Origin of the sequence: Streptomyces sp. NPDC048254 (genome assembly GCF_043201895.1) — a bacterium.
Taxonomy (GTDB): Bacteria; Actinomycetota; Actinomycetes; order Streptomycetales; family Streptomycetaceae; genus Streptomyces.
Genome location: NZ_JBICZJ010000002.1, coordinates 552,740 through 608,023, shown reverse-complemented (window position 1 = coordinate 608,023; position 55,284 = coordinate 552,740). Strand labels below are relative to the sequence as shown.

Annotated in this window: 54 protein-coding genes and 2 pseudogenes (2 of these 56 only partly in view); 17 read left to right on the top strand and 39 right to left on the bottom strand. The window is 70.4% G+C overall.

Annotated elements, in window-relative coordinates; all coding sequences use genetic code 11:
* Positions 1 to 1,010 carry the final stretch of a SpoIIE family protein phosphatase gene (locus ACGFZQ_RS08100; RefSeq protein WP_393839636.1) on the top strand. 1,054 nt of this gene lie to the left of the window's left edge, so only the last 1,010 of its 2,064 coding nucleotides appear in the window; its start codon lies beyond the left edge, outside the window; it ends in the stop codon at positions 1,008 to 1,010.
* A 73-nt stretch (positions 1,011 to 1,083) separates the two neighbouring features.
* On the opposite strand, the gene ACGFZQ_RS08095 is transcribed toward ACGFZQ_RS08100, so the two are convergent.
* The 4 genes from ACGFZQ_RS08095 to ACGFZQ_RS08080 all read right to left on the bottom strand — a co-directional run bounded on the left by ACGFZQ_RS08095 (position 1,084) and on the right by ACGFZQ_RS08080 (position 5,051).
* Positions 1,084 to 1,377 (bottom strand): hypothetical protein, encoded by a 294-nt coding sequence (locus tag ACGFZQ_RS08095; RefSeq protein WP_393839635.1) that lies wholly within the window; start codon positions 1,375 to 1,377, stop codon positions 1,084 to 1,086.
* 420 nt (positions 1,378 to 1,797) lie between these two features.
* Complete coding sequence (locus tag ACGFZQ_RS08090; RefSeq protein WP_393839634.1) at positions 1,798 to 2,280, bottom strand: hypothetical protein; 483 nt, start codon at positions 2,278 to 2,280, stop codon at positions 1,798 to 1,800.
* 5 nt (positions 2,281 to 2,285) lie between these two features.
* Entirely contained in the window at positions 2,286 to 2,546 is a 261-nt protein-coding gene (locus tag ACGFZQ_RS08085; protein ID WP_393839633.1) for a hypothetical protein, read from the bottom strand.
* A 96-nt stretch (positions 2,547 to 2,642) separates the two neighbouring features.
* A complete protein-coding gene (locus ACGFZQ_RS08080) occupies positions 2,643 to 5,051 on the bottom strand; it encodes a transglycosylase domain-containing protein (protein ID WP_393839632.1) in 2,409 nt (802 codons plus the stop codon).
* A 261-nt stretch (positions 5,052 to 5,312) separates the two neighbouring features.
* On the opposite strand from ACGFZQ_RS08080, the gene ACGFZQ_RS08075 reads away from it, so the two are divergent.
* Together ACGFZQ_RS08075 and ACGFZQ_RS08070 are read left to right on the top strand one after the other, a co-directional pair.
* Complete coding sequence (locus tag ACGFZQ_RS08075) at positions 5,313 to 6,230, top strand: SPFH domain-containing protein (RefSeq protein ID WP_393839631.1); 918 nt, start codon at positions 5,313 to 5,315, stop codon at positions 6,228 to 6,230.
* Positions 6,227 to 6,481, top strand: a complete 255-nt coding sequence (locus tag ACGFZQ_RS08070) for a hypothetical protein (protein WP_393839630.1) — start codon at positions 6,227 to 6,229, stop codon at positions 6,479 to 6,481. Before ACGFZQ_RS08075 ends, ACGFZQ_RS08070 begins: the two co-directional genes overlap by 4 nt.
* Before the next feature lie 243 nt (positions 6,482 to 6,724).
* Here ACGFZQ_RS08070 and ACGFZQ_RS08065 read toward each other — a convergent pair whose 3' ends face one another.
* Positions 6,725 to 7,657: an NAD-dependent epimerase/dehydratase family protein gene (locus tag ACGFZQ_RS08065; RefSeq protein WP_393839629.1), complete on the bottom strand. Its 933-nt coding sequence runs from the start codon at positions 7,655 to 7,657 to the stop codon at positions 6,725 to 6,727.
* 184 nt (positions 7,658 to 7,841) lie between these two features.
* Between ACGFZQ_RS08065 and ACGFZQ_RS08060 the strand changes: the two genes are divergently transcribed.
* Genes ACGFZQ_RS08060 through ACGFZQ_RS08050 form a run of 3 tightly spaced genes read left to right on the top strand, consistent with a single transcriptional unit; the run spans position 7,842 to position 11,397 of the window.
* Positions 7,842 to 8,366 carry a PadR family transcriptional regulator gene (locus tag ACGFZQ_RS08060; protein ID WP_351741670.1) on the top strand — a complete coding sequence of 175 codons (525 nt, stop codon included), beginning with the start codon at positions 7,842 to 7,844 and terminating at the stop codon, positions 8,364 to 8,366.
* Positions 8,363 to 9,052, top strand: a complete 690-nt coding sequence (locus ACGFZQ_RS08055) for an ABC transporter ATP-binding protein (RefSeq protein ID WP_351741668.1) — start codon at positions 8,363 to 8,365, stop codon at positions 9,050 to 9,052. Before ACGFZQ_RS08060 ends, ACGFZQ_RS08055 begins: the two co-directional genes overlap by 4 nt.
* A complete protein-coding gene (locus ACGFZQ_RS08050; RefSeq protein WP_393839628.1) occupies positions 9,049 to 11,397 on the top strand; it encodes an ABC transporter permease in 2,349 nt (782 codons plus the stop codon). Before ACGFZQ_RS08055 ends, ACGFZQ_RS08050 begins: the two co-directional genes overlap by 4 nt.
* 58 nt (positions 11,398 to 11,455) lie before the next feature.
* Here ACGFZQ_RS08050 and ACGFZQ_RS08045 read toward each other — a convergent pair whose 3' ends face one another.
* The 5 genes from ACGFZQ_RS08045 to ACGFZQ_RS08025 all read right to left on the bottom strand — a co-directional run bounded on the left by ACGFZQ_RS08045 (position 11,456) and on the right by ACGFZQ_RS08025 (position 18,331).
* A complete protein-coding gene (locus ACGFZQ_RS08045) occupies positions 11,456 to 12,835 on the bottom strand; it encodes an AI-2E family transporter (RefSeq protein ID WP_393839627.1) in 1,380 nt (459 codons plus the stop codon).
* 139 nt (positions 12,836 to 12,974) lie between these two features.
* Positions 12,975 to 13,658, bottom strand: coding sequence for a transglycosylase SLT domain-containing protein (locus ACGFZQ_RS08040; protein ID WP_393839626.1), 684 nt, complete (start codon positions 13,656 to 13,658; stop codon positions 12,975 to 12,977).
* 427 nt (positions 13,659 to 14,085) lie between these two features.
* Positions 14,086 to 15,411 (bottom strand): PhoH family protein, encoded by a 1,326-nt coding sequence (locus ACGFZQ_RS08035; protein WP_351741658.1) that lies wholly within the window; start codon positions 15,409 to 15,411, stop codon positions 14,086 to 14,088.
* A 409-nt stretch (positions 15,412 to 15,820) separates the two neighbouring features.
* Entirely contained in the window at positions 15,821 to 16,594 is a 774-nt protein-coding gene (locus tag ACGFZQ_RS08030; RefSeq protein WP_351708602.1) for an isoprenyl transferase, read from the bottom strand.
* A 912-nt stretch (positions 16,595 to 17,506) separates the two neighbouring features.
* A complete protein-coding gene (locus ACGFZQ_RS08025) occupies positions 17,507 to 18,331 on the bottom strand; it encodes a class I SAM-dependent methyltransferase (RefSeq protein WP_393839625.1) in 825 nt (274 codons plus the stop codon).
* A gap of 52 nt (positions 18,332 to 18,383) precedes the next feature.
* On the opposite strand from ACGFZQ_RS08025, the gene ACGFZQ_RS08020 reads away from it, so the two are divergent.
* On the top strand, positions 18,384 to 18,902 hold the full coding sequence (locus tag ACGFZQ_RS08020) for a DinB family protein (protein ID WP_393839624.1): 519 nt from the start codon (positions 18,384 to 18,386) through the stop codon (positions 18,900 to 18,902).
* A 52-nt stretch (positions 18,903 to 18,954) separates the two neighbouring features.
* On the opposite strand, the gene ACGFZQ_RS08015 is transcribed toward ACGFZQ_RS08020, so the two are convergent.
* The 5 genes from ACGFZQ_RS08015 to ACGFZQ_RS07995 form a co-directional block, all read right to left on the bottom strand.
* Positions 18,955 to 19,833, bottom strand: a complete 879-nt coding sequence (locus tag ACGFZQ_RS08015) for an LLM class flavin-dependent oxidoreductase (protein ID WP_393839623.1) — start codon at positions 19,831 to 19,833, stop codon at positions 18,955 to 18,957.
* 68 nt (positions 19,834 to 19,901) lie between these two features.
* Positions 19,902 to 20,561, bottom strand: coding sequence for a hypothetical protein (locus ACGFZQ_RS08010; protein WP_393839622.1), 660 nt, complete (start codon positions 20,559 to 20,561; stop codon positions 19,902 to 19,904).
* Position 20,562: 1 nt separating this feature from the next.
* Positions 20,563 to 21,171, bottom strand: coding sequence for a hypothetical protein (locus ACGFZQ_RS08005; RefSeq protein WP_393839621.1), 609 nt, complete (start codon positions 21,169 to 21,171; stop codon positions 20,563 to 20,565).
* A 17-nt stretch (positions 21,172 to 21,188) separates the two neighbouring features.
* Entirely contained in the window at positions 21,189 to 22,505 is a 1,317-nt protein-coding gene (locus tag ACGFZQ_RS08000) for a hypothetical protein (protein ID WP_393839620.1), read from the bottom strand.
* Entirely contained in the window at positions 22,502 to 22,813 is a 312-nt protein-coding gene (locus ACGFZQ_RS07995; protein WP_393839619.1) for a hypothetical protein, read from the bottom strand. Before ACGFZQ_RS07995 ends, ACGFZQ_RS08000 begins: the two co-directional genes overlap by 4 nt.
* A gap of 279 nt (positions 22,814 to 23,092) precedes the next feature.
* On the opposite strand from ACGFZQ_RS07995, the gene ACGFZQ_RS07990 reads away from it, so the two are divergent.
* Together ACGFZQ_RS07990 and ACGFZQ_RS07985 are read left to right on the top strand one after the other, a co-directional pair.
* Positions 23,093 to 23,455, top strand: coding sequence for a DUF192 domain-containing protein (locus ACGFZQ_RS07990; protein WP_393839618.1), 363 nt, complete (start codon positions 23,093 to 23,095; stop codon positions 23,453 to 23,455).
* A 142-nt stretch (positions 23,456 to 23,597) separates the two neighbouring features.
* Positions 23,598 to 24,212 carry a Uma2 family endonuclease gene (locus ACGFZQ_RS07985; RefSeq protein WP_393839617.1) on the top strand — a complete coding sequence of 205 codons (615 nt, stop codon included), beginning with the start codon at positions 23,598 to 23,600 and terminating at the stop codon, positions 24,210 to 24,212.
* A gap of 31 nt (positions 24,213 to 24,243) precedes the next feature.
* On the opposite strand, the gene ACGFZQ_RS07980 is transcribed toward ACGFZQ_RS07985, so the two are convergent.
* The 14 genes from ACGFZQ_RS07980 to ACGFZQ_RS07915 form a co-directional block, all read right to left on the bottom strand.
* Positions 24,244 to 24,873, bottom strand: a complete 630-nt coding sequence (locus ACGFZQ_RS07980; RefSeq protein ID WP_393839616.1) for an OmpA family protein — start codon at positions 24,871 to 24,873, stop codon at positions 24,244 to 24,246.
* A 7-nt stretch (positions 24,874 to 24,880) separates the two neighbouring features.
* Positions 24,881 to 25,465: a hypothetical protein gene (locus ACGFZQ_RS07975; protein ID WP_393839615.1), complete on the bottom strand. Its 585-nt coding sequence runs from the start codon at positions 25,463 to 25,465 to the stop codon at positions 24,881 to 24,883.
* A gap of 39 nt (positions 25,466 to 25,504) precedes the next feature.
* Positions 25,505 to 26,089 carry a pilus assembly protein TadG-related protein gene (locus ACGFZQ_RS07970; protein WP_393839614.1) on the bottom strand — a complete coding sequence of 195 codons (585 nt, stop codon included), beginning with the start codon at positions 26,087 to 26,089 and terminating at the stop codon, positions 25,505 to 25,507.
* Positions 26,089 to 26,274: a hypothetical protein gene (locus ACGFZQ_RS07965; RefSeq protein WP_351318768.1), complete on the bottom strand. Its 186-nt coding sequence runs from the start codon at positions 26,272 to 26,274 to the stop codon at positions 26,089 to 26,091. The genes ACGFZQ_RS07970 and ACGFZQ_RS07965 overlap by 1 nt, the downstream gene beginning before the upstream one ends.
* Positions 26,275 to 26,382: 108 nt before the next feature.
* A complete protein-coding gene (locus tag ACGFZQ_RS07960; RefSeq protein WP_393839613.1) occupies positions 26,383 to 27,132 on the bottom strand; it encodes a response regulator in 750 nt (249 codons plus the stop codon).
* Positions 27,133 to 27,173: 41 nt separating this feature from the next.
* Positions 27,174 to 28,385, bottom strand: a complete 1,212-nt coding sequence (locus ACGFZQ_RS07955; protein WP_393839612.1) for a sensor histidine kinase — start codon at positions 28,383 to 28,385, stop codon at positions 27,174 to 27,176.
* A gap of 23 nt (positions 28,386 to 28,408) precedes the next feature.
* Entirely contained in the window at positions 28,409 to 29,296 is an 888-nt protein-coding gene (locus tag ACGFZQ_RS07950) for a DUF5936 domain-containing protein (protein ID WP_393839611.1), read from the bottom strand.
* A 12-nt stretch (positions 29,297 to 29,308) separates the two neighbouring features.
* A complete protein-coding gene (locus tag ACGFZQ_RS07945) occupies positions 29,309 to 30,253 on the bottom strand; it encodes a type II secretion system F family protein (protein ID WP_393839610.1) in 945 nt (314 codons plus the stop codon).
* Positions 30,254 to 30,256: 3 nt separating this feature from the next.
* Complete coding sequence (locus ACGFZQ_RS07940) at positions 30,257 to 31,594, bottom strand: CpaF family protein (RefSeq protein WP_393839609.1); 1,338 nt, start codon at positions 31,592 to 31,594, stop codon at positions 30,257 to 30,259.
* 17 nt (positions 31,595 to 31,611) lie between these two features.
* On the bottom strand, positions 31,612 to 31,953 hold the full coding sequence (locus tag ACGFZQ_RS07935; RefSeq protein WP_393839608.1) for a TadE/TadG family type IV pilus assembly protein: 342 nt from the start codon (positions 31,951 to 31,953) through the stop codon (positions 31,612 to 31,614).
* Positions 31,950 to 32,276, bottom strand: a complete 327-nt coding sequence (locus ACGFZQ_RS07930; protein WP_393839607.1) for a pilus assembly protein — start codon at positions 32,274 to 32,276, stop codon at positions 31,950 to 31,952. The genes ACGFZQ_RS07935 and ACGFZQ_RS07930 overlap by 4 nt, the downstream gene beginning before the upstream one ends.
* A gap of 320 nt (positions 32,277 to 32,596) precedes the next feature.
* On the bottom strand, positions 32,597 to 33,847 hold the full coding sequence (locus ACGFZQ_RS07925) for an AAA family ATPase (RefSeq protein ID WP_351741600.1): 1,251 nt from the start codon (positions 33,845 to 33,847) through the stop codon (positions 32,597 to 32,599).
* Positions 33,848 to 33,859: 12 nt separating this feature from the next.
* Positions 33,860 to 34,564 (bottom strand): Flp pilus assembly protein CpaB, encoded by a 705-nt coding sequence (gene cpaB / locus ACGFZQ_RS07920; protein ID WP_393839606.1) that lies wholly within the window; start codon positions 34,562 to 34,564, stop codon positions 33,860 to 33,862.
* Between the two features lie 64 nt (positions 34,565 to 34,628).
* A complete protein-coding gene (locus ACGFZQ_RS07915) occupies positions 34,629 to 35,525 on the bottom strand; it encodes a hypothetical protein (RefSeq protein WP_382537680.1) in 897 nt (298 codons plus the stop codon).
* A gap of 235 nt (positions 35,526 to 35,760) precedes the next feature.
* Here ACGFZQ_RS07915 and ACGFZQ_RS07910 point away from each other — a divergent pair, with 235 nt between their 5' ends.
* Positions 35,761 to 37,485: a chitinase gene (locus tag ACGFZQ_RS07910; RefSeq protein WP_393839605.1), complete on the top strand. Its 1,725-nt coding sequence runs from the start codon at positions 35,761 to 35,763 to the stop codon at positions 37,483 to 37,485.
* 165 nt (positions 37,486 to 37,650) lie between these two features.
* On the opposite strand, the gene ACGFZQ_RS07905 is transcribed toward ACGFZQ_RS07910, so the two are convergent.
* A complete protein-coding gene (locus ACGFZQ_RS07905) occupies positions 37,651 to 38,574 on the bottom strand; it encodes an anti-sigma factor RsbA family regulatory protein (RefSeq protein ID WP_393839604.1) in 924 nt (307 codons plus the stop codon).
* 296 nt (positions 38,575 to 38,870) lie between these two features.
* Here ACGFZQ_RS07905 and ACGFZQ_RS07900 point away from each other — a divergent pair, with 296 nt between their 5' ends.
* The gene (locus ACGFZQ_RS07900; RefSeq protein ID WP_393839603.1) at positions 38,871 to 40,226 is read left to right on the top strand and encodes a M14 family metallopeptidase; all 1,356 of its coding nucleotides are present in this window, start codon (positions 38,871 to 38,873) and stop codon (positions 40,224 to 40,226) included.
* 36 nt (positions 40,227 to 40,262) lie between these two features.
* Here ACGFZQ_RS07900 and ACGFZQ_RS07895 read toward each other — a convergent pair whose 3' ends face one another.
* The 6 genes and pseudogenes from ACGFZQ_RS07895 to ACGFZQ_RS07870 form a co-directional block, all read right to left on the bottom strand.
* Entirely contained in the window at positions 40,263 to 40,886 is a 624-nt protein-coding gene (locus ACGFZQ_RS07895) for a hypothetical protein (protein ID WP_393839602.1), read from the bottom strand.
* Positions 40,887 to 40,950: 64 nt separating this feature from the next.
* Positions 40,951 to 41,073 (bottom strand): annotated as a pseudogene (locus tag ACGFZQ_RS07890) (hypothetical protein); the annotation flags it as partial.
* Between the two features lie 77 nt (positions 41,074 to 41,150).
* A complete protein-coding gene (locus ACGFZQ_RS07885; RefSeq protein ID WP_393839601.1) occupies positions 41,151 to 42,632 on the bottom strand; it encodes a GntP family permease in 1,482 nt (493 codons plus the stop codon).
* A gap of 125 nt (positions 42,633 to 42,757) precedes the next feature.
* The gene (locus ACGFZQ_RS07880; RefSeq protein ID WP_351708518.1) at positions 42,758 to 43,168 is read right to left on the bottom strand and encodes a RidA family protein; all 411 of its coding nucleotides are present in this window, start codon (positions 43,166 to 43,168) and stop codon (positions 42,758 to 42,760) included.
* Entirely contained in the window at positions 43,165 to 43,932 is a 768-nt protein-coding gene (locus ACGFZQ_RS07875; protein WP_393839600.1) for an IclR family transcriptional regulator, read from the bottom strand. Before ACGFZQ_RS07875 ends, ACGFZQ_RS07880 begins: the two co-directional genes overlap by 4 nt.
* Entirely contained in the window at positions 43,929 to 45,071 is a 1,143-nt protein-coding gene (locus tag ACGFZQ_RS07870) for a sugar kinase (protein WP_393839874.1), read from the bottom strand. Before ACGFZQ_RS07870 ends, ACGFZQ_RS07875 begins: the two co-directional genes overlap by 4 nt.
* 217 nt (positions 45,072 to 45,288) lie before the next feature.
* Between ACGFZQ_RS07870 and ACGFZQ_RS07865 the strand changes: the two genes are divergently transcribed.
* Positions 45,289 to 46,569: an alanine racemase gene (locus tag ACGFZQ_RS07865; protein ID WP_393839599.1), complete on the top strand. Its 1,281-nt coding sequence runs from the start codon at positions 45,289 to 45,291 to the stop codon at positions 46,567 to 46,569.
* 8 nt (positions 46,570 to 46,577) lie between these two features.
* On the top strand, positions 46,578 to 48,194 hold the full coding sequence (locus ACGFZQ_RS07860) for an amidohydrolase family protein (RefSeq protein WP_393839598.1): 1,617 nt from the start codon (positions 46,578 to 46,580) through the stop codon (positions 48,192 to 48,194).
* A 94-nt stretch (positions 48,195 to 48,288) separates the two neighbouring features.
* Here the strand turns inward: ACGFZQ_RS07860 and ACGFZQ_RS07855 are convergent, their stop codons facing one another.
* Together ACGFZQ_RS07855 and ACGFZQ_RS07850 are read right to left on the bottom strand one after the other, a co-directional pair.
* A complete protein-coding gene (locus ACGFZQ_RS07855) occupies positions 48,289 to 49,140 on the bottom strand; it encodes a serine protease (RefSeq protein ID WP_351741569.1) in 852 nt (283 codons plus the stop codon).
* Positions 49,141 to 49,538: 398 nt separating this feature from the next.
* On the bottom strand, positions 49,539 to 51,026 hold the full coding sequence (locus ACGFZQ_RS07850; RefSeq protein WP_393839597.1) for an MFS transporter: 1,488 nt from the start codon (positions 51,024 to 51,026) through the stop codon (positions 49,539 to 49,541).
* 167 nt (positions 51,027 to 51,193) lie between these two features.
* On the opposite strand from ACGFZQ_RS07850, the pseudogene ACGFZQ_RS07845 reads away from it, so the two are divergent.
* The 3 genes and pseudogenes from ACGFZQ_RS07845 to ACGFZQ_RS07835 form a co-directional block, all read left to right on the top strand.
* Positions 51,194 to 51,367, top strand: a pseudogene (locus ACGFZQ_RS07845) (LysR family transcriptional regulator); the annotation flags it as partial.
* 39 nt (positions 51,368 to 51,406) lie between these two features.
* Positions 51,407 to 52,096, top strand: coding sequence for a LysR substrate-binding domain-containing protein (locus ACGFZQ_RS07840; protein WP_393839873.1), 690 nt, complete (start codon positions 51,407 to 51,409; stop codon positions 52,094 to 52,096).
* A 203-nt stretch (positions 52,097 to 52,299) separates the two neighbouring features.
* Entirely contained in the window at positions 52,300 to 53,265 is a 966-nt protein-coding gene (locus ACGFZQ_RS07835; protein WP_393839596.1) for an alpha/beta fold hydrolase, read from the top strand.
* Positions 53,266 to 53,562: 297 nt separating this feature from the next.
* On the opposite strand, the gene ACGFZQ_RS07830 is transcribed toward ACGFZQ_RS07835, so the two are convergent.
* Positions 53,563 to 54,231: a hypothetical protein gene (locus ACGFZQ_RS07830; protein WP_393839595.1), complete on the bottom strand. Its 669-nt coding sequence runs from the start codon at positions 54,229 to 54,231 to the stop codon at positions 53,563 to 53,565.
* A gap of 135 nt (positions 54,232 to 54,366) precedes the next feature.
* On the opposite strand from ACGFZQ_RS07830, the gene ACGFZQ_RS07825 reads away from it, so the two are divergent.
* Positions 54,367 to 55,284: the 5' portion of a pyridoxal phosphate-dependent aminotransferase gene (locus tag ACGFZQ_RS07825; RefSeq protein WP_351741560.1), read on the top strand. The gene runs 294 nt beyond the window's last position; the window shows 918 of its 1,212 coding nt (coding positions 1-918); it begins with the start codon at positions 54,367 to 54,369; its stop codon lies off the right edge, out of view.

Below are 55,284 nucleotides of genomic sequence, written 5' to 3'. Positions count from 1 at the left end.
CGGCCGCGGAGACGGCGCGGGTGGGCGGCGACTGGTACGACGCGATTCCGCTGCCGGGCAGCCGGGTGGCGCTGGTCGTGGGCGATGTCATGGGTCACTCGATGACCTCGGCCGCCATCATGGGCCAGCTGCGGACCACCGCGCAGACGCTGGCGGGGCTGGACCTGCCGCCGCAGGAGGTCCTGCACCATCTCGACGAGCAGGCGCAGCGGCTGGGCAGCGACCGGATGGCGACCTGCCTGTACGCGGTGTACGACCCGGTGTCGCACCGCATCACCATCGCGAACGCGGGCCATCCGCCGCCGGTGCTGCTGCACCTGGGCGGGCGGGCCGAGGTGCTGCGGGTGCCGCCGGGGGCGCCGATCGGGGTCGGCGGGGTCGACTTCGAGGCGGTCGAGCTGGACGCGCCCGCCGGGGCGACCCTGCTCCTGTACACCGACGGGCTGGTGGAGTCCCGGCTGCGGGACGTGTGGACCGGGATAGAGCAGCTGCGGGAGAAGCTCGCCGCGACCGCGCAGCTGACCGGGCCGGATCATCCGCCGCCGCTCGAAGCGCTGTGCGACGAGGTGCTCGACATGCTCGGGCCGGGCGACCGGGACGACGACATCGCGCTGCTCGCGGCCCGGTTCGACGGGATCGCGCCGAGCGATGTGGCGTACTGGTTCCTGGAGCCGGAGGACGCGGCGCCGGGGCGGGCCCGGCGGCTGGCCCGGCGGGCGCTGGCGCGCTGGGGTCTTGAGGAACTGACCGACTCCGTCGAGCTGCTGGTCAGCGAGGTCGTGACGAACGCGGTGCGGTACGCGTCGCGGCCGGTGACGTTGCGGTTGCTGCGGACCGATGTGCTGCGGTGCGAAGTCGGCGACGACGTCCCGCAGTTGCCGCGGCTGCGGCAGGCCCGGGCGACGGACGAGGGCGGCCGGGGGCTGTACCTCGTCAACAGACTGGCCAGACGGTGGGGAGCGACGCGGCTGAGCACCGGGAAGGTCGTCTGGTTCGAGCTGAACCGCTGAGAGACGCCGAACGGCCCTGCCCCGCAGGTGAGTGCGGGGCAGGGCCGTGCACGTGCCGGACTTCAGGTTCCCGTCACGCGTAGCGCGCGGCGCGGCGCTTTCGGGACGGCTGGGTCATGTCGACCAGGACGCCCGCTCCCCGACCGGGGGTCTCCTCCCAGGAGCGGATCTTGGCAGCGACCCGGGCCAGGCGTGGATCTCCCGGGCGGACCGCCACGTAGAACAGGCCCTCGCTGGGACGGCGGTCGTCGCCGCCCCAGCGGACGACGCCCTCGGTGTCGGCGATGATGTCGCGGATGATCAGTTGCCGGCCGGCCGTGAAGCCGCCCCGAGCACCCGGCGGGTAGGAGCCCGGCCGGATCGCCACGGCCGTGCCGGACGCCCGGTTCGACTCGGGAAGCCGGCTGTCGCGGATGTCCGTGGGCGGTACCCAGCCCTCGACCGGCCGGGTTCGCCCTGGGTGCCGAGGGCGTCGATCTCGTCGTAGAAACGGCGGACCACGTGGACGAGCACCCGCACGTCCCCGGCGCGCAGGGCGACGGTGAGCGGGCCGGGGGTGCCCTGGATGCCGTAGGTCCAGATCGAGCCGTTCGCGTCGGTCTCGTTCTCCATCTCCCACCCCTTTCGCGGACGGGCGGTTCGTCAGGAGGCGGCGGCGCCGGGCCTGTTGGCGGCTCAGTGCCTCCTTCAGCTTGTCCGGCGGTCAGTCCGGTGGCGGCCAGGCTCGCGGCGGTGGTGACACCGGCCGCTGCGGTGAGGGCGTGTCTGCGGGTCGGGGCGGTGTGGCTCAAAGGGTCAGCCTTTCTTCCGTCTTGGCCGTTCGCTGCTTGCGGTGGAGCACGGCGGCGGTGATCGCGCAGGCCAGAGCCAGCAGCAGCAGGACGGCGAGGGAGGGATTGAGGTAGCCGGGGACCACGACGGTGTAGCTGCGGTCGGCGTCCGTACGGCAGACGAGCCGCAAGGGGACGAAGTCGCCGTGGAACGCGGCCACCCGAATCCCCTCGGCCTTCTTCGCGCACTCGTTGCCGATCTCCTGCCGTCCCAGGAAGACGAGATGGAGGCACCCCCAGAGATAGAGGGCGAGCGCCCCGGTCACCGCTGTCAGGGACAGGTCGCGCCACACGGTGGGCGGGGTGCGGGAACCGAGGTTCTGTCTCGTCAGCCGGGAGGCCAGGTACCCGGCGAGGCCGAGCAGGGCCGCCGGGCCTGTGAGCAACGCCGTGAGGAGCACGGTGAAGTCCGGTGCCTGGTACGGGTCGGACATCGGCATGAGGGCTATGACTCCCTGATGACTCGGTTGTACTTCTCGAAGATCGCGTACAGCGGCATGCGGAGCGTCGCGTCGGAGAACTCGGTGTATTCGAGTGCGGGACGCCTGATGGGGATCTCCGCCACGTCACCCGCGCCGGCGTCCACGATGACGTCCTCGGAACCGTAGTGGCAGAACTCCCAGAAGGCGGCGGTCTGGATGAGGGCCTTGCGCCCCTGCCGATGGCGGCCATATAGCCGGTGGCTTCCTGCGCCGGCCCGTCCCATTTACGGCCACCTTGCCCATTCTTTGCTTATCCAGGCCGAAGGGCGCCCAGCCGGTGCTGGACGCCCTTTCCCTCGTGCTCGGTGCCTGTTGTCGGCCTACGGGTCGAGTTGGTCGAGCGGTTGGTCCGTGTTCTCGCCCGTCGGAGTCTCCTCCGGGGTCGACGGTGCCGAGGTGGTAGGGGCCGGTGGCGACGACGACACAGACGAACTCGGCGACTTCGACGGCGTCTCGGACGGCGTCGCGGACTTCGTCGGGGTCTCGCTCGGCGTCTCCGACGGCGTCTCGGACGGGGTCGCGGACTTGGTCGGGGTCTCCGTGGGCTGGACGGCCGCGCCCAGGTCGGTGTTCAGGTCGAACTTCTGCTTCTTCGTGACCCCGAAGGTGTAGGCCGCCCAGATCTGCGCCGGGTAACCGCCACCGTTGATGCGGCCGGTGCCGGGGATGAGGCCCGTGGCGCCGGTCAGCGAGACCTGGTTGTGGCTCTTGGCGTCCTCGCCGAACAGTCCGACCGACGTCACCAGGTCGGGCGTGAAGCCCGTGAACCAGGCCGACTTGTTGTTGTCGGACGTACCCGTCTTGCCGGCCACCTGCTGGCCCTTGCGCAGCGGGTTCTGGGCCACCGAGACCTTCGCCGTACCGTCGTCGACCACACCGGTCAGGACCGAGGTCACCTGGTCGGCCGCGCTGCGGCTGATCACCTGCTCGCCGATCGGGTCCGGCGGGTCGACCTTGCGGCCGGTCTTCTCCGCCGACGCGAGGATGCTCGGGGTGACCTTCTGGCCGTGGTTGTCGAGAGTGGCGTACACCCCGGCCATCTCCAGCGGGCTCGCGCCCATGCTGCCCAGGGTCTGCGCGGGCACCGCCGGCAGGTCCGTGGTGTCCAGGCCGAGGTCGTCGGCGACCTTCATCACGTTCTTCATGCCGACGTCCACACCCATCTGCGCGAACACCGAGTTGACGGACTTGTTCATCGCCGTCTGCACGGTGATGTCGCCGTAGTCGGCGTCGTCCTCGTTCGGTGGCGAGAAGGCGATGTCGCTGCCCTTGACCGCGCGGCCGCTGGTGCCGTCGTAGATCGTGTTGGCGTTGATCTCCTTGCCCTCCTGCGTCTTGGCGTCCTGGTCCAGTGCGGCGGCGAGGATGATCGGCTTGAAGGTGGACGCCGGCTGGTAGTCGGCGCGGGTGGCGTTGTCCGTGTAGTGCTTGTAGTAGTCCACGCCGCCGTACATGGCGAGGATCTTGCCGGTCTTGGGGTCGACCGAGACGGCGCCGGCCTGGACGTTCTTGTCCACCTTGCGCTTCTTGCCGTCGAGCTTGCTGGTCAGCTGGCCCTTGACGGCCGCCTCCAGCTTCTTCTGCTTCTTCGGGTCGATGTTGAGGGTGATGGTCCAGCCCTGGTCCACGACCTGGGCCTCCGCCTCGGAGCGGGTGAGGCCCTGGGTCTTCATCAGCTGGTTCTCCAGCTGGGTGTTGGCCAGTTCGACGAGGTAGCCCTTCTGGCCCTCCAGACCGGAGGCGGCCTTCGGCTCCTTGGGCACGGGGAACGTCAGGCCGTCGCGCTTCGACTTGTCCAGCCAGCCCTGGCCGACCATGTTGTCCAGGACGTAGTTCCAGCGCTGCTTCACCAGCTTCTTGCCGATGGGGCCCGCCACCGCCCAGTCGTACTGGCTGGGCGCCTGGAGCAGCGCGGCCAGGTAGGCGCCCTGCTGGACCGAGAGCTTCTCGGCGTCGACGCGGTAGTAGGCCTGGGCGGCGGCCTGGATGCCGTAGGCGCCGCGGCCGTAGTAGCTGGTGTTGATGTAGCCCGCGAGGATGTCGTCCTTCGACGTCTCGCGGTCCACCTTCAGCGAGATGACCAGTTCCTTCAGCTTGCGCGTGACGGTCTGGTCCTGGTCGAGGTAGTAGTTCTTGACGTACTGCTGGGTGATGGTCGACCCGCCCTGGGTGCCGCGGCCCCGCGCCGTGTTGTAGAGGCCGCGGGCCATGCCCTTGAGGTCGATGCCGTTGTCGGTGTAGAAGGTCTTGTTCTCCGCCGCGACGAAGGTGTGCTGGACCTCCTTCGGGACCTTGGAGAGGTCCACGATCTCGCGGTTGACGGTGCCCTTGCGGGCCAGGACCGAGCCGTCGCTGTACTTGTAGACGTTGCTCTGCGTCTGCGCGAGCGCGTTGCCCTCGGGCACGCTCACCATCATGTACAGCGCGATGAAGGCGCCGATGCCCAGCAGACACACGGTGAAGAAGGCGCCGAGCATCTTCTTCCAGGTGAACAGCGCGCGTATCCGGCCCTTGGCGGCCTTGCCGTTCTTGCCCGGCTTCCCCTTCCCGGCGGCGGCCTTGCGGCGCTCCGCGCGGGTGCCGCCCTCGGCCTGCGGTGACTGGACCGCCGTCGCGGTGCCGCCCGGGGCCTCGGGTGTCTCGGGCACGGGTTGCGGCGACGAGCGGGGCCTGGGCGCGGCGCGGCGGCCGCCGCGCTGTCGCGCTTTTCTCTCTTCCGCTCGTCCCATGAGTCCGTCTGCTCCGCTTCGTCTCGGCTGTCACACGTGTGTACGGGTGTCACACAAGTACGTGGCTCAGGTCAGCTCAGAAAGCTAACACCGCCCTCTATGACATAGAGCAGACGATCCGCCCTATACGGACGTGACAATCAGCACCCCGTCCCAACGGAACCGACGACTGAAGAGGACAGAGGGTTGCCTCCGCACCGTAAAGTGATATCACTTAGATAGAACGGAGCCAAGCAGTAGTCAGTCGTCCAAGGGGAACCCATGTCCGTCCACGACTCCTCGGCGACCGCCGACGTACCCGAGATGCCGGCCCCGCGCGTGCGGGAGTTCACGGCGCACAGCATCGGCGGCGGACTCGCCCTGCTGCTGGGCCTGGTGGGGCTCCTGGCCGCCGTCGCGCTGTTCGTGGCCGCCTCGGTGAACCCGGGCTTCGCCCTCGGGGGTGTCGTCGTCCTCCTCGCCTCCGTCATCGCGATGCGCGGCCTCAACACCGTGGCGCCGGGCGAGGCACGGGTCGTCCAGCTCTTCGGGCGGTACCGGGGCACGATCCGGCAGGACGGGCTGCGCTGGGTCAACCCCTTCACCTCGCGGACGAGGATCTCCACCCGGGTCCGCAACCACGAGACCGCCGTCCTCAAGGTCAACGACGCCTACGGCAACCCGATCGAGCTCGCCGCGGTCGTGGTGTGGAAGGTCCAGGACACCGCGCAGGCCGTCTTCGAGGTCGACGACTACACGGAGTTCGTCGCCACGCAGACCGAGACGGCCGTACGGCACATCGCCATCGAGTACCCGTACGACGCCCACGACGAGGACGGGCTCTCGCTGCGCGGCAACGCCGAGGAGATCACCGAGAAGCTGGCCGTCGAGCTCCAGGCGCGGGTGGAGGCGGCCGGAGTGCGGGTCGTGGAGTCGCGGTTCACGCATCTCGCGTACGCTCCCGAGATCGCCTCGGCGATGCTCCAGCGGCAGCAGGCCGGTGCGGTGGTGGCCGCGCGGCGGCAGATCGTCGACGGCGCGGTGGGCATGGTGGAGGCGGCGCTCGCGCGGATCGCCGAGCAGGGCATCGTGGAACTGGACGAGGAGCGCAAGGCGGCGATGGTGTCCAACCTGATGGTGGTGCTGTGCGGGGACCGGGCGCCGCAGCCGGTGCTCAACACCGGGACGCTGTACCAGTGACGGACTCGCCCGACGAGACGCCACGGCGCCGGCCGCAGCAGCGCAAGCAGGTGCTGCTGCGGCTGGACCCGTCCGTGTACGAGGCGCTGGCGCGCTGGGCCGGGGACGAGTTGCGGTCGGCCAACGCGCAGATCGAGTTCCTGCTGCGGCGCGCCCTCGCGGAAGCCGGCCGGCTCCCCGGCGAGACGGGCCCCCTCCCCCGCCGCGGCCGCCCCCCTGGGGGCTCCGCCCCCAGACCCCCATCGGCCTGAACGGCCTCGCCTCGTCCTCGAGCACGGGACGGGCCGGCTGATGGGGGACGGACGGATTTCCGCCCTCAGGCCGGGAAGAACGAGGGACGCCCGGACCGGCCTTCGGCCGCAGGCCCGACAGGCAGAGGGCACAGCCCCCGGACTCCTCAGCCGCAAGCCCAGCAGACAGAAGCCACAGCCCCCGGACTCCTCAGCCCCAAGCCCAGCAGACAGAAGCCACAGCCCCAGGCTCCTCGGCCGGGCTCATGACAGCTCCGCCCTGAAGCCCTGCCGCCAGGACGGGTACCGCAGCTCCCAGCCCAGCTCCCGCTTGGCCTTGGCGTTGGAGAAGCCGCGGCCCTGGGTCATGATCACCACCGCCTGTTCGCCGGCCAGCAGCCGGGCCAGCCAGACCGGCGCCCGCAGCGGCCGCCCGGCCCCGGCGCACTCGGCGAGGTACGGCAGCCACTCGGCGGCCGGCGCCGGTTCGTCGTCGACGATGTTGAACACGCCCCGCGCCTGCTGCTCGACGGCGAGCACGGTGGCGCTCGCCGCGTCGTCGAGGTGGATCCAGCTGCTGTGCCCTTCGGCACGGCCGACCAGGGGGTACTGGCGCTTACGGACCAGGGTCACCTGGTCGTCGATGGCTCCGGGGCCGTAGAAGGCGCCGTACCGCAGGGCCGCGCCGCCCGCGTCGAGGACCGTTTCCTCCAGGTGGCGCAGGGCCAGCATCCCCTGGTGCGCGGCCGTCCCGGCCATCAGGTCCAGCGGGTCCTCCTCCGTCTTCACCCAGCCGCCCTCGCGGATGCCGTTCCAGCTGGCGTGGCTCTGCGCGACGACATGAGGGACGCCGGCCGCCTCGGCGGCGGCCAGCAGATGGTCCGTGCCCTCGGTGCGCAGCCGGTTGGTGAGGGCGAACCAGCGGTCCGGATGCCTGATGTCGGGCTTGCCCGCGTGCGCCGGGGAGATCGCCGTCAGCTGGTGCACGATCACCTCCGGGCGGGCCTCGGCCACCGCCGCCCCGACCGACAGCGCGTCGAGGGCGTCCATCACCACGCCCTCGGCCCCGAGCTGCTTCAGCAGATCCAGCCGGGCCGCGCTGGTGGTCGTGGCCGTCACCCGGTGCCCCCGCGCCACCAGTCGCGGCACCAGCCGCCGTCCCAGAACACCGCTGCCACCCGCCACGAAGACCCGCATGGCCATCACCTTCCTGATACGAGAAACCGGATCCGGAGCGGAGACGAGACAGGCCCGCGCGCAGTGACATCGCGCTGTCGCACAACCGTGACAATCGGCTCCCACGTGCGCGTTCGCACCCCCCGCCATGATCTACACACCGTGCGTATACATGCGGCGTATACACCGTGTGTAGAGTGCTGCCATGTCCATCGGTCACACCCTCCTGGGGCTCCTGGAGTCCGGCCCGCGCCACGGCTACGACCTGAAGCGGGCCTTCGACGAGAAGTTCGGTCACGACCGGCCGCTGCACTACGGCCAGGTCTACTCGACGATGTCCCGCCTGCTGAAGAACGGGCTCGTGGAAGTCGACGGCATCGAGGCCGGCGGCGGCCCCGAGCGCAAGCGGTACGCCATCACCGACGCCGGCGTCACCGACGTCGAGAAGTGGCTGGCGACTCCGGAGAAGCCGGAGGAGTACCTCCAGTCGACCCTGTACACCAAGGTCGTGCTCTCCCTGCTGACGCACCGCGACGCCGGCGACGTCCTCGACAGCCAGCGCTCCGAGCATCTGCGCAGCATGCGGATCCTCACCGACCGCAAGCGCCGGGGCGATCTCGCGGACCAACTCGTCTGCGACCACGCCCTGTTCCACCTGGAGGCGGACCTGCGGTGGCTGGAGCTGACCGCCGCCCGCCTCGACAAGCTCCGCACGGAGGTGACCAAGTGACCGCTCCCGCTGGTTCGCTGCTCGCGGCCGAGGGGCTGCGCAAGGCCTACGGCCCCACGCTCGCGCTCGACGGGGCCGGGTTCTCGATACACCCGGGCGAGGTCGTCGCCGTGATGGGCCCGTCCGGCTCCGGCAAGTCGACCCTGCTGCACTGTCTCGCCGGGATCGTGCCGCCCGACTCGGGCTCGATCGTCTACGCCGGGCGCGAAATGGCCACCATGAACGACACCGAGCGCAGCGCCCTGCGCCGCAGCGAGTTCGGTTTCGTCTTCCAGTTCGGCCAGCTGGTGCCCGAGTTGACCTGCGTGGAGAACGTGGCGTTGCCGCTGCGGCTGAACGGCACCTCCCGCAAGGAGGCCGAGAAGGCCGCGCGGGACTGGATGGAGAAGCTGGAGGTCGACGACCTGAGCCGCAAGCGGCCCGGTGAGGTCTCCGGCGGCCAGGGGCAGCGGGTCGCGGTGGCGAGGTCGCTGGTGACCAGCCCCCGGGTGCTGTTCGCGGACGAGCCGACCGGCGCGCTGGACTCCCTCAACGGCGAGCGCGTGATGGAGCTGCTGACCGACGCGGCCCGCTCCACCAACGCGGCCGTCGTACTCGTCACGCACGAGGCCCGGGTGGCCGCCTACTCGGACCGCGAGATCGTCGTACGCGACGGCAAGTCCCGGGACATGGAGCGGGTGGTATGAACGTCAGGCAGTGGTCCAGAGATCTGGCCATGGGGGTCCGGTTCGCCTTCGGAGGCGGACGCGAGGGCTGGTTCCGGGCCACGCTGACGGCCGTCGGCGTGGGCCTGGGGGTGGCGCTGCTGCTGCTCACCACGGCCCTCCCGAGCGCGCTGGCCGTACGCCACCAGCGCGATGTGGCACGGGCGGACTACACGTACGTCTTCGGCCACCCCATGAAGGCCGGCGAGAAGACGTTCGTCATCGCGGACGTCGAGACCCCCTACCGCGGCGCCGACATCCGCGGCCGGATGATCCAGCGGGAGGGCGCGAAGGCTCCGGTGCCGCCCGGGCTCACCAAGTACCCGGCGCCCGGCGAGATGGCCGTCTCGCCCGCGCTGAAGCGGCTGCTCGCCTCCCCCGATGCCGCGCTGCTGCGCGCCCGGCTGCCGTACCGGATCACCGCCACCATCGCGGAGCCCGGACTGACCGGCTCCCAGGAACTCGCCTACTACGCGGGCTCCGCCGACCTCGCCGCCCACATCGACCCGCCGAACGTGGCCCGGATCGACCACTTCGGCAGCCCCAGGTCGCCGGACGCGGAGTCCGACCCGGTCCTCACCCTGCTGGTTCTCGTGGTGTTCGTGGTGCTGCTGATGCCGGTCGCCGTGTTCGTCGCGGCCGCCGTACGCTTCGGCGGCGAGCGTCGCGACCGGCGGCTGGCCGCGCTGCGGCTGGTCGGCTCCGACGGCCGGATGGTACGGCGGATCGCGGCCGGCGAGGCGATGGCGGGCGCGCTGCTCGGCCTGGTCTTCGGCGTCGGCTTCTTCCTGGTCGGCCGTCAGCTCGCGGGCACCGCGGAGGTGTTCGGCATCAGCGTGTTCCCGAGCTATCTCAACCCCTCCCCCGCGCTGGCCGCGCTGGTGGCGGTCGCCGTCCCGGCGGCGGCCGTGCTGGTGACCCTGTTCACGCTGCGCGGGGTGGTCATCGAGCCGCTCGGCGTGGTGCGTACGGCGAAGCCCGCCCGCCGCCGGCTGTGGTGGCGGCTGCTGCTCCCGGTGGCCGGTCTGGCGGCGCTCTACCCGATGGTCGGGCAGGGCCGCGGGGGCGGCGACTTCAACGAGTACCTGGTGACCGGCGGCGTCCTGCTCCTGCTGGTCGGCGTCACGGCGCTGCTGCCGTGGGTCGTGGAGACGGTCGTCGGCCGGCTCGGCCGGGGCGCGGTGGCCTGGCAACTGGCCGTCCGGAGGCTGCAGTTGAGCAGCGGTACGGCGGCCCGCATGGTCAACGGCATCGCGGTGGCGGTGGCCGGCGCGATCGCACTCCAGATGGTCTTCGCCGGTGTCCAGGCGGACTACACCAAGCAGACCACCAACGACCTCGACCGCGCGCAGATGTCGGTCCAGGTACCGGACGGCGTCCCGGTGCCCGAGGTCGCCCGGGCCATGACCGACACCAAGGGTGTGCGGAAGGTGGTCTCGATCGCCGACGGCCAGATCGGCGACGCGAAGAAGGACCCGAACCAGACCGCCGAGGTGAGCGTGGGCAGTTGCGCCTCGCTGCGCGAGTTCGCGACCCTGCCGTCCTGCCACGACGGCGACGCCTTCGTCGTGAAGGGCTCCGACACCGAGTCCGAGACGACCAAGCTGCTGACGACCGTGACGAAGCACGACCGGACGCTCTACCTCAACCCCTCCTACACCGGCGACGACCAGAGCTCCCCGAGCCCCTGGACGGTACCGGCGGGGCTGAAGCAGGCGACGACCCGCGAGGACCCCACCGGCTACAAGCGCGGCGGTTTCCTGCTCACCCCGGGCGCACTGCCGGACGGTGCCAGCACGGCGGTGCAGGGCGTGGTCTACCTGTCCGTCGACTCCGCGGTGCGCGACGTCCACGAGTACGTGATCAACACGGCGGTCCGGATCGACCCGCTGATGCACGCGGAGACGCTGACCTCGGTCGAGCGGGACGGCCAGTTCGACTCGATCCGCACCGGGCTGTTCGTCGGCGCCGCCGCCGTACTGGCGCTGATCGGCGCGAGCCTGCTGGTCGGCCAGCTGGAGCAGCTGCGCGAGCGCAAGAAGCTGCTGTCGGCGCTGGTCGCCTTCGGCACCCGGCGGCGCACCCTGAGCCTGTCGGTGCTGTGGCAGACGGCGATCCCGGTCGGGCTCGGGCTGCTGCTGGCCGGTGTGGTGGGGCTGGCGCTGGGCACGGTGCTGCTGAAGATGGTCGGCTCCACGGTGCGCGTGGACTGGCCGGGCGTGCTGGCGATGACCGGCTTCGGCGCGGCGGTCGTGCTGGCCGTGACGGTGCTGACCCTGCCGCCGCTGCTGCGCCTGATGCGCCCGGACGGGCTGCGTACGGAGTAGGGGGCTACGAGCCGGCGCCGAGTACCGGCCCTCGGTACCTGTGGACCCCGCCCACCTCTCAGAGGGCGGGGTCTTCCGCGTTCCTGGGGGCTGCGCCCCCTGACCCCGCTTCGGCCGGAACGGCCTCGTCCTCGAACTCCCCCGGACGGGCCGGTTCAGATGGCTCTTCGTTCTCGTACCGCTCGTTCGAGTACTGGTGCAGATAGCTGACCACCGTGTTCGTCACCGCCACCAGCGGTACGGCCACCACCGCGCCGCCGATGCCCGCCACCAGGCCGCCGGCCGCGACCGTGAGGACCACCGCGAGCGGGTGGACACGGACCGCGCGGCCGAGGATGAACGGCTGCAGGATGTGGCCCTCGATCTGCTGGACGGCCAGGACGACGACCAGGGTCATGACCGCGGCGAAGACGCCCTGGGTGACGAGCGCGACCACCACCGCCAGGGCGCCCGAGGCGACCGCGCCGACCAACGGGATGAAGGAGAACAGGAAGATGAAGACGGCGAGCGGGACGGCCATGGGGACGTCCAGGAAGTAGATGCCCAGGCCGATGAAGATGGCGTCGATGAGGGCGACCAGGACCGTGCCGCGGACGTAGGCGGTGAGCGTGCGCCAGGCGCGCGGACCGGCGCCGGCCACACCCTCGCGGGCCGCGCCGGGCACGAGCTTCAGGAACCACTGCCAGATGCGCGCACCGTCGTAGAGCAGGAAGAGCGTGGAGAAGAAGACCAGCAGGATGCCGGTCAGGGCCTCCACGACGACCTGGACGCCCTCCAGGCCGAACGAGGTGATCTGGTCGGTGTTGGCGCCGATCGCCTCGCGAAGGTTCTTGGCGATCTGGTTGATCTGTTTGTCGGTGACGTGGAAGGGGCTCTTCAGCAGCCAGTTGCGCAGGTCGTCGATGCCGTTCTGGACCTGATCGGAGAGCGTGTCGATGTTCTCCATGACCTGCCAGGTCACGAACCAGCCCATCAGCCCTATCACCACGAAGCCGGAGATGGCGGTGAGCGCGGTGGCCGGGCCGCGGGGCATGCCGCGGCGGCACAGCCAGGCGACCGCGGGCTGGAGCAGGGCGGTGATGAGCAGCGCGATGACGAAGGCGAACACCACGAGTTGTACGGCGCTGATGACCCGCATCAGGATCCAGACGGTGCCGGCCAGCACCAGCAGCCGCCAGCCGGCCTCGGCGGCGACCCGTACGCCCCAGGGGATGGCCGTCACGGGGTCGGGACGCGGTGCGGGCTTCCGGGCGGGCCTGGGGGCGGCGGTGGCGGGGGCCGCCGGTGCGGGCTCGGGAGCGGGGGCCTGTGCGGGCAGTGCGGACGGCTCCGGTTCGGTGTGCTCACGCTCCACCTCGGCCCGGCGCTCGTCCAACCGCTCGCTCATCTCGCTCAGTCCGGCGCCGAGCCTGCCGAGCCACTCCGGCACTCGCGACATGATCCGCTCTCTTCCCCCGCGTCTCCGGGTGCTCCTCACCACTCCCCCCGGGAGTCGTTCGGTCCGACCGTACAGGGCGACAGCCCCTCCCCCTAGGACGGGGAGGGGCTGTCGAAGGTTGAGAGAAGCCGAGCGGCCTCTAGTACCAGCTGTTCGCCTGCCAGAACGACCAGGCCTCACAGGGGCTGCCGTACCGGGAGTTCATGTAGTTGAGGCCCCACTTGATCTGGGTGGCCGGGTTGGTCTGCCAGTCGGCGCCCACGGAGGACATCTTGGAGCCGGGCAGGGCCTGGAAGAGACCGTAGGCACCGGAGGAGGCGTTGACCGCCTGGTAGTTCCAGCCGGACTCGTGGCTCACGATGTTGCTGAAGCACTGGTACTGGCCGCTGGCCACCATCTGCTGCGCCATCGCCTGGATCTGCGCCACGCTGTAGGAGCTCTGGACCGGGAAGCTGGCGGTGGAACGGCTGGCCGCTTCCTTCGCCTCGGCGCGCTCCTTGGCTTCCTTCGCCGCCTGCTCGGCCTCGGCCTTCTTGGCGGTCGCGGTCTTGGCGGCCGCCACCCGGGCCGCCTGCTCGGCGTCCTTCTTGGCGGTCGCGTCGGCCTGGATGGCCACGGCGTCGGCCTGCTGCGTCAGGGACGCGGTCTGCACCGTTGCCTGCTGACCCGCGGGGATGTCCGCGAGCAGCGTGGTGTCGGCTGCCGTCGCCTCAGCGTCGTTCGGCTGTGCGACGCTGCCCGAGGCAACACCGACAACGCTTCCGACGGCGGTGACCGCGGTGGCCGAGGCCACTGCGAATCCCCGGACCGAAATCCGGCTCACACGGTTTCCTTCCAGCATCGCCCGCTTCGGTGACCCTGGCGGACGCAATCGTTCCCCTGACGCTGGCCTCCCAACTGCGGGGTCACGGGAGGCGCGGGCCCGATGGACGACTCCCCAGCGGGGAGCGCCGTGTGGTGCTCGGGCGGCATACGACGTCGCTATGGAATTAGCTGTGATGCTTCTGTGTTGCCGTACCGCTGGGGGTACAGGTGTGTCGTATGCGGGGCCTGACAGGAGTGAGACTCTGCCGTAACCCGACGCCGGGTGGCAATTCCGAGTTGCGTGTGAAAGCTCACATCCCGTTTCCCCCAGGGGATTTCAGGAAAGCCGCACGCACGAAGGCGCCGCCCGGCTAGGCTCAACGCCTTTGCCGGACGGCGCCAACGGATGGGTAATCAGCCCAAGTTGGACACAGGGATCAGATGGATCAGATGTGTCCGTCCTCCAGCATTTCGGTCACAAGCGCGGCAATCTGGGACCTCTCGGACCGGGTGAGGGTGACGTGCGCGAAGAGCGGGTGACCCTTCAGCTTCTCCACCACGGCGACCACACCGTCGTACCGGCCGACCCGGAGGTTGTCCCGCTGGGCCACGTCGTGGGTCAGAACCACCCTTGAGTTCGCGCCGATCCGGGACAGAACGGTCAGCAGGACGTTCCGTTCCAGTGACTGAGCCTCGTCGACGATCACGAACGCGTCGTGCAGGGAGCGGCCGCGGATGTGGGTGAGCGGCAGCACCTCCAGCATCCCGCGCGCGGTGACCTCCTCGATGACCTCGCGGCTGGTGACCGCCGAGAGGGTGTCGAAGACCGCCTGCGCCCAGGGGCTCATCTTCTCCGACTCGGAGCCGGGCAGATAGCCCAGCTCCTGCCCGCCGACCGCGTAGAGCGGACGGAAGACCATCACCTTCTTGTGCTGGCGGCGCTCCAGGACCGCCTCCAGACCCGCGCACAGCGCCAGCGCCGACTTGCCGGTGCCGGCCCGGCCGCCCATCGACACGATCCCGACGTCCGGGTCGAGCAGCAGATCGAGCGCGATGCGCTGTTCGGCGCTGCGGCCCTTGATGCCGAACGCCTCCCGATCCCCGCGTACCACACGGACGTTGCCCTCGGCCGTCACCCGGCCGAGTGCCTTGCCGCGCTCGGACTGGATGGTCAGGCCAGTGTGCACGGGGAAGTCGGAGGCCTCCGGGACGTACACGTGCCCTTCCTCGAAGAGGAGGTCCACCTGCTCGCCGGAGAGCGTCAGTTCGGACATTCCGGTCCAGCCGGAGGCGCCCGTGATGGCGAGTTCGGCGCGGTACTCCTCGGCGAGGAGGCCGACCGACGACGCCTTGATCCTCAGCGGGAGGTCCTTCGAGACGACGGTGACGTCGTACCCCTCGGCCTGCAGGTTGCGGGCGACCGCGAGGATGCGGGAGTCGTTGTCCCCCAGGCGGTAGCCGCTGGGCAGGACGCTGGGGTCCGAGTGATTGAGCTCGACACGGATCGTGCCGCCGAGGTCCCCGATCGGGATGGGGGCGTCCAGACGGCCGTGCCGGACCCGGTAGTCGTCGAGCAGGCGCAGGGCCTGCCGGGCGAAGTAACCGAGTTCGGGATGGTGCCGTTTGGCCTCCAGTTCCGTGACCACGACGATCGGGAGCACGACCTCGTGCTCGTCGAAGCGGGCCATGGCGTTCGGGTCGGCCAGCAGGACGCTGGTGTCGAGAACATAGGTGCGCCGGTCGGACTTGCGGCGCGTTGTGCTGGTCACCACGGAAGGACGTACCCCCTCGGATGAGGTCGGGGAGCGACGAAGAGGAGCTGGACCGGTTGACGGCCACCCTGCACGGGCCGAAAACCGGCCCCCCGCTGCTTCTTCCGTGCCGTGACCGCACGGTCGGGCTGGTGCAAAGGGCCTCCCGGGCGGACGACCCCGAGTCGCCCGCTGAGATCCGATGCCCGTGGTTCGGGCATCGACCTGCTTGCCTTATGCCCTCGAACATGCGCCGCCATGCCACGGTCTGCAACGACGCGCAGGTGAACTCCGTGTTACTGGCGCCCTGAAATGGGTGATTTACGCCTCACGGGTGCGGTGGGGTCATCCACCGTAGCGAGGGGGTTATCCAGCGTGGCGACGGTGACGGGGGACGTATGCCGTGTTGGCGTCCACCGTCACGATCACGTCACCCGCCGTAGCGGCGGTGGCGGGCCGCGTAGTCACGCAGGGCGCGCAGGAAGTCGACCTTGCGGAACGCGGGCCAGAAGACCTCGCAGAAGTAGTACTCGGCGTGCGCGGTCTGCCAGAGCATGAAACCGGACAGCCGCTGCTCCCCGCTGGTGCGGATCACCAGGTCCGGGTCGGGCTGGGCGCCGGTGTAGAGGTGACGGCCGATCATGTCGACGGTGACGGAGTCGGCGAGGTCCTCCATCGCGACGCCCTTGTCGTTGGCGTCCAGGATCATCGAGCGGACGGCGTCGGCGATCTCCTGGCGGCCGCCGTAGCCGATGGCGACGTTCACCAGTATTCCCTCGACGTGCGCGGTGGCCTCCTCGGCCTCCTTGAGCGCGGTCTGCATCGGGGAGGGCAGGAGGTCGGGGGTGCCGACATGGTGGACCCGCCAGCGGCCGTCGGCGGCGAGGGTGCGGACGACGTCCTCGATGATGCCGAGGAGGGGGACCAGCTCCTCCTTGGCGCGGTCGAAGTTGTCCGTGGACAGCAGCCAGAGGGTGACGACCTCGACATCGGTCTCGGAGCACCAGCCGAGGAACTCCTCGATCTTCTCGGCGCCGGCTCGGTGGCCGTGCACGGTGCTGGATCCGGCGGCCTTCGCCCAGCGGCGGTTGCCGTCCATGATGACGCCGATGTGCTTGGGCACCTGAGCGTGGTCCAGGTGACCTTCCACCCGGCGTGCGTAGAGCCTGACGAGCAGGCCGCGCAGCTTGTCGCGCAGGTTCACTTGAGTCCACCCCTCGTGTCTCGCTGCGGGGTTCCGCGGGCCGAAGCCTACCCCTCCGGGAGTCGAGGGGGACGCGGTGGGGACGGCGCCCGAGGGGGGTGGGGACCGTGTTGTGGCGCGGCTGCCGGGTGGGGTTGTGGCTGGTCGCGCAGTTCCCCGCGCCCCTTGCGGGGCGCTGTGGTGAGGGCGCTTGAAAAGTGGGTGAAAAAACCGGGCGGCCACGGGCGGGAGAACGGGCCGGTCCCCAGACAAAAAAACGGGCCGGTCCGTGGGGGGGAGACGGACCGGCCCGAGGGGGGGTTTCCACCATAACCCTTTGTAAGTGATGCTGCGTGCATCGGCGTGCCACAACTACTCTCCGGAGTCGCCCGACAACGCCCCGATGGGCCTGGAACGCTGGATTCAAGGGCCTCGCATGGCCGATTCGCAGCGGAATCCCAGGAAAACTGAACGCATTCGGGGAGATCAAGAGGGTTTGGGCCGTCTCGGGGACGCCTCGGCGAGTTGTTCACCCGTCCCCCTGATGGGCTACCCCGGCTGCGAACGGCGGCTTGACGGGAGCCAGTGGGGCATTACGGCACCGCGCAGCCCCCTCCACTGCGCGGTGCCGCCCGCGCAGCTTTGCTCACGCGAATTACCTTGGTCTGAACTTACGTGAGCCGACAGGTTGATACAGGGCGCTGGAGGTAACGATGTGAAAAACCTGTGGAAATGAGAGGTGAACAGAGAGGCCGGATGTTCACTTATGCGTAGATCCATGAACTAGGGTGCAGCTTGACCTTATTGGTTCTGTAGTGTCACGACATGCACCATGATGATCGCTGAGATACGCCCTGTGCCGGGTGGACGTCCGAGGGCTCGAACGGCAGTTCTTGGCCATTCTTCGGCGCCTGGCATTCCAAGGGCCGTGGATCACGGCCGGCGCTCCGGCTTGCGGGCGTCGAAGAGGTGCCGGGTGCTGTGCGCGACGAAGGGTCCCTCCGCCTCGATCCGCCGGTGCAGGGCGCGGAGCCGGGGCTCGTACTCCTCGACCGTGAAGCCGGGGACCATCCATACGACCTTCCGCAGGAAGTGCACGACGGCGGCGATGTCGTGGAACTCCATCCGCAGCCGTTCGGCCCGCAGGTCCACGACCTCCAGCCCGGCCGCCTCCGCCCCGGCGCGCTCCCGGTCGGGGTGGCGCCCGCCGCGGACCGCCTCCGGCTGCGGCCCGAGGAAGTACTCCACCAGCTCGAAGACGCTGGCGGGTCCGACGTGCTGGGCGAAGTAGGTGCCGCCGGGGCGTAGCACGCGCGCGATCTCGGACCAGTGGGCCCGCACCGGGTGCCGGCTGAGGACCAGGTCGAAGGCCTCGTCGGCGAACGGCAGCGGGGCGTCCTCGGGCGAGGCGACGACCACGACACCGCGCGCACTCAGCAGGTCGCTCGCCTTGCGAACGTTCGGCGGCCAGCCCTCGGTGGCGACGACCGACCGCGACGGGATGATTTGGGCGGAACTCTCCTGGGCCGCCGCGTCGAGGGCGAAGTCGAGTACCTCGCCGCCGCCGGTCTGGATGTCGAGTGCGGCGGTGGCGCGGGCCAGCCGTCCGCCGGCGGCGCGGGCATAGCCCCAGGAGGGGCGCGCCTCGGTGGCCCGGCCCTCGAACCAGGAGAAGTCCCACCCCTCCGTCGGCACGGCGGCCCCCTCGGCGACGAGGTCCTCGAAGGTCTCGAAGGTGCGCTGCGTGTGCTCTGCCATGGCCCGCACGATCCCAGCGGACTGTCAGTGCCCGCTGCTAATTTCGCCCACCATGACGACTGATGACACGTACACCGCTGGTGAGAAGGACGTCCTGCACGCGAGCCTGGACCGGCACCGGGACGCGGTGCTGTGGAAGCTGGAGGGCCTCGACGACGAACAGCTGCGACGCCCGATGACCCCGTCCGGGACGAACCTGCTGGGGCTGGTGAAGCACCTGGCGTCCGTGGAGTACGGCTGGTTCGTGTCGAGCTTCGGCGGCGAGATCGAGCCCCTGTGGTTCGACCCGTACACGGACGAGGACATGTCGGTCGGCCCCGGCGAGACGACCCAGCAGATCATCGACTTCTACGGCCGTGCGCGCGCCGCGTCCGACGCGATGATCACCGCACGGCCCCTGGACACGCTGGGCCGGCCGGACTGGCGGGACGAGACGGTCTCCCTGCGCTGGGTGCTGGTCCACATGATCGAGGAGACCGCCCGGCACGCCGGGCACATCGACATCCTGCGGGAGCTGGTCGACGGGACGACGGGCGACCACCGGCGGACGGCGCCCACGGACACCGACTGACCGGGCGGTCCGGCGGCCGCGACCACCGGACTGACGCCTCACGACTCACGGCTCACGGCACCAGCGGCCGGACTTCCTCCGCGGCGAACCGCACGAAGCCCTCGGGGTCGGGTTCGTCCCCCGTCGGCTGGAGGATGACGGTGTCCGCGCCGGCCTCCGTGAGCCGTCGCACCGCTTTGGCGACGGTCCCCGCGTCTCCGGCGACACCGAGCTCGGGGACCGACCCCAGGCCCTCGGCGGCGAGTTCGGCCCGGAGCCGGGCGGCCGCGTCGACCCCGGTGGCGGTGAGGAGATAGACGACGACCTGGTGCGGCTCGTCCGCGCCCCGCCCGGCGACCGCCCGCCCCTCCTCGATGAGCCGCCGGGCCCGGCGGACGCCGTCGGGCGGGGTGGCGGCGGTGAGGATCGTCCCGTCGGCGGCCTCGCCGCTGAGACGGAGGGTACGGGGGCCTTCGGCTCCGGCGAGGATCCGGACGGGCTCGGCGGGCGGCCAGTCGAGCGCGACGTCGTCGAGCCGGACGTACCGCCCGTCGACGGTGAGCCGCTCCCCGCGCAACAGCGCGCGCAGGGCGCCGAGATGCTCGCGCAGCAGGGTCAACGGGGACTCGGCGCGGGCGCCGACCTGGCCCATCCAGTCCTGCACACCGTGGCCGACGCCGAGGATCGCGCGCCCCGGGAACATCCGGTGCAGCGCGGCGGCCTCCATCGCGGTGATGGCGACGTTCCGCAACGGCACGGGCAACAGCCCGACACCGATCCGCACCCGCTCCGACCAGGCGAGGGCAGCGGCGGCGGTGGAGATCCCACCCTCCCGGAAGCAGTCCTCCCACAGCCACAGCTCCTCCAGCCCGACCTCATCCGCGAGCCGGACCACGGCACGGAGTCGCTCGGGGGGCAACTGGGGACGGAATACGGCGCCGGGTGCGGTCATGGGGGATGTCCTACCCGAGGTCGGGGGCCGTCACAACTGATTGGCCACGCTGCCGAGGCAGATGATGGTCAGGAGCCGACCGAATCAGGGTCCGGCACCCGGACCCCGGCACGCCGGGCAAGTTCGAGGGCGTGGGATCCGGCTCCGTGGCCATCCGCGGGGATCCCCGGGTTGTAGCTCGGACGCTGATGGATCACGTAGAGGCGGCGTGGACCCGAGACGGCGATCACCGCGGCAAACCGGGGGTCACCGGCGAACCAGATCTCCCGTACCTGCGCCTTCCGCTCGTCCTTGGCGCGCTTCCCGAGGCGTCCGCCCCACCAGATGGAGCGCACATGCGAGTGCATCACCATCGTCACCTGCTGATCCGGCACTTCTGGGTTGGGGAACCTCAGCCAGGCATAGCCGTTGCCAACGCCGGGGAGGTTGCCGATCCCGCTCTCCGGAGCCTCGTACACGCGCCAGGGGTACTGCCGCAGAAGACGCCGTGCACGAAAGGCCCCCCGCCAATAGGCCCATTGGAGGAACGTTCGGTAGAACGCGTAGGCCATCGGCATGAAGAAGAGCCACAACGTCCAAGTGATCGACATGGACACGTACCACGCCAGCAGCCCCAGCCAGACCGCGGGCCACAGCAGCTGGCCGAAGGCGACGGAGATCAGCAGCTTCGTCCAGGCACGGCGGGTCGCCGGGTCGCCCCAGGCCGTGGAGTGGTGCGTGACGGACATATCAATCCTTGTCGGACACATCGTTGGATACTTCCGAAAGCGGGCTCTCAAAACTGACCGTACCTGCGATGTCCGTGAGCAGTGCACGGTAGTGCCGCGCCCGCTCGACAGTTGTCGCGGCCAGCGAGAGGATCGCGATGCGCTCACCGTCCGGGCACGGCACGTAGACCGTGATCTGGAGCAGTTCGCAGGGGGCACCGAGGCCCAGTTCCGATGGCGCGATCAAGCGCGTTTGTACAAGCGAGGCCGGGCCGCACGGCAGGTCCAGAATCTCGATGTGCTCTGGCCGCTCCGCTCCAGTGGCGGCCCGAGCCGCGAGGACGCTGCGCGGGGCCCAGTCGACGCGCCGCCAGGCAAGCGTGAAGAAGGACATCAGCGGACCGCCATCCCCCTCGTCATCGGCGTGCAGACCCAGGCAACAGTGCACCGTTCCGGCTTCCAGGAGCAGCCCGGCCAGCCGGAGCGCCGGACCGAGGCCGGCGAAACGCCCCGCCGCCTGCTCCGGTTCACGCCCGGCCGCAGCCAGCTCCTGGAGAGGCAGCGGAACGAATCCCGGGGGCAGCGCGAACCAGATATCGGCGTCCTCGCTCCACGCCGAGTCATCGATCATGTGAGAGGGAGCACTTCTCATGACCCTTCACCAGCGCCGCGCAACAGGAAGTGGAGGGCACCCACGGTCGCCGGAACATCGACACCCAGCGTTCTGGGTCCGTCGAGGAGGTTGCCGACCGTCTTGGCCGCGTCGTTGTCCAAGGTGTCGACAAAGCTGCTCGTCACACCGTAGACGGCCGTTCCGGCCCCCAAGATCGTCGCCGGCCTGTCGACCTTCTCCACGATCGGCGCCAGCCGGCCACCGAACACCCTTGGATGGGCCAGCAGGCTCGCGGCCCCGCCGGCTGCGGCGGCCTCTGACCTGATCGTGGTCCCGACGGTCTTGAGCGAAGTTCCGGCATTGGTGCCGGCCCGCGCGAGCTTCTGCCCGAGTGTCAGTACTTCTTCGCCCTCTCCCACCAGCGACAGCAGTTCCCCGGACTCGCCCACTGCGCGAAGCCCGAGGTAACTGCCCTTGGCCACCACCCCAAGCCCCGGCAGCATCCCCAGGAAGTCCCCCGCGGTCCCCAGCAGGTTGCCCCAGAAGTCGACGTCCAGCTCGCCCTTCGTGAAGCCGTCCTCCAAGGACGCCAGGACCTCGGGGTCGGCGACGCGCAGACTGAAGGCCAGTCCGCTGAGCAGTCCGGCTGCCAGGAACAGCATCCACGGGGCGATGGCCGTGAGGCCCAGCAGCGCGATCACGCCCAGCACGGCAGCGCACGCGCTGAGAATGTCCGGGAGGTTGTCACCCAGCCAGTCCGTGAACCTGTCCCACGCGTTCGGCTCGTGCGGCGCCAGCTTGTGCGTGGCGTCGCCGATGTGCCGGGCCCGCTTGCGGGCGGTGTCCTCGTGTTCGCTCGCGAGGGAGCGGGCCCTCTTCAGTACGTCGTCCAGGTCGTCCTGCGCAGCCGTGACCCCGCTGTTCGAGCCGGCGTCACCCTGCGCCTTGCCCTTGCCCAAAGTCTCCGAGGTCTTCTTCGCCTCGTCCGCGTGACCCTGAGCACGCCGCAGCGCCTCGCGGGCGTCCTTGGCCTCTCCGTCGAGTTTCTTCGCGCGCCGCTGGAACTCCTCCAGCTCCCCGGCCCACAGATCCAGCTGCTTCGCGGCCTTGTCGACGGAGTGGGCGCCGTTCTTCAGGTTGCGCGGCAGCGGGCCGCCCTCCAGCTGCTCGCGGAACGCGACGGCCGCGTCGCCCTCCCAGTAGCTGCCGTTCATCAGCTTGGTGACCTTGGAGTGCGCCTTCTCCATCTCCTTCGCGCAGCCGGACAGCCTGCGGTGGATGTCGTGCACCAGATCCGTGCTGCCGGGAGCAGGGTCGAAGCCGAGATGCGGGTAGGGATTCGTGACCGTCACTTGTTCCCGCTCTTCCGCCTCGCCTTTTCCAACGCCTTCTCCAGGGCCACGTCCACCTCGTGAAAGTCGTCCCTGGCCTTCTTCGTGATGTCCGTGAGCTCCCCGATCTGCTCGGCGATCTCCTTGGCCCCGAAGTGCCAGTCCTCCTGGAACCGGTCACAGGCCTTGTCCAGGTCGTCCGTGCCCAGGCCGTTGACGCCCGGGTCGTGCAATGCCTTCTGCAGGGCGGTGAACGACTCCTGTGCTCTCTTCAAGTCCTTGAAGAACTTGTCGAGTTCCGTACCGTCGACCTTCAGCCGCTCGGCCATGCGGATGCCTCGTTACGGTGTTGGCGAAGACCCCGTCCGGAAGATCACCCTCCAGGTGGGGCCAGAGGTCTCTTGATCCTCACGACGATATCCACGGGACGTGGGCGCCACTGGGTACGGAGCTGGTGGGCCGGGGGCGACCGACCGGGCCGGTATACCTGTTCTGAGGCGAAATTCCGGGCCATGGTGCGCACTTGAGCACCGCCGCAAGCATCACTCGTCCGTGTTGCGGATACGGTCGCTCCGGGGAACCGCTGGGGGACAAGCGAGAGGCAGGCCATGAGGCGCTGGCGGGACGGGCGAGGAACGTTGGTCATCCAAGGCAGCGAGGAACCGGTCACCGTCCCGCTGGAGATCGCCACGTCCTATCGCGCCCGCTCAAAGGGCCTGTTGGGGCGCGATGCGCTCGACGGTGCGATCCTGCTCTCCCCCGCCAACAGCATCCACACGTTCCGGATGCGGATGTCGATCGACGTCGCTTATCTGGACCGGCGGCTGACCGTCATCGCCGTACGCACTATGCCGCCGGGGCGTCTCGGTCTGCCACGTCTCCGGTCCCGGCATGTGCTGGAGGCGGAGGCCGGGGCCATGGCGGGGTGGGGGGTGGAGGTGGGGGCCCGGGTGAGCGTCGAGGCGGAGTAGCCGCTTGCTCGGCGCGGACCGCCCTCTCCAGCGGGCCCGGGTTCACGCCTGCGCCTCGCCCGTCACTCAGTGTGATGACAGGCGTCGATTTCGCCGGTTACGGTGGACAGGCAGGCCGAGAATCCCGCCCATGGGAGGAATCATGACCGCCGAGCCCCTCGCCGAGCCGAACGCCGTGCCCGGCGGCCGCCGGCCGGTGCCGCCCCGGGACGGATACACCGTGGACGACCTGTTCACGTTGCCCGACCTCCCGCCGCACACCGAGCTGATCGACGGGAGCCTGGTCTTCGAGAGCCCGCAGCGGGATTTCCACAGCACCATGATCGACCTTCTGGTGGTCGGCCTTCGCCGGACCATACCCAAGGCGTTCAAGGTCCGCCGTGAGATGACCGTCGTCCTGGACCGCCGCAACGGCCCCGAACCCGACGTGTCCGTAGTCCGCGCCGACGCTGTCACCGGGCTGGAGCAGACCCGGTTCAAGGCCGCCGACGTCCTGCTCGCCGTCGAGGTCGTCTCGCCGGACTCGGAGGCCCGCGACCGCGACGCCAAGCCACACAAGTACGCCGCGGCAGGCATTCCGCACTTCTGGCTGGTCGAGACGACGGGTGCGGGCAAGCATGCGGTCGTACGGGCCTATGAACTCGACCCCGTGACCAAGGCGTACGCCCTGGCCGGCACCTACCGAGAGCAGCTCAAGGTCGGTGACCCGTTCGACATCGACGTCGACATCTCCTTGGACGCGCTCCAGGAACTGTGACCGCGCCCCGCGGCCGGCGCACCGACGTCCCTCAGCTCCCCGTCCTCGGGAACGTCACCTCCACGCGGCGGTTCTTCTTGCGGCCTTCCTCCGTGGAGTTGTCGGCGATCGGGTACTGCTCGCCGTAGCCGCGGACGTCGAAGGTGATGTTCGGGTCGTTCAGGTCCTGGTCGAGGACGCCCTGTACGGCGTTGGCGCGCTGGCGGGAGAGGACGTCTCCGTGGGCCGAGGAGCCCAGGTTGTCCGTGAAGCCAAAGACGCGCACCTGGGTGCCGTTCTGCTTCCTGATCTCCTCCGCGATCGTGTCGATCCGCGCCTTCGCCGCCGGGCTCAGCTTGGAGCTGTCCTTGCTGAACAGCACCTCGGCCTGGAGGGCGAACGTCACGTCCGTGTTGGTGTCCGTACGGCGCTCGTCACCGCTCTGGTCCTCGACGACCGACTTGATGTCCAGGACCTTCGGGTCGGCGAGGGTGGCGCCCTCGGGGAGTTTCAGGTCGGGGTCGGTGGGGTCGATCTTGACCGGGGCGGTGGCGGACGGCTCGGTGCCCGGCGGGACGCTCGGGTCGCCGCCGTCGGCACGGGCGGCCGTCGCGCCGTAGAGATTCGTGACCAGGAGGAGCGTGGCGGCGCCCAGGGTCAGGGGGAGGCGTGGTGTGGTCACGTCGGCCTCACCCGGAGATCTGGATCGTGCCGCTGGCGAAGGTGGGGAGCTGGAGGGTGACCTCGGTGGTGTCGGCGGGTGGGGCGGGGAACTGCATGAAGACGGGGACGGTCTGGCCGGCGTCGACGTTGGTGATGCCGATGCTGGTGAGCGGCCGTCCGTCCGTGTCGCGCAGGACGTAGTAGCGCTTCTTGCCCTTGGAGTCGACCAGGGTGGCCCCGCCGAAGGAGAAGCCGTGCCTGGTGATCTCTGTTTCGTCACCGCTGACCTGGGCGGGGATGACGACGGATTCGGCTCCGTCGTTCTTGAGCGTGCCGTTCACCGTGACGAACCCACCCGAGTCCCGCTGAGCGGACGTGACTTGAAGGAGCAGACCGTCCGTCCCCCTGAGTTCGGCGATCGGCGCCTGGGACTCGCCCTCCTGAGCACTCGGGTTCGATCCGCCGCTCTTGGACGCGGAGGCAGACGCCTGGGGCTTGTCCGCCTTGTCGTCGCCTCCGCCGCCGCAGCCGGCGGCCCCCACCGCAAGGCCCGTCGCGACCATCAACACGACCGCCCCCCTGCGGGCCTTCGCAGTGAACCGCATGCTCATCGTTCCCGCCGCCTCCTTCTTCGCTCGTCGATTCGCTTGTCAGTCGGCCAGGTGGACGTCGAAGAGGTCTTCGGGGCCCGGCAGATCCGTCGGATCGGTCGGGTCCAGCTTCCACGTCCGGCCGTCCTCGCAGGTGAGTTCGGGGAGGGCGCTGTCGTCACCGGAAGGCGGGAACGTACAGAGCGACTCGATCACGGCCGTGGCGTCCGCCGTGGACTGCAGGCTCTCGGTGCCGGGCACGACGGAGTCGCCCACGGTCTTGTTCGTCTTGGCGTCGACCTTGTAGCTCAGCGGAGGTACGGCCACGCACTGTGCCGTCGCGTCGTTCTGGGCCGCCAGTTGGTCGGCGCGCCAGCACGAGTCGGGGACGTTCACCCTGCCGTTGAAGATGTCCAGCCACTTGGTCGGGTCGCTTACGTCCTGCACCCACTGGTCCGTAAGCTCGTCGCGCGTGTTCATGGCGGCGGCGAGTGCCGCCGCGTCGGCGGCCGTCTGGGCACCGTTCCGGTTCACCGCGGCCTGGCCGACCGCGAGGTACGCGAACGCGAGAAAGAGCAGGCCCCCCGCTACCGTGATGTAGATGGGGAAGGCCTGCCCCGAGTCGCCGTAACGGCGGAGACGCATCACACGATCTTGTTGATTTGCGCAGTGATCTTGGTGAGGATCGTCTGGCCGATGCTGGTACCCGTGACGGCCAGCACGATCGCCACCACCACCGCGATGATCCCCAGATACTCGACCGCGGTCTGCCCCCGGTCGTCGGCGCGGCGCTGCAGCGCGACAAGCATCCTCAGCATCCGGTCGCTCATGGTGCTCCCCTCCGGGTTCGGTTCCGATCCTTGCACCGTATGGCGGAACATACCCATCCGCGGAGGGTCCCAGGACCCAATTCCGGACCCAGTTCACCCTGTTCATCCTCATGACACCCCCAGCCACTTGGCCGTCGCCTGGGCGCGGGTGGTGGTGTGGAGCTTGGCGAAGATGCGGTTGATGTGGTTCTTGACCGTCTTCTCGCTGATGAAGCAGACGGCGGCGATCTGCTGGTTGGTCATGCCGGACGCGATGTGGTCCATGATCTCCGCCTCCCTGCCGCTCAGTTGAAACCGGGACTTCGACGACTGTCCCACAGTTGATTGCAGTTGCGAAAGTCCTTTGGGGGGAAAATGTGTTGGGAGAGCGCGCAGTTCGGGTTTTGCGTGTGCAGTTGCATGGCCTCTGATATGGGCCAGCAACGCGTTCGTGGCGGTCGGTGTGAAGTGCGGCCGGCCGCCGCCCACGTCCCGTACCGCCTGCGTCAGCTGTGCCGTCGTGAACTCGCCGTGGACCAGGTAGCCCCCGGCGCCCAGGCGTACGGCCTCCTGCACGATCTCCGTCTCGTCGCTGTACGTCAGCATCATGACCGGGGCCAGGCGCACCAGGTGCGGCAGCGCGGCCATGCCGTCGACCCCGGGCATGCGGACGTCCAGGAGGATGACGTCGGGGCGGAGGCGCAGGGCCGCCTCGTAGGCCGCGCGGCCGTCCTCGGCCTCGGCGACGACCGTGAGGCCGCCCGCGGCGGAGAGGACCGCCGTCAGGCCCGCGCGGATCACCGGGTTGTCGTCGGCCACCAGGACGCGCAGGGGTGGGGGCGGGGGTTCTGCGCACTCCGTGAAGGGGTGCTGCGGCATCGGGGGGCCTCCTCTCGTCTCCTGCGTCTCCGTCGTCTCCGTCATGTCAGTGGCACCTCCACTCGGACCTCGGTGCCCTTGTCGGCGGTCAGCCGGAGGCGCGCGCCCATCGAAGCGGCCCGTTCCGTCATGCCGAGCAGGCCGAAGTGACCGGTGCGGTGCAGGTCTTCGACGGTGGTGTCCGGGGGCAGGCCGCGGCCGTCGTCGTGGATCGTGACGATCAGACGGTGGTCGGGGGTCGTCTCCGCCCGTACGTCGACCCGCGTCGCCCGTGCGTGGCGGTGGGCGTTCTCCAGGGCTTCCGCCGTGATGCCCAGCAGCTGGCGAGCCGTCGCGTGGGGCAGCGGGACCGGGGTGGCGGGGCCTTCGTAGGTCGCGGTCAGCGCCGTACGCGCCGTGAAGTCGGTTGTCAGTGACTCCAGTTCGGAGCGTACGTCCGACGCCTCGCCGTCCGTCCGGGCGCGCAGGTCCGTCAGGAGTTCGCGGGCCTCCTCCGCCGCCCTGCGGGCCGCGTTCGCCACCAGTTCCGCCTGCTGTCCGATCAGCCTCGGGTCCAGGCGGTCGGGAGACGCGGACGCCGACTCCGCGAGGCCGTCGGCGATCAGTGCGACGCCGTACAGCGTCTTGGTCACCGAGTCGTGCATCTCGCGGGCCAGGCGGGCGCGTTCCGCGCTCACCGCCTCCGTCGCGGCGAGGCGGGCACGGGTCTCGGTCAGGGCCTCGGTGGCGGTGCCGAAGCGGAGCATCAGGGTGCGCAGGGTGGAGCCCATCGCACCGGTGATGACGCACAGGCCGGGCAGGAGGAGGGAGTCGGCCACGCCGGTGTGGTGGTCCAGCGTCTCCTCCACGACCAGGAGGATCAGCGACTGGAGGGACGCGAAGACCGCCGCTCCGCGCCAGCTGTAGAGGAGACCGGCGAGGAGCGGGGTGCAGACGCTGACGTACGCGAGGGTCGTGTCGGGGCCGGCCGAGATCAGCAGGAAGGAGCCGAAGAGGGTGTCGGCGGCCAGCAGGGTGGGGTGGCGCAGCAGGAGCGGGCCGAAGCGCTGCCAGTCGCGGAAGAGGACGTACGAGATCATGAAGGTGACGACCACCGCCGAGCCGACCAGGCGGGTGCCCAGGCCGGGGGTGGCGTTGAGGAGGGCCGCGGGGGCCGCCACGGCGATCATCGCCAGGCGGAAGCCGAAGACCTGGCGGCCCATCGCCCGCAGGGCCCGGATCTCGACCTTCCCGTCGTCCTCCCGTGCCGCCATCGCCCTCACCCGCCCTCCCTCTGCTACTTCCCCGTGACCGACCCGAAGTCGACCCCGGAGCCCAGCAGCAGGCCGGCGGCCAGCAGAAGCATCGTGGCCGGGACCATGAACGTGGTGATCATCAGCGTGGCCTTCGGGACCGCCCGGGCCGCCTTGCGGCGGGCGTTCTGGGCGTCCGTGCGGCGCATGTCCTTGGCCAGGGCGACCAGGGTGTCGACGATCGGTGCGCCCAGTTCCTCGCCCTGCTGGAGCGCCGTGACGAACATCGCCACCTGTTCGGAGTCGTTGCGGCGGCGGAGTTCCGCGAAGGCCTGGCGGCGGCTCATGCCCAGGTCCAGCTGGCGGAGGGTGATGCGGAGTTCGTCCGCCCAGGGGCCCTCGTAGTGCGAGGCGACCCGGTCCAAGGCCTGGCGGAAGCCGAGGCCGGCGCTCACCACCACCGCCAGGACGTCCAGGAAGTCGGGCAGGGTGCGTTCGATGACGTCCCTGCGGATGCGGATGGCCGACCAGATGCCGACCTCCGTCCAGAACGCGCCGAAGAGGAGCAGAAGCACGGCCATCAGCCACTGGCCGCGGAGGAGGAAGACCAGGAAGCCGACGCCGCCCAGGGCGCCGTACACCGCCCGCCGGGCCGCGTAGCGGTCGATCGTCAGGCCGCCGGGGTTGCCCGCCAGGTCGATCCTGCGGCGGTACCGGGCCACCTGGCGCGGGCCCATCAGGCGCAGGACGGCGGGGGCGTAGCGCATGCCCATGCGGTCGATGAGGGAGTTGGCGGCGCCGGTGCGGGTGGCGCCCACTTCCAGGGCGATCGCCAGGTCGGCGGGGAGTTTCGCGTCCGCGCGGTACATGCGGATGCCCGCGAAGGCGCCGTAGACGGCGAGGGCCGTCAGGAGGGCCAGGAGCAGTGCCATGGTGACAACCCCCTATACGTCGATGCGGCTGAGGCGGCGGATGAGGACGAAGCCGATGGCGTAGAGGCCGAACGCGATGAGGACCGCGGCCTGGCCGAGGGTGGTGCCCGTCATGCGGTCCAGCGTGTCGCCCTTGACCCCGTTCATCAGGAACAGGGCGCCGATGCCGAGCACCGGGACGGCGTACGACGTCATCGTCACCTGGGAGAGCTGGGTGCGGACCTCGCGGCGGGTCTCCTTGCGCTCCTCCAGGGTCTCGGTGAGGTTGCGCAGCGCGCTCACCACCTGGCCGCCCGCCCTGTTGGACAGGACGAGCGTCGTGACCAGGACGACCAGTTCGCGGGACGGGAGCCGGTCGGCCAGTTCGCCGAGCGCGTCGTCCATGGAGTGGCCGATCGCCAACTGGTCGGCCACCTTGGCGAGTTCCTCGCCGGCCGGGGCCTCCAGCTCCTCCGCCGCCATGCCGATCGCGGTACGCAGGGCGAGGCCGGCGTGGGTGGCGTTGGCCAGGATGCGGGCGAGTTCCGGGAGTTGGGCGATGAACCGCTCGATGCGTTTCTGGCGTTGCCAGTTGAGGAACTGCACGGCGGCGAAGACCCCGAGGAGGCCGGCGATCGGCCCGAAGAAGGGGGCCAGGGCGGCCTGGCCGATGAGCCAGAGGGCTACGACGGCGGCGAGCATGTAGGCGAAGAACTCGCCGGGCGTCACGTCCAGGCCCGTCGCCGCCAGGCGGAGTTCGAGGCGGCGGCCGATCGCCGTGCCGCGCAGGCGGCGGTCCAGGTTGCGGAACCGGCGCCGGCGGCCGCTGAACGGGGCCTGGCCGGTGTAGGAGAGGCGGTCCACCAGGGCGGCGCGCTGGGCCCGGCCGGAGGCGTAGGTGTGCAGGCCCACCACGGCCAGCAGGCAGGCCAGCAGGGTGACGCCGGTGGTGAGGGTGACGAGGTCGTGGAGGGTCATGGCCTACCTCGCTTCTCGGGTGGTGAGCTGGTCGAAGTGCTGGGCCACGCCGAAGGCCTGCGGGATGGGCTGGCTCGCCATGTAGAGGCGGTCGGCGGTGCGGCGCGGGAGCGGGAAGTACTGGAAGGCGCCGTGGACATGGCCGTCGTGGGTCATGGGCCGGGCGTCGAAGCGGGCCACCGTCGCCAGCCGGTACGGCTCGCTGCCGTGGCTGTCCAGTACCGCGATCTCGGTGATCCGGCGGGCGCCGTCCGCGAACCGGGTCAGCTGGACGATGACCTCGACGGCGCTGTTGATCTGGTCGTGCAGGGCGACGAAGGGGACTTCGACGTCCGACATGGAGGCCAGGGTCTGGAGCCGGGTCAGGGCGTCCTCGGCGCTGTTGGCGTGGACGGTCGCGAGCGAGCCGTCGTGGCCGGTGGACATGGCCTGGAGCATGTCCAGGGACTCACCGCCGCGGACCTCGCCGACCACGATCCGGTCGGGGCGCATCCGCAGTGAGTTGCGGACCAGGTCGCGGATGGAGACCTGGCCCTTGCCCTCGACGTTCGCCGGGCGCGACTCCAGACGGACCACGTGCGACTGCTGGAGCTGGAGTTCGGCGGAGTCCTCGATGGTGATGATGCGTTCGTGCGCCGGGATGAGCCCGGAGAGGGCGTTCAGCAGGGTCGTCTTCCCGGTGCCGGTGGCGCCGGAGACGATGATGTTGAGCTTCGCCTGCACCAGGCCGGCCAGCAGGAACACCATGTGCTCGTCGAGCGAGCCGAAGCCGATCAGCTCCTGGAGGGTGAAGGAGCGCGGGAAGCGGCGGATGGTGAGGATGGGGCCGGTCAGGGAGAGCGGCGGGATGATGACGTTGACGCGTTCGCCGGAGGGCAGGCGGGCGTCGACCATCGGGTTGGACTCGTCCACGCGGCGGTTGACCGTGGAGACGATCCGCTCGATGGTCTGCATCAGCTGGTCGGCGGACGCGAACCGCAGCGGCAGCTGCTCGACCCGGCCGCCGCGCTCGACGAAGATCGCGTCGGGGCCGTTCACCATGATCTCCGTGATCGACGCGTCTTCGAGCAGCGGCTCCAGGATGCCGAGGCCGAGAGCCTCGTCGACGACCCGGCGGATCAGCTGGGAGCGCTCGACGGTCGACAGCACCGGGCCCTCGCGGCTGATGATGTGGCCGAGGACGCGTTCGAGGCGGGCCCGGCGCTCGGCGGCGGCCAGCGCGCTCATCTCCGCGAGGTCGATCTCCTCCATGAGCTTGGCCCGGTAGGAGGAGACCAGATGGCCGTCCTCGCCCCGGCTGCCGTGCTCCTCGGGGGAGTTGATACGTGCCCGCAGGCTCATGTCGCGGTACTCCTCGTTCAGTGGTCGACGGGCATCGTGGCGGACTTGGTGGCGTTGCCCAGCTCCCAGACGATCTTCGGGATGTGGACCGTGGCGGTCACGGTGACCGAGTCGCCGCCGCCGGAGGACGCGCAGCTCACGTCGATCCCGCCGCTGACCGCGGCGGCGCAGGCCGCGCCGACGTCTTCGTGCAGCGAGGCGGCCCGTGCCCCCGCCCGGGCCGCCGTCCCGGCCTGCTCGGCGGCGTAGGCGACGGCGCCGAGCTGGATGCCGGCCAGTCCGACGATGAGCAGGACCGGGATGAAGCCCAGGTACTCGATGGCGACCTGGCCGCGGTCGCGGTCGGTGCGACGCGTCATTGCTTCACCTCCTCCACCGTGCCGGCGTGGCCGGTCACCGTGACGGGGAAGTCGATCGTGCCGGGGAAGAGGACCGGGACGTGCAGGGAGACGTCCGCGGTGACCATGCCGGTGCCGCCGCACTCCACGGTGGCGCCCTCCCGCCAGGCGCTGGAGAGGTCCTCCAGCGCGGCCTGCTCGCAGGCGCCCTGCCGTTGCCCCGGGGGGACGGCCGCGGCCGCCCGGGCGCCTTCGTCGGCGGCGTTTCCGGCGAGGGTGAAGGCGTATCCGACGAGGACGGCCTGCCACATGAGCACGAGGGTGAGGATGATGACCGGGGTCATGCCGAGGAGTTCGATAGTGACTTGGCCGCGGTCGGGCGCGGGCGCGGGCACGGCAGGCCGTCGCTCGGGCGCGGGCACGGCAGGCCGTCGCTCGGGCGCGGGCACGGCAGGCCGTCGCTCGGGCGCGGGCACGGCAGGCCGTCGCTCGGGCGCGGGCCGGTGGGGGCTGAGCGCGCAGTTCCCCGCGCCCCTACGGGGCGCCTCCTTGCGGGACGCCTCCTTGCGGGACGCTTCAAAGACGCGCGTCGCTGAAGCGCGCCCAAGGGGCGCGGGGAACCGCGCGACCGGCCCCCACGCACCCGCACCCGGCCGACGGCCTTTCATGGCAGCTCCCTCCGCCGCCGGAAACCCACCGCCGGCCGCTCCGCGCCCCGCGCCCGGCGCGGCACCGTTCCCTCCGCGGTCCGTACCAGCCCCAGCTCCCCGGCCAGCGCCCACAGCGCCTGCTTCACCGTGCTGCGGGCGTCCAGTTCGTGGATCCGCCCGGCGTCCACCACGCCCTGGAGTTCCTTGAAGTTGGCGGGGATCGGGGTGCCCGCCAGCGCCGTGCCGGTGATCCGCTGGATCAGGGCCGGCTGGATCTCCGTGGCCCTGGTGTGCCGGTTGACGACCACCGTCGTCTCCTCGGCCTTGCGGATCTGCAGCCGGTCCCACATCCGCACCGTGCGCTTGGCCGCGCGTACGGCGACCACGTCGGGCGTGGTCACCAGGAGCGCCAGGTCGGCGGTCTCCACGGCCGCCGCGCCCGCCCCGCCGAGCTGGGCGCCGCAGTCGACGACCACGATCTCGTAGCGGGAGCGCAGGGCGCTGAGGATCTGGCGGGCGGCCCGGTCGGTGACCTCCTCGCCGCGTTCGCCCTCGGCGGGTGCGAGGAGCAGGGCGAGCCCGGAGTCGTGGCGGAAGACGGCCTCGGCCATGACCCGGGGGGAGATGTCGCCCACCGCGGCCAGGTCGGCGACCGAGCGGCGGAACTGGACGTCCAGGTAGGAGGCGACGTCCCCGGTCTGGAGGTCGAGGTCGACCAGGGCGGTGGAGTGGCCGGAGGCCTGCGCGGCGAGGGCGATCTGGATCGCCACCAGGGTCGCGCCGGTCCCGCCCTTCGCGCCGCTGACGGTGACGACGGTCCCGCCGACGCCGGCGAACGCGTCCGCGCCGTGGCCGAGGTGGCGCCGTACGCCCGTGGACCACTGGGCGACCGCCTGGACGCGGCCGGCCAGCTCCTCGTAGCTCATGGGGAGCCCGACGAGGCCGCGGGCGCCGGAGTCCATCGCGGCGGCGAACAGGCCGGGGCTGGTGTCGGTGGTGACGAGGACGACGCCGACCGCCGGGAAGCGCAGGGCGACCTCGCGGATCAGCTCCAGGGCGGGGACCGGGCCGATGCGTTCGTGGACGACGACGACCTCGGGGAGTTCGTCGACGGACTCGGCGGCGAACCGGGCCAGGGTGTCGACGAGTTGGGTGGAGTCGACGACGGGCGGCAGCGGTTCGCTGTCCGGGAGCTGGCTGAGCAGGGAGACCAGGGAGCGGACGGCGTCCGCGTCACCGACGGCGGGGAGGATCCTGATGGGCATGCGAGGCGCCTCTCACTTGTCCGTCGCGAGTTCGTAGGTGCGGTCCTTGTCCGGCACGGTGGTCGTCGTGCCGGGCGCGACCAGGGCGAGCCGGACCCGCTGGGCGAAGGACTCCGCGTAGGTGAGGCGCTGGGCGTCGAGCGTGGACAGCGCGAAGGTGATGGGGACGGCATCGCTGGGCTGCTGGTTCCGGTTGTCCGGGTCCACGTAGCTGAGCTGGGCGCCGACGTCCAGGACCCGGGCGTTGGTCACGATGATCTTCGACTGGTCGGGGTCGCTCTGCTGCTTGCCCTCGAAGGTGGCGTAGACGTTGACCAGCGAGCCCGGGGTGATCTTGCCGGCCACTCCGGTGGCCGCGTCGATCATGATCGCGACCTCCTGCTCGCCGGCCTTCAGCGCGGGCTGGTCGACGATCATGTCGGTCTGGAGCAGCGAGCCCTTCTTCAGCGTGGTGACCGCGATCTTTCCCTCGATCGCGCTGAGGCTGGTGACGGCGTTGGCGGACAGCCACCGCTTGGGCATCTCGACCTTCTGGAACTGGCCGGCGCTCAGCGTCGTGTACGGCTTGACGTCCGACCGGACCTTGTACGCGGTGACCTTGGGGCCGACCTCGGACTTCGCGTTGTCGATGACCGAGAGCACGCCGGCGAACGCGCCGAGCGCGCAGATCACCGACAGGATCAGGAGTATCACGCCGCGGCGCTGACGGGAGTTCATGGACCGTGCGACCTCATCGGGGGAAGTGGGGGAACCGAGCGGTGGGTGCGGTGGGTGGTACGGGTCAGGCGGGCGTCCGCTGTTCCAGCGCGCGGTGCGCCGGCGGGTCGTAGACGGGCGGGGTGGCTGAGCAGAAGACACAGCGGTCGCCGATGACGTCGATGCCGCACCAGTGGCAGCTGGTCTGCCGGACCGAGGTGACCAGCTGGTAGAGGACCGACAGGTCGGCGAGATAGCTGGTGAACTCGATCATCCGGCCGGTCCCCCACCACTGGGACGACTCGGCCGGCAGCGGGGTCTCGCGCAGCCCGTACGCGCCCCAGGACTTGGCGAGGCCACCGATCCACTCGGACTGCAGCTGTCCCCTGGCGACCAGCATCCAGGTGCTGAACTCGGGTCCGGTCAGGGTCGCCTCGGGGCCGACCCGGACCAGTTGCGGTTGGGGGTGCGCGACGACCGCGAACTGGGTGCCGGGCATCCAGGACTTGGCGTGTGCCTTGAGGGTGACCGGGACCCGGTCCAGCTTGGCGACCGAGCCGAGGACCGCGCCGGAGTGGATGTAGTGGGTGAGCAGCCGGCCGGCCGACGCGAGTACGCCGGGGCTGAGGTCGCAGGAGGCCAGCTGCCGCAACTGCCGGGCCAGGACGGCGATGCCGAGCGGCGGGAGGTCGGGGCGGAACAGGGCGATCCGGTCGCTCTCCAGCAGGGAGCGCAGGGTGTGCAGGCGCCGGGTCACGGCTTCGGGTACGGCCGCGGAGCAGACGACGATGACGTGCCCGTGCTGCTCGATGAGCGCCACGAACTCGGCGAGGGTCTGGTCGAGGGGCCGCTGGTCCAGGTCCCGGAGCACGACCGCGGGCATGGTCCGCTCGTCCTGCACCGGCAGCGCCATGTCGGCGCTGGTCACGGCAATGGCAGTTGGCACGCGCAGCTCCCCGCTCTTCACACCCCGGCGGCCCACCGGTGTTACTCCAATGAGCCGGGACGACTTCATTGCGTGACTACCTCAGCACTGTAACCACGCCTCTGTGGCCGGAGAACAGCGTTTGTCCAGCTGTCTGGGATCCGTGACCATACAACTTGCGCCAAAACGGGACAGGTTGAGCATATGACCGGGGTCTGGTCCGGTCAGCGGCGGCTTTGAATTTGGTCTGGACCTATTGACACGTGAATTGGTCTGGACCACCTTGATTGTCATGCCCAGACTCATCCCCCGACTCGTGTCCCGGCATGCCGGACAGCGAGGTATCCGAACCTGGTCTGCCGTGGCCGCGCTCGCCACGGCACTCGCGATGGCGGGCCTGGCCTCCTCCCCGGCCTCCGCCGCCGACGTCAACAACGTGAAGAACGCCGGCTTCGAGTCGGCCCTCACCAACTGGACCTGCTCCGCGAACAGCGGTACGACCGTCTCCTCCCCCGTCCACTCCGGCGCCGCCGCCCTCAAGGCGACCCCGGCCGGGCAGGACTACGCCCAGTGCAGCCAGACGGTGGCGGTGAAGGCGAACTCCACCTACACGCTGAGCGCGTGGGTGCAGGGCTCCTACACCTACCTCGGTGTGACCGGCACCGGCACCACGGACGTGTCGACCTGGACCCCGAACACGTCCTGGACGCAGCTGTCGACGACGTTCACCACCGGCTCCTCGACCACCTCGGTCACGGTGTGGACCCACGGCTGGTACGGCCAGGCCGCCTACTACGCCGACGACGTCTCGGTCTTCGGCCCCGACGGCGGCGGCGGCTCCGACCCGGCGCCGACCGTCCCCGCCACCCCGACCGGCCTCGCGGTCTCCGGTACGACGTCGTCCTCGGCGTCCCTGTCCTGGAGCGCGGTGTCGGGCGCGACCGGCTACAACGTCTACCAGAACGGCACCAAGGTCACGGCGGTCACCGGCGCCTCGGCCACGATCACCGGCCTCGCCGCCTCGACGTCGTACTCCTTCCAGGTCACCGCGACCAACTCGGCGGGTGAGTCCGCGAAGTCGACGGCGGTGACGGCGACGACGACCGCTTCCGGCGGCAACGGCGGCGGCACGCTGCCCAAGCACGCGGTGACGGGCTACTGGCAGAACTTCAACAACGGCGCCACCGTCCAGAAGATCTCGGGCGTGCCCTCCTCCTACGACATCATCGCCGTCGCCTTCGCGGACGCGACCAGCACACCGGGCGCGGTGAGCTTCACCCTCGACTCCGCCGGGCTCGGCGGGTACACGGTCGACCAGTTCAAGGCCGACATCCAGGCCAAGAAGGCGGCCGGCAAGAAGGTCGTCATCTCCATCGGCGGCCAGAACGGCACGATCTCGGTGAGCGACTCGGCGTCCGCGACGAACTTCGCCAACTCCGTCTATTCGCTGATGCAGACGTACGGCTTCGACGGCGTCGACATCGACCTGGAGAACGGCATCAACGCCACCTACATGAGCCAGGCGCTGCGCTCGCTGTCGTCGAAGGCGGGCTCCTCGCTGATCATCACCATGGCCCCGCAGACGATCGACATGCAGTCGACGTCCAACGGGTACTTCCAGACGGCCCTGAACGTCAAGGACATCCTCACCGTCGTCAACATGCAGTACTACAACAGCGGTTCCATGCTGGGCTGCGACGGCAAGGTGTACAGCCAGGGCTCGGTGGACTTCCTCACCGCGCTGGCCTGCATCCAGCTGCAGGGCGGGCTGTCCCCGTCCCAGGTGGGCCTCGGCCTGCCGGCGTCGACCAGCGCGGCGGGCAGCGGCTACGTCTCGCCGACCGTGGTCAACAACGCCCTGGACTGCCTGACCAAGCTCACCAACTGCGGCTCCTTCAAGCCGTCGACCGCGTACCCCGACCTGCGGGGCGCGATGACCTGGTCGACCAACTGGGACGCGTCGTCGGGCAACGCGTGGTCCAACTCGGTCGGAGCCCACGTCCACGGCCTGCCGTAGCGCACCCGAGGGGCGCGGGGCCGTCGATCTGCGGCTGCCGCCGCGTGGGCACGATCAGCCACGACGATCCCGCGCTCGCACGACGGGCCGCGACGCCCACCCCCCGTCGCGGCCCGCCCGGCGGAGCCGCTCGCACCCGCACGTACCGAGCTCGAACCACACCGTTCACGCGTACTGGACGCGGATCTTCGCCCGGTCCCCCGGCGCCCCGTCCCGCACATCGACGTACGCGCACACCTGGCGGGTGAACCACAACCCCTGCCCGGGTTCCGGCTCCCCGCCCCGCGGTGGCACGAAGCCGGCGAGCGGATCCCCCACGGGCCGGCACAGCCGCAGCTCGCAGACGCAGGCCGGCGCCTCGCCCCAGGCGAGGAACTCGACGACCGGACCATGGGCGCCGGCCGCGGCCACGACCGCCCGTGCGAACAGCTCCGCGTCCGCGGCCGCCAGCCCCTGCCCGGCCGCCCAGGCGCGTACCGACTCCGCGGCCGGCAGCCAGGTGACCGTCCGCGGGGGCGGCGGCAGCGGTACGGCGTCCAGTTCGCGTACCAGTACCGGCGGTTGCTCGTACACCCCGGTACCCGGGTGGGCGCGGCGGGCCGCGTCGACGACGGCCGGCCCCGCCGTCCGGGTGTCGTACGCGCACAGGGCCGTGGTGGCGAAGGGGGCGAACAGGAGATTGGCGAGGGACTCGTAGCGGATCCACTCGGTGCTCTCCCGCGCCGAACGCCCGGCCCGGCCCGTCCAGTCGGGTTCCATGAGGAGATGAAGACGGCCGCCGGGTCCGGCGTTCGCGGCGAGGTAGCCGGCGCCCTGGGCCACGGCGTTGGCGGCCGTGCCCGTGTACCAGTCGGTGTGGTCGATGAAGCCGATGTCCCGGGCGTCGGCGCCGAGCGCGTCGCGCAGGGCGGCCAGCAGGCCGGGGGCGGCGATGGCGACGGGCGGCGGCTCGTCGGGGGCGGCGAGCCCCTTCGCGAGGAAGGGCAGGGCGGCGGCGACGAACCCTTCGTCCGAGCCGAACACGGCCATCCGGTGGTCGAAGTGGCCCTCGGCCGCGGCGGGGCGCGCGCTCGTCCTGGTGCTCGTCATCACCCAGCCCTCCTCCTGGCCCTCCGTCCACGGTCTCCCGGTGGACCGGGGAGACGCACACGGACGTCACGCGGGTGGGTGTATTTCGGTGGGGGCCGCCTGCGGTTGGGGGTAAAGGCGTACTCTGCGCGGCCGTTTCGCGCGGCCGGTTTCCGCGGCTGGATTCCGCGGCCAGTTTTACAGTCTTGACCTGTTCATGCCATTCCTTGGACGATGAGCGGCACCCGCACAGTCTCGGCACAACAACCGCACAGGTTCGTCGCAGTGAACCACCCCCACCTCCCCCAGGAGATTTCATGCGACTTCGCATTCGCGGCTCCGGCGCCCTCCGCCGCGGCCGGACCGCCGCGCTGGGCACCCTGCTGGCCCTCGCCCTCGCGGCCCCAGTGTCGGCGACGGCCACCCACGCGACCGCCGACAGCGCGCGCCCGGCGCCGCCCTCGGCCGACGACGTCCGGCAGTACGAGATCCACCAGAGCACCACCCCCGTGACCCGCGCGGCCATCCAGCAGACCGGTGTCACCGTGGACGAGGTCGACGAGGAGACGGTGGTCGTCTCCGGACGGGCCTCGCAGATCGCCGCGCTGAAACGCCTCGGCTACGAGGTCACACCCCTCGGCGCGGCCCCCGACCGGTCCACCGCCGCCGACGAGCTGCGCCTGTTCGACTTCCCGACGGCCGACTCGAAGTACCACAACTACGCCGAGGCGAACACCGAGATCGGCCAGCGGCTCGCCGCCTACCCCGCCATCATGAGCAGGCAGGTGATCGGCAAGTCGTACCAGGGCCGGGACATCGTCGCCATCAAGGTCAGCGACAACGTCGCGACGGACGAGAACGAACCCGAGGTCCTCCTCACCTTCCACCAGCACGCGCGCGAGCACCTCACGGTGGAGATGGCCCTGTATCTGCTGCGGGAGCTGGGCGCGGGATACGGCTCCGACTCCCGGGTCACGAACATCGTCAACAGCCGGGAGATCTGGATCGTCCCCGATCTCAACCCGGACGGCGGCGAGTACGACATCGCCACCGGCTCGTACCGGTCGTGGCGCAAGAACCGGCAGCCCAACTCCGGTTCGTCGTACGTCGGTACGGACCTGAACCGGAACTGGAACTACAAGTTCGGCTGCTGCGGCGGATCCTCGGGCTCCACGTCCTCGGAGACCTACCGGGGCGCGGCCGCCGAGTCGGCGCCGGAGGTGAAGGTGGTCGCCGACTTCGTGCGCAGCCGGGTCGTCGGCGGGAAGCAGCAGATCAAGGCCGGGATCGACTTCCACACGTACAGCGAGCTGGTGCTGTGGCCGTTCGGGTACACGACGGCCGACACGGCCACCGGGATGACCGCGGACGACGCGGCCGCGTTCAAGGCCGTGGGGCAGAAGATGGCGGCCAGCAACGGCTACACGCCGGAGCAGTCGAGTGATCTGTACATCACGGACGGGTCGATCGACGACTATCTGTGGGGTACGCAGAAGATCTTCGACTTCACCTTCGAGATGTACCCGACGTCCAGTTCCGGGGGCGGGTTCTACCCGCCCGACGAGGTGATCGAGCGGGAGACCTCCCGGAACCGGGACGCGGTGTTCCAGCTGCTGGAGAACGCGGACTGCATGTACCGGTCGATCGGGAAGGAAGCACAGTACTGCGGCTAGGCGGCCACGGGACCGGGGCCGCCCGCCTGCGCCGGGCTACTTCTCGTCGCGGACCTTGTCCTCGGCCTCGGTCTCGGTCTCGGTTCCGGTCTCGGTCTTGTCGTCCGCCTCCAGGGCGTCTTCCTCTTCCTCGCCGTCCTCGAAGTACGCGTCCAGGACGGCGTCCAGGTCGTCCTCCCACTCCTTGAAGCGGGTGCGGGACGTCGCCTCGATCTCGATGGGGTACCAGCGGCGCTCCGGGGTGTGAACGGTGATCGTGAAGCGCTTCCCGAAGCGCGGTGCCTCGGTCTCGATCGCGCCGATCTCGTCCCAGCGGAACTCGCACTTCTCCTCGTCGAGGCTGAGGCGCACGCCCTGGTGGTCGGCCACTATCCGGGCGCGCCGGTCGGAGGCCTCGAAGACGGGCCCATCGAGGGCGGCCTCGGTCTCCTCGGCGTCTTCGGCGTCCTCGTCCACCGCGGTGTCGGCGGCGGCCGCGTCCTTGGTCAGGGCCACCGGTTCCACCGTCGCCTCGGCACCCTCGGCACCCTCGGGCCGGGTGTCCTCCGGCCCCGCGTCCTCCGGCTTGGCGGACGCGGGTGAGGTGAGCCCGGGGATGAAGGCCGGGTCGAATCCGGCGCCTTCCAGGGGCTGGCTGTTGGCTCCTATGCGCTGCTCCACAGCGGGCAGTATGGTCCAAGAACCTGTGCCGGAGACAGCCGGTCCCGACTTCGTTATCAGACGCCTACACGAAGACGCTGAGCACACCCGCCACCACGAACCCGGCCACCGACAACACCGTCTCCAGCACGGTCCACGTCCTCAGAGTGTCCCGCTCGCTGATGCCGAAGTACTTCGCCACCATCCAGCTGCATCCATCAGTGCCCTCCGGGCACGGGCACCGACGTCGACGTGCGAGGCGAAGACGAAGCACGCACATCACGCCTACACGAAGACGCTGAGCACACCCGCCACCACGAACCCGGCCACCGACAACACCGTCTCCAACACGGTCCACGTCCTCAGAGTGTCCCGCTCGCTGATGCCGAAGTACTTGGCGACCATCCAGAAGCCGCCGTCGTTGACGTGCGAGGCGAAGATGGAGCCCGCCGAGATGGCCATGATGACGAGGGCGACGAAGGCCTGGGAGTGGTGGCCCTCGCTCAGCAGCGGGGCGACGATGCCGGCCGTCGTCACGATCGCCACCGTCGCCGAGCCCTGCGCGACCCGCAGGACGACGGAGATCAGGTAGGAGAGGACGATCACCGGGAGGCCCACGCCGTTGAAGGTGTCGGACAGGGCCTGGGCGACCCCGCTGGCCTTCAGCACGGCACCGAAGATCCCGCCCGCGCCGACCACCAGCAGGATGTTGCCGACCGGCTTGAGGGACGCGGTCGACACCGTCTCCAGGGACTTGCGGGACCAGCCGCGCCGGATGCCCAGCAGGTAGTAGGCGAGCACCAGGGCGAGGGTGAGGGCGACCATCGGCGTGCCGAAGAACTCGATCACCGAGCGGCCGGTGGAGGGGTCCAGGGCGATCGAGGAGAAGGTCGCGGCGAGGATCAGGACCAGCGGCGTACCGATGATGGCGAGGACCGTGCCGAGCGGCACCGGCGTCTCCTGCGGCTCGACGCCGGCCGCCCGCTGCTCGGCCAGCACGGCCTGCTTGGCCTCGTCGGCCGCCTCGACCATGTCCTGCGGTACGGCGACGAAGATCCGCTTGCCGATCCACGCCGAGTACACCCATGCGGCCAGCACCGCCGGGATGCCGCAGACGACGCCCATGAGGATGACCCAGCCGAGGTCGACGTGGAGCAGGGCGGCGGCGGCAACCGGGCCGGGGTGCGGCGGCAGGAAGGCGTGGGTCATGGAGAGACCGGCGAGCAGCGGAAGGCAGTACAGGAGGATCGACTTGCCGCCGCGCTTGGCGGCCGCGTAGACGAGGGGGGCGAGGACAAAGATGCCGACGTCGAAGAAGACGGGGATGCCGAAGATCAGGCCGGTGAGGCCCATGGCGAGCGGGGCCCGCTTCTCCCCGAAGAGGTTGAGCAGCCGGGAGGCCAGCACCTCTGCCCCGCCGCTGACTTCGAGGATCGCGCCGAGCATGGTGCCGAGGCCGATGATGATCGCGACATGGCCGAGGATGCCGCCCATGCCGGACTCGATGGTGGAGACGGCGTCCGAGCGCTGGACGGTGCCGAAGAGCTCGGTGACGGAGAGACCGGCCAGCAGGCCGACGGTTATGGACACGGCGAGCAGGGCGACGAAGGGCTGGAGCCGCGCCTTGATGATGAGGAAGAGGAGCAGGGCGATACCGATGGCGGCGACGGTGAGCAGTCCCGCGGTGCCGTCGAGGAGGAGGAGCAGGCCTCCGGTGTGGGGTGGGGTGGCTGGTGCGGTGGAGGCGGCGAGCGGTAGGGATGACATGTGGGGGTCCTCTTCGTATGTACAAGGTGCTTTCGGGCAGGGGGGATCGCGGCACGGCACCCGGTGGGTTGCCGTGCCGTGCAGGACGTGCGGGACGTGCGGGACGTGCGGGAGTCGGCGGGCCGTCAGCCGAGGACGGCGAGGGCGTCGATCTCGATGAGGAGGCCGGCGGGGAGACCGACGTAGACGGTCGTGCGGGCGGCGGGCGGGGCGGTGAGGCCCTGCTCCTCGAAGTAGGTGTTGTAGATGCCGTTCATCTCGGCGAAGTGGTCCACGTCCGTCAGATAGACGCGGATCATCATCACGTCGTCCCAGGAGGCGCCGCCCTCCTCCAGGATCGCCTTGACGTTGGCGAGGGTCTGGAGGGTCTGCTCGCGGAGCGTGGGGCCGGCCGGGGTCGGGGGCTTGCCCTCCTCGGCGGGCAGGAAGCCGACCTGGCCGGCGACCTGGAGGATGTTGCCCTTGCGCACACCGTGGGAGAACTTGGCGGGCGGCGTGGTGTGGGTCGTGGGGGTGAGGGCGGTCTTCTCGGTCATTGGTTGCCGGCTTCCTTGATCGGTGTTCTGCCTGAGTACTCGCCGCTGATCGCGTCCGCCGTACGGCGCACCTGCGGGAGCAGGGTGAGGAGTTCGTCGGCGGTGACGACGACGTTGGGCGCGGAGACCGACATCGCGGCGACGACCCGGCCGTCGGCGCCGCGGACGGGGGCCGCGACGCAGTTGATGGACTCCTCGTGGCCGCCGAGGTCGGTGGCCCAGCCCTGTTCGCGCACCTTGGCCAGTTCCTTGCGGAAGGCCTCCGCGTTCGGTGTCGAACGGGCCGTGTACATGGGGTAGTCGAGCTTGTCGGCGAGGGCGCGCCGCTCGGGCTCGGGCAGGTCGGCGAGGAGCAGCTTGGCGACGGCGGCGACGGTGATGGCCACCGGCTTGCCGATCCGCGAGTACATGCGCACCGGGTAGCGGCTCTCGACCTTGTCGATGTAGAGGACCTCGCCCTCCTCGAACACGGCGAGGTGCACGGTGTGCCCGCAGGCCTCGTTGAGCCGGGCCAGGTGGGGGTGGGCGATCTCGCGGATGTCGAGGTTCTCCATCGCCTCCTGGGCGAGCGCGAAGAGCCGGGCGCCGAGGCGGTAGCGCTGGTCGGACTGACGGTAGACGAGCCCGTGTTCGTGGAGGGTGCGCAGCAGCCGCAGCGCGGTCGACTTGTGCACGCCGAGGCGCTCGGCGACCTGGCCGAGGTCGGCGGGGCCCTCGGCGAGCAGCGGCAGGATGCTGAGCGCTCGGTCGACGGTCTGGCTCATGGGGTGCGTACCTCCTCTTCGGCCGGGTCGGCTTGGGTCCAGCCGGGGCCGAGTCGAAGTCTCTCCCACGCGGCCGCGTCGAGGGCGGTCAGCCGGTCGGCGGTGTCGCGGGCGGGGGGTGCGGCGAGGTCGGCGGGGGTGGTGAGAGCGGCGGCGGCGTAGAGGTGGCCGAGCCGCAGCGTTCGAGGCAGGGGCAGTCCCCGCAGGGCCCCGGAGAGAACCCCGGCGGCGAAGGCGTCACCGGCACCGACGGGGGCGACGACGTCGACGGCGGGGGCGGGTTCGAAGACGGGGGTGAGGGCGGGGGTGGGGTCACTTACCGGCGTTGGCAGGGTGCCGCTGCGCCCACCCGTGCCGCCCAAGCGGCACGACTGCCCGCAGCTGGGTGAGCTGACAAGACGCCCGCAGCTACAGCGCCCCTTCAGGGGCGCGGGGAACTGCGCGACCAGCCCCCACGCACCTGACACAAAAGCCATGGCCCCCGCTCCCCCCTGCTTCACCACCAACACCCCCGGCTCCGGCAGTACCGCCCGGACCGCCTCCGGCCCGCCCGTCACCCCCCACGCCTCCGCCGCCTCGTCCTCCCCGACAAACACAACGTCGGCCCGGCGCGCCAGCTCCAGCAGGACATCAGGGCCGTCGCCCGAACCCCACAACCCGCGCCGGTAGTTGACGTCGAAGGACACCACCGGCCGCCCCTCGTCGGGAGCCGTCAGCTCGCTCAGCAGGTCCAGGCACCCGGGCGACAGCGCGGCCGTGATGCCCGACAGGTGCAGAACCCGCCCCGCCCGCACCGCGGTCAGGTCCACCGTCTCCACCGACATGGCGGAAGCCGCCGACCCCGCCCGGTAGTACGCGACCTCGTGCGCGTCCGTCGCCCGGTCCCCCGCCGTACGGAAGTACACCCCGGTCGGCCGCACGGGGTCACGGTCCACGCGTCCCACGTCGACGCCGTACGAAGCCACCGTCTCCACCAGATGGTCGCCGAACCCGTCCGCGCCGACCCGGCTGACCCACCGCACCGAATGTCCCGCCGCCGCCAGCGCACACGCCAGGTTGGACTCCGCCCCGCCGATCGCGCGGTCGAAGGACGGCACGTCCGCGAGGCGCCCCGGCCGCGTGGGCAGGAACGTCACCATGGACTCGCCGAGCGCGACGACGTCCACGACGTCCACGACATCCGCACCGTCAACGGTGTCAACGGCGTCCGTGGCCTTCACGATGGTCGTGGCTCCTCATCGTCTCGGGTCGCTGCGGGCTCCATTGACCCGGCGTTGGCGTGGATGTTAGACAGCGGTATGCGATATACGCAATGGACGTTGCACATAATGCAACCCACCAGATCAGGGAGGCTCCGTGTCCTTCGACACCGGCACCGACGCGCTCGCCCGTCTCACGGAGGAACGCGTCGACCACCGTTTCAAGGGCCTCCCGCCCGACGCCGAGGGCCTCACCGTCGGCGAACTGGCGGCCCAGCGCCGCAACCTGTTCTCCGACGGCTTCGCCACGCCCGTGCTGGCCCTGTCCGCCGAGCGCCTGGAGCACAATCTCGCGCTCATGGAGACGTACACCGAACGGCACGGCCTCGCCTTCGCCCCGCACGGCAAGACCTCCATGGCCCCGCAGCTCTTCCGGCGCCAGGTCGAGCACGGCGCCTGGGGCATCACCCTCGCCGTCCCGCACCAGGTGCGGGTGGCCCGCGCCTTCGGCACCCGGCGGATCTTCCTGGCCAACGAGCTCGTGGACGCCGCGGCGCTGCGCTGGATCGCCGCCGAGCTGGAGCGGGACGCGGAGTTCCGCTTCGTCTGTTACGTCGACTCCGTGCGCGGGGTGGAGCTGATGGACGCGGCGCTGCAGGGGAGCTCCCGTCCGGTCGACGTCGTCGTGGAGCTGGCCGCCGGGGAGGGCGCCCGCACCGGCGTCCGTACCGAGGCGGAGTGCGCGGCGGTCGCGGACGCGGTGGCCAGGGCGGCGGGGACGCTGCGGCTGGTCGGGGTCGCCGGGTACGAGGGCGAGGTCCCGCGGGCGGACCCCGACCGGGTGCACGCCTACCTCCGGCGGCTGGTCGCGCTCGCCGCCGACTTCGACAAGGCGGGACGGTTCGCCGGCACCGACGAGATCGTCGTCAGCGCGGGCGGCAGCGCCTGGTTCGACGCGGTCGCCGACGTCTTCGCCGACATCCCCGAACTCTCCCTCCCCGTGCTGAAGTTGCTGCGGTCCGGTGCCTACGTCTCGCACGACGACGGCCGCTACCGGGAGGTCACCCCCTTCAACCGGGTGCCCGAGGAGGGCGCCCTGGAGCCGGCCTTCCGGCTCTGGGCGCAGATCGTCTCCCGCCCCTCCGCCGAGCAGGCCTTCGCCAACGCGGGCAAGCGGGACGCGGCCTACGACCTGGACCTCCCGTTCGCCCAGGTGATCCGCCGGGCGGGCACGGAGCGCCCGGCGACCGGCGTGTCGGTCACCGGCCTGTCCGACCAGCACGCCTGGCTCGCCACCACCCCCGAGGCGGACGTCCGGGTCGGGGACTGGGTGGGCCTGGGCCTCTCGCACCCGTGCACGTCGTTCGACAAGTGGCAGCTGATCCCGGTCGCCGAGGCGGACGGCACGGTCGTCGACTACGTCCGCACGTTCTTCTAGGAGGGGTCATGGAGGATCTGGTCATCCGGGACGCCGATGTCGTCGACGGCAGCGGCGCACCCTCCTACCGCGCGGACGTGGTCGTCGACGACGGCAGGATCGCCGCCGTCGTCAAGGAGGCCGCGGCGGCGGGCTGCCAGCGCCCGCGCGCGACGCGCGAGCTGGACGCCGAGGGCCTGGTCCTCTCCCCCGGCTTCATCGACATGCACGCCCACAGCGACCTGGCCCTGCTCCGCGACCCGGACCACAGCGCCAAGGCCGCACAGGGGGTCACCCTCGAAGTCCTGGGCCAGGACGGGCTGTCGTACGCCCCGGTCGACGACCGCACCCTCGCCGAGGTCCGCCGGGCCATCGCCGGCTGGAACGGCCACGGCGACGACATCGACTTCGACTGGCGCTCGGTGGGCGAGTACCTGGACCGCCTGGACCGGGGCATCGCCGTCAACGCGGCCTACCTGATCCCGCAGGGCACGGTCCGGGCGCTGGCCGTCGGCTGGGAGGACCGTGAGGCGACCCCGGCCGAGCTGGACCGGATGCGCCGGCTGGTGGCGGAGGGCATGGAACAGGGCGCCGTCGGCATGTCCTCCGGCCTCACCTACACCCCCGGCATGTACGCCGAGGACGCCGAACTGACCGAGCTGTGCCGGGTGGTGGCGTCGTACGGCGGCTACTACTGCCCGCACCACCGCTCGTACGGGGCGGGCGCCCTGGAGGCGTACGAGGAGATGGTGGCCCTGTCCCGGGAGGCGGACTGCTCCCTCCACCTGGCCCACGCCACCATGAACTTCGGCGTGAACAAGGGCCGGGCGCCCGAGCTCCTGTCGTTGCTGGACAAGGCCCTCGCGGCCGGCGCCGACATCACGCTCGACACCTACCCCTACACCCCCGGCAGCACGACCCTCGCGGCGATGCTGCCGAGCTGGGCGAACGAGGGCGGCCCGGACGCGGTCCTGGCGAGGCTGGCGGACGACGACACGGCCGAGCGCGTCCGCCACCACGTCGAGTCCCTCGGCTCCGACGGCTGCCACGGCGTCCCCATCGAGTGGGACACGATCGAGATCTCCGGCGTGGCCGACCCGGCGCTGGCGGACTTCGTCGGCCGTACGGTGGCGGAGTCGGCGCGGCTGCGCGGCGAGACCCCGTGGACGACGGCCCGCCGCCTGCTGCTGGCGGACCGGCTCGCCCCGTCGATCCTCCAGCACGTCGGCCACGAGGAGAACGTCCGCACGATCATGCGCCACCGCGTCCACACCGGCGGCTCGGACGGCATCCTCCAGGGCGCGAAGCCGCACCCCCGGGCGTACGGCACGTTTCCGCACTACCTCGGCCACTACGTACGGGAGTTGGGAGTCCTCTCCCTGGAGGAGTGCGTCGCCCACCTCACCGCCCGCCCCGCGGGCCGGCTGCGCCTGCCGGACCGCGGACTGATCCGCGAGGGCTACCGGGCCGACGTCGTCCTCTTCGACCCGGCAACGGTGGCGGCGGGCTCGACCTTCGCCGAGCCGCGCAAGCTCCCGACGGGCATCCCGCACGTCCTGATCAACGGCCGCTTCGTGATCGAGGAGGGCCGAAGAACAGACGAACTGGCGGGACGCGCCGTCCGACGCTCACCCCAACTTCCCTAGGGACGCGGGGCTGTGTCGATTTGCGGCTACCGCCGCGTGGGCGCGACCAGCCCCCCACGCACCCGCACCCGAAGACGACGCACCCAGCGGAGCGCTACGGCTTGGGCAGGGTGCAACCACTCGCACTCAGGTTCAGCACATTCCCCGTCGTGAAGCACGCCGGAATGATGTACGTCTCCTCCGCGTAGTTGATCCCCTGCCGCACCGTGACGTTCCCGCTCGCGTCCACCTCGCACGGGTTGTCGACGGTGCACCGCTCCCCGTCCTCGTTGCCGGTGTTGTTGACGGCGACGACCTGCCCCGTGGTGGTGTCGATCACCGGCGAGCCCGAGGTCCCGCCGATCGTGTTGCACGCGGAGGTGTAACGGACCGAGTCCTTCCAGGTCCAGTCGCCCTCCTTCAGCTGGTACACGAACCCGTCGATGTTGCAGCTGTAGATCGTCTTCCAGTAGCCGGAGACGACCTTGATGGCGGTGCCGGCGACGGGGTGCGTGCTGCTGACGGTGAGCGGGCTGATGCCGTAGGAGCTCTTGATCGCCGCGTACGTCGTGGTGGTGCGGTAGATCGTGACGTCCGTGTCGGTCATCGTCGAGTAGACGACCTGGTTGGCGCGGAGCGTGGCGACCTTGGTGCCGGTGGAGTTCAGCAGGCCGAAGGTGCGGCTGGAGGACTGTCCGGTGATGACCTCGCCGGGCTCCGGGAAGCCGGTCTCCAGGCAGTGGCCGTTGGTGAGGACCAGCGCCGGGTCGGTGTCCGCGGAGTTCGGGAAGCGGATGACCGAGCCGGAGCAGTTGCTGAGCGAGACGGTGCCGGCGAAGTTGACGGTCACCGCGGCGGCCGCCTTCGGCTGCGCGTCGGCCTTGGCCGCGGGTGCGGCGACCGCCGGTACCACGCCCAGCCCGGTGATGGCCAGGGAGGCGAGCGCGGCGACGAGAGGCTTGTTCATGTGGGGGGTCCCCTCTTGACGACAAGGCGACCGGAGATCTTCCGGCCGCCACTTGTTTTGTCATGTGCATTGTGAGGGGAGGGGGGTGGTGGAGCAAGGAGTTGTTTCAGGACCGGCGTTGGCGGATTTCCGCACAGGCGGCGTCGACGAACTCGAAGAACACCGGAATACCGCCTACCCCGTGCGTTTCACTTGCCGCGGTGTCCGGATCTTGATCCCAAACGCGAAAGTGCCCTCTGAGCTGGGAAGATGAGGCTTGTCGAAGGTCTCTGCCATCCCAGCAGGAAGGCACTTTCTGCGTGCACACCACCGGGGCGCACTCCGAATCGATGACACGCCCCTGGCCCCGCGAACATCTCGCCGGGCAGACGCTGCCGGTCAGGCTGCCGTTGCACCTGTCACTTCTTGTCGAGCTGTGCCTCGGTCGGCGCGGCGGGCGGTCCGTCGGCGTGCTGGTGCTCGGCTTCAACGCGGTGGGGTTTCGAGCTGAGCTGGAGCGCGACGATGATCGCGGCGAGGACTGCGAGACCGGTCGCGATGAGGAACGACAGGCGGTAGCCGTCCACCAGAGAGCTGCTGTGGCCAGAGGTGGCCGCAGCGGCGGTGGCGAGAATCGCGAGGCCGACCGCGGCGCCGGTCTGCTGGCTGGTGGTGAACAGAGCCCCGGCCAGTCCCTGGTCGCCGGCCCGGACTCCGCTGGTGATCGCGATCGACGCGGCCGGCAGGGCGAGCCCGACCCCGGCCGCGGTCAGCACCAGGCCGGGCAGCACCGCTGCGGGGTAGCCGGCCCCGGCGGTGATCTGGGCAAGCCACAGCTGTCCGGCGCCCATGCTGGCCAGCCCGGCAAGCAGGAGGCCCCTGATGCTGAACCGGGCCAGCAGCCGACGGGTGCCGAGGGTGGAGACGAGCACGACGGTGGCGGTCGACGGGACCAGCGCCAGGCCGGTCGCCACCGGGCTGAACCCCAGCACCTTCTGCAGGTAGAGCGAGGCGAAGTAGACGTAGCCGGCCAGGATGGCGCCGATCAGCAGCATTGCCGCGATCGCGGCCCGCCGGGCCGGCTCCGCCAGGATCGACACCGGCAGCATGGGTGCCGCGGACCGCTTCTCGGCGAACACAAATCCCGTGGTCAGAAACACGGCCAGGGCGAGAGGGACGAGGGTGGCGGGCGCGGTGAAGCCGTGCTGCTGCCCGCTGCTGAGCCCGAAGATCAGCGCGGCGATGCCGGTGGTCACCAGCAGCGCCCCGCGCACATCGACGCTGCCGCGACTGCCGGACCGCTTCGCGGCCGGCAGTCGCGGTACCAGCGCGAGCATGATGGCGATGACCGGCGGGTTGATCAGGAACACCGCCCGCCAGCCGAGGTACTGGGTGAGCAGCCCGCCGGCCACGATCCCGGCGGTCGCGCCCGCCGCGGTGGTGCCTTGCCACATCGCCAGCGCCCGGTTACGGGCGGCCCCTTCTGCATTGGTGGTCGTCAGCAGCGACAGCGCGGCCGGGGAGGCCATCGCCCCGGCCGCGCCCTGCACGATCCGGGCGATGATCAGCATGATCGGCCACTGGGCGAGCCCGCAGGCCAGCGACGCGATCCCGAACAGGGCCAGGCCCAGGGCCAGGACCTGCCGCCTGCCGAGCAGGTCCGCCAGGCGGCCGCCCGCAAGCAGCAGCGATCCGAACGCAAGCGCGTACCCGGTGACGATCCACTGCAACTCCGCTGCAGGCATGCCCAGCTCCCGCTGGATCGACGGCAGCGCCACGTTCACGATGCTGAAGTCCAGTTGCAGCACGAACTGGGCGGCGCAGATCAGCGAGACGACAAACGCGGTCCGTTGTGAGCCGCTCGCAGCGTGCCGAGGCGTGGCGTCATTCTTCGGGTGGTCTGCCATGGGCGAATCCCCTGTCCTGGCGGTGTTCCTTACTGGTTCGTCGGCGCCAACCACGCCCGTCGGAACTTCGATGGCGGTCCGGCGGCAGCGCGCACAGATAGACTGCATCTGCCTGGCAGATGGAACTGTCCAGATGTGCTGCAATTCAGGCCTAGAGGCGGTGGCCGATGGAACTCAGACAGCTACGTCACTTCCTGGCGTTGGTCGAGGAACGCAGCGTCACTCGCGCCGCCAAGCGCGAACTCATCGTGCAGTCAGGCCTGTCGAACTCGCTCCAGGCCCTCGAACGCGAACTCGGTACGGCCCTCTACGTCCGAGGGACCAGGCCCGTCCGGCTCACTGCGGCCGGCGAGGCTCTGGTGGGCCCGGCCCGCCGGACCGTGACCAGCGCCGCGCAGGCGGAAGAGGCCGTACATCACACCCGTGACGTGCTCATCGGCACACTGCGCCTCGGCGTCTCGCTCTCCGCTCAGCATCTGGTGCCGTTCGCTTCCTATCTCGGCGAGTTCACTCGCGATCATCCCGGCATCGACCTGCGCCTGCACTACGCGCCCGCGCTGACGATGATCTCGATGCTCGAGGCCGGAGAACTGGATTGCGTGATCGGACCCGCGGTCAGCCAGGTCCCGGGCGTCCGGATGACCCGCCTGGCGCGAGAGCCGCTGCACCTCGTCTGCCGCGCCGATCATCGCCTGGCGGAGCGCACCGAGGTCAACATCGGACAACTGGCCGACGAGCGGTTCGTCGAGGTACCCCCGGGGTGGACGGCACGCCTGTTGAGTGACGCCGCGTTCACCGGCGAAGGCATACAGCGCCGCGTCGTCTGTGAGGTCGGCGACTGGGAACTGTTCCTCGAACTGGTCAGCGCAGGCGTCGGTATCGGCTTCGCTCCAGTCGGCCTGCAGTACCCCGTGCTGACCGCACCGGACAGCGTTCTGCGGCTGATCGCGGTCGAGGGCGTGCGTCTGGAAAGGCACATCTACCTGATGCTGCCCTCGGCGGGCGAGACCAGCCCGGCAGCCCGGCAGTTCGCCGATCAGCTGCTGCGTATTCACCCCGCGGGCAGCTGACCCGACGCCTGTTGGCCAACGCAGCCCTGTCAACCCGGAAGTGGCGGAGCCGCCGGTGCGCCCACGCCGCGACCATCTGATCGTCAGATGGGCTCCATCTGAGACAGGTGCGACGCAGGCGACATCAGCGGCAACGAAGGCGCGGTTGTACCGGGTGAAACTTCCACGCCGACCGTGGACGCCGGGCCAACGGCAGAACAGAGATGCCGCCCCGGAAGATCCGCCACTCGGTCGGCGCCCGCACGGCCGAAGACAAGAAGGAGGTCGCCGAGATGAACCTCACCGACCACGCCGGAGTCCGGCTCACACACGGAAAGCCCAAAGTCAACGGTGTGGAGATCCACTACGCGATCGGCGGCGCCGGCGAGCCGGTGTTCCTGGTGCACGGCGTACCGAAGACCATGTCGTACTGGCGCCACGTCGTGCCCCTGCTGACCCCGCACTACACCGTCATCGCGGTCGACAACCGAGGCGCCGGCGGCTCCCAGCGTCCCCTGACCGGCTACGACACCGCCACCATGGCCGGCGACGTCGCCGAACTGGCCACCCACCTGGGCTTCGACCAGTTCCGCGTCGTCGGCGAGGACTGGGGGGCGGCCATCGCCTACGCCGTCGCCGCCTTCCACCGGCCCCGGGTGCAGCAACTGGTCTTCCAGGAAACGCTCCTGCCGGGATTGCCGGCCGGCCCTGGACTGCCGGGCGGCGAACAAGACCCCTCACTCGCCGCCGACGACGGCCGCACCGGCTGGCACTTCAGCTTCTTCAGCCTGCCGCACATGCCCGAACTGCTGCTGGCCGGACGGGAACGGCCTTTCTGGACGTACTACGCCAGACGTCAGATGTGGGACCCCAGCGCGCTGACCGAGGAGGACATCGACGACATCGTGCACTCGGCCGAGCAGCCGGGCGGCACCAAGGCCATCCTGGAGATGTACCGAGCCCGCCAGACCGACGCCGAACAGAACCGCCCGCATTACGCCGACCCGATCAGCTGCCCGGTCCTGGCCGTCGGCGCTCAGAACTATCTCGGCGACGAAGTATCGAGACAGCTCGCGCAAGTGGCCCGCGACGTCCGCGGCGTCGTCATCCCCGCATCCGGACACAACATCGCCCTCGAGAACCCGACCACCCTGGCCCAGGCCTACCTCGACTTCTTCGCAGGCGAATGAGGCCCTGGAGAAACGAACTGGCCACGGCCTTCCATCGGCTCGCCGCACTGCCCCGTCCCACCGGCTGACCGGCAGACTCTGCCCGCCACGACCCGAAGGACCCTGGAGAACCCGACCACCGCGCCGGGACTCCGCCATGCCCGAGCATCGAAATCACCTCGGCCACCCGGCAGTCACCCCTCAGCGACACCTCATCACCCCAACCGGAACGGCGAGGCTACGCCCGGCACGGCGAGAGCACGCACCTGACACCGCGAGGCCGCCCTCCGGGCGACGACGGGAATTGCCGGACAGGCCCTAGTGGGACCGGCCGCCGCCCCGCCCGTGCCCCCAGCCGTGCCCCCCGTACGTGGGTGTCTCGGTGCCGGCGGTCGGTGAGGGTGTCGCGCTCGCACCGGAGGTCGGGCCGGCGGGCGGCGCGGACGCGGTGGTGGACGGCGGGACGCTCGCGGACGAGGCCGCCCGGGTGGACGGCACGCCCCCTGCCGCCGGTACGGCCGACGTGGCGGAGGGGGTGACCCACGGGCTGCTCGGGCCGCCCTGCGGCGGCTGCTGCGCGGACTCGCCGACCGTCCGCTCCGTACGGCTCCGGCCGTCCTGCGAGCCGTCCGACGACGAGGAGGAGGAAGACGACGAGAGGGCGAAACCGGCGACCAGTGCGGCCACGGACGCGGCGCCCGCCGCGCCCACGGCGACCGCCCTGCGTCTCGAACGCCGGCCCTCCGCGTCGCGGGCCGACCGCCGCCGCTCCGCCCGGCCCACCGCCGGTACGAGTGCCGACACGGGTGCCGGTACGACGGGCGCGGCGGGCGTCATCCGGGGCAGCTCGCGGGTCTCGTCGTACGCGTTGAGCCAGCCGTGTGCGGACGCCGGGTCCCGGTACTCCTCGTACGCGGGGGCCGGTCCGCCCCCCTGCGGTTGGTAGACGCTGGGCGCCCCGGTCTCGTCCTCGGCAGGTCTCGGCATGGACGCGGATTCTAGGAGGGAAGGGGCCGGTGAGACAGCTACCGGCGATAACAGGCCAAACCTCCGGGGCTTTCTGCGTCTCACGTGGTGGAAAACACGACGCGACGAGCGTTACCGCGCCGTAAGCTCACCGGCATGCAGGTGATCCAGTCGACCAAACTCGCCAACGTCTGTTACGAGATCCGGGGCCCGGTTCTCGAGGAGGCGATGCGGCTGGAGGCGGCGGGACACCGCATCCTCAAGCTCAACACCGGGAACCCGGCCGCCTTCGGCTTCGACTGCCCGCCGGAGATCCTGGAGGACATCCTCCGCAACGTCTCCTCGGCGCACGGCTACGGCGACGCGAAGGGCCTGCTGGCCGCCCGGCGCGCGGTCGTCATGCACAACCAGACCATCGGCATCGAGACCGACGTCGAGCACGTCTTCATCGGCAACGGCGTCTCCGAGCTGATCGTGATGGCGATGCAGGGCCTGCTGGACGACGGCGACGAGGTCCTCGTACCGGCGCCTGACTACCCGCTGTGGACCGCGGCGGTCTCGCTCTCCGGCGGTACGGCGGTGCACTACCGCTGCGACGAGCAGTCGGACTGGATGCCCGACCTCGCCGACGTCGAGCGCAAGGTCACCGACCGCACCAAGGCGATCGTCATCATCAACCCGAACAACCCGACGGGCGCGGTCTACGACGAGGCGATGCTGCGCGGGCTGACCGACATCGCCCGCCGCCACAACCTCCTGGTCTGCTCGGACGAGATCTACGACAAGATCCTCTACGACGACGCCACGCACACCCCGACGGCGGCGATCGCCCCGGACCTGCTCACGCTCACCTTCAACGGCATGTCGAAGGCCTACCGGGTGGCCGGCTACCGGGTCGGCTGGATGGCCATCTCCGGCCCCCGCGCGCACGCCGACTCCTACATCGAGGGCCTGACGATCCTCGCGAACATGCGGCTGTGCGCGAACATGCCCGGCCAGCACGGGGTCGTGGCCGCACTCAGCGGCCGCCAGTCGATCAACGAGCTGGTACTGCCGGGCGGGCGCCTGAAGGAG

Excerpts from the sequence above, each read along its gene's own strand:
- ACGFZQ_RS08090 (WP_393839634.1), bottom strand. The coding sequence starts at position 2,280 with ATGCCGATGTCCGACCCGTACCAGGCACCGGACTTCACCGTGCTCCTC.
- ACGFZQ_RS08085 (WP_393839633.1), bottom strand. The coding sequence starts at position 2,546 with ATGGGACGGGCCGGCGCAGGAAGCCACCGGCTATATGGCCGCCATCGG.
- ACGFZQ_RS08080 (WP_393839632.1), bottom strand. The coding sequence starts at position 5,051 with ATGGGACGAGCGGAAGAGAGAAAAGCGCGACAGCGCGGCGGCCGCCGC.
- ACGFZQ_RS08075 (WP_393839631.1), top strand. The coding sequence starts at position 5,313 with ATGTCCGTCCACGACTCCTCGGCGACCGCCGACGTACCCGAGATGCCG.
- ACGFZQ_RS08065 (WP_393839629.1), bottom strand. The coding sequence starts at position 7,657 with ATGCGGGTCTTCGTGGCGGGTGGCAGCGGTGTTCTGGGACGGCGGCTG.
- ACGFZQ_RS08060 (WP_351741670.1), top strand. The coding sequence starts at position 7,842 with ATGTCCATCGGTCACACCCTCCTGGGGCTCCTGGAGTCCGGCCCGCGC.
- ACGFZQ_RS08050 (WP_393839628.1), top strand. The coding sequence starts at position 9,049 with ATGAACGTCAGGCAGTGGTCCAGAGATCTGGCCATGGGGGTCCGGTTC.
- ACGFZQ_RS08045 (WP_393839627.1), bottom strand. The coding sequence starts at position 12,835 with ATGTCGCGAGTGCCGGAGTGGCTCGGCAGGCTCGGCGCCGGACTGAGC.
- ACGFZQ_RS08025 (WP_393839625.1), bottom strand. The coding sequence starts at position 18,331 with ATGGCAGAGCACACGCAGCGCACCTTCGAGACCTTCGAGGACCTCGTC.
- ACGFZQ_RS08020 (WP_393839624.1), top strand. The coding sequence starts at position 18,384 with ATGACGACTGATGACACGTACACCGCTGGTGAGAAGGACGTCCTGCAC.
- ACGFZQ_RS08015 (WP_393839623.1), bottom strand. The coding sequence starts at position 19,833 with ATGACCGCACCCGGCGCCGTATTCCGTCCCCAGTTGCCCCCCGAGCGA.
- ACGFZQ_RS08010 (WP_393839622.1), bottom strand. The coding sequence starts at position 20,561 with ATGTCCGTCACGCACCACTCCACGGCCTGGGGCGACCCGGCGACCCGC.
- ACGFZQ_RS08005 (WP_393839621.1), bottom strand. The coding sequence starts at position 21,171 with ATGATCGATGACTCGGCGTGGAGCGAGGACGCCGATATCTGGTTCGCG.
- ACGFZQ_RS07995 (WP_393839619.1), bottom strand. The coding sequence starts at position 22,813 with ATGGCCGAGCGGCTGAAGGTCGACGGTACGGAACTCGACAAGTTCTTC.
- ACGFZQ_RS07990 (WP_393839618.1), top strand. The coding sequence starts at position 23,093 with ATGAGGCGCTGGCGGGACGGGCGAGGAACGTTGGTCATCCAAGGCAGC.
- ACGFZQ_RS07985 (WP_393839617.1), top strand. The coding sequence starts at position 23,598 with ATGACCGCCGAGCCCCTCGCCGAGCCGAACGCCGTGCCCGGCGGCCGC.
- ACGFZQ_RS07975 (WP_393839615.1), bottom strand. The coding sequence starts at position 25,465 with ATGAGCATGCGGTTCACTGCGAAGGCCCGCAGGGGGGCGGTCGTGTTG.
- ACGFZQ_RS07970 (WP_393839614.1), bottom strand. The coding sequence starts at position 26,089 with ATGCGTCTCCGCCGTTACGGCGACTCGGGGCAGGCCTTCCCCATCTAC.
- ACGFZQ_RS07965 (WP_351318768.1), bottom strand. The coding sequence starts at position 26,274 with ATGAGCGACCGGATGCTGAGGATGCTTGTCGCGCTGCAGCGCCGCGCC.
- ACGFZQ_RS07960 (WP_393839613.1), bottom strand. The coding sequence starts at position 27,132 with ATGCCGCAGCACCCCTTCACGGAGTGCGCAGAACCCCCGCCCCCACCC.
- ACGFZQ_RS07955 (WP_393839612.1), bottom strand. The coding sequence starts at position 28,385 with ATGGCGGCACGGGAGGACGACGGGAAGGTCGAGATCCGGGCCCTGCGG.
- ACGFZQ_RS07950 (WP_393839611.1), bottom strand. The coding sequence starts at position 29,296 with ATGGCACTGCTCCTGGCCCTCCTGACGGCCCTCGCCGTCTACGGCGCC.
- ACGFZQ_RS07945 (WP_393839610.1), bottom strand. The coding sequence starts at position 30,253 with ATGACCCTCCACGACCTCGTCACCCTCACCACCGGCGTCACCCTGCTG.
- ACGFZQ_RS07940 (WP_393839609.1), bottom strand. The coding sequence starts at position 31,594 with ATGAGCCTGCGGGCACGTATCAACTCCCCCGAGGAGCACGGCAGCCGG.
- ACGFZQ_RS07935 (WP_393839608.1), bottom strand. The coding sequence starts at position 31,953 with ATGACGCGTCGCACCGACCGCGACCGCGGCCAGGTCGCCATCGAGTAC.
- ACGFZQ_RS07930 (WP_393839607.1), bottom strand. The coding sequence starts at position 32,276 with ATGACCCCGGTCATCATCCTCACCCTCGTGCTCATGTGGCAGGCCGTC.
- ACGFZQ_RS07925 (WP_351741600.1), bottom strand. The coding sequence starts at position 33,847 with ATGCCCATCAGGATCCTCCCCGCCGTCGGTGACGCGGACGCCGTCCGC.
- cpaB (WP_393839606.1), bottom strand. The coding sequence starts at position 34,564 with ATGAACTCCCGTCAGCGCCGCGGCGTGATACTCCTGATCCTGTCGGTG.
- ACGFZQ_RS07910 (WP_393839605.1), top strand. The coding sequence starts at position 35,761 with ATGCCCAGACTCATCCCCCGACTCGTGTCCCGGCATGCCGGACAGCGA.
- ACGFZQ_RS07905 (WP_393839604.1), bottom strand. The coding sequence starts at position 38,574 with ATGACGAGCACCAGGACGAGCGCGCGCCCCGCCGCGGCCGAGGGCCAC.
- ACGFZQ_RS07900 (WP_393839603.1), top strand. The coding sequence starts at position 38,871 with ATGCGACTTCGCATTCGCGGCTCCGGCGCCCTCCGCCGCGGCCGGACC.
- ACGFZQ_RS07885 (WP_393839601.1), bottom strand. The coding sequence starts at position 42,632 with ATGTCATCCCTACCGCTCGCCGCCTCCACCGCACCAGCCACCCCACCC.
- ACGFZQ_RS07880 (WP_351708518.1), bottom strand. The coding sequence starts at position 43,168 with ATGACCGAGAAGACCGCCCTCACCCCCACGACCCACACCACGCCGCCC.
- ACGFZQ_RS07875 (WP_393839600.1), bottom strand. The coding sequence starts at position 43,932 with ATGAGCCAGACCGTCGACCGAGCGCTCAGCATCCTGCCGCTGCTCGCC.
- ACGFZQ_RS07870 (WP_393839874.1), bottom strand. The coding sequence starts at position 45,071 with ATGGTGACGTTCCTGCCCACGCGGCCGGGGCGCCTCGCGGACGTGCCG.
- ACGFZQ_RS07860 (WP_393839598.1), top strand. The coding sequence starts at position 46,578 with ATGGAGGATCTGGTCATCCGGGACGCCGATGTCGTCGACGGCAGCGGC.
- ACGFZQ_RS07855 (WP_351741569.1), bottom strand. The coding sequence starts at position 49,140 with ATGAACAAGCCTCTCGTCGCCGCGCTCGCCTCCCTGGCCATCACCGGG.
- ACGFZQ_RS07850 (WP_393839597.1), bottom strand. The coding sequence starts at position 51,026 with ATGGCAGACCACCCGAAGAATGACGCCACGCCTCGGCACGCTGCGAGC.
- ACGFZQ_RS07835 (WP_393839596.1), top strand. The coding sequence starts at position 52,300 with ATGCCGCCCCGGAAGATCCGCCACTCGGTCGGCGCCCGCACGGCCGAA.
- ACGFZQ_RS07830 (WP_393839595.1), bottom strand. The coding sequence starts at position 54,231 with ATGCCGAGACCTGCCGAGGACGAGACCGGGGCGCCCAGCGTCTACCAA.